This window comes from Burkholderia metallica (genome assembly GCF_001718555.1).
Taxonomy (GTDB): domain Bacteria; phylum Pseudomonadota; class Gammaproteobacteria; order Burkholderiales; family Burkholderiaceae; genus Burkholderia; species Burkholderia metallica.
The window spans coordinates 168131-225801 of sequence record NZ_CP013403.1 but is presented as its reverse complement, the minus strand read 5'-3'; the positions used below and the strand labels follow the sequence as shown (position 1 = coordinate 225801).

Here is a 57671-nt window from a genome sequence, read left to right as displayed (position 1 = left end):
GAAATCGAGAATGTCGCTGACGAGCGCGAGCAGGCTCGTCGCCGACGTGCGCAGCGTGTGAACGCGGCCATGCTGGATCGCGTCGAGCGCCGAGCGCTCGAGCAGTTCGAGGTTGCCGAGAATCACGTTCAGCGGCGTACGGATCTCATGGCTCATCGCCGCGAGGAACGACGATTTCGCGGCATTGGCCGAATCGGCCGCGCGCACGGCCTCTTCCAGCTGCTGCACGAGCTGCCGCTTGGCGGTCACGTCGGCAACCGCGACGATCAGCACGTCCGTGCCCTGATAGCGTGCGCCGCACGCAATGAATTCGAGGTGCAGCGGCGCAGCTCGCACGTCGCCCAGCAGCAGGCCGCCGTGCTGCTCGCCACCTGCATCGCCGCGCGCCTGCCAGGCGTCGACCACCTGGCTCGACAGCGCGTGATAGTCGCCGCCGATCCGCCCGATCATGTCCGTCAGCGCAGGGCTCACGAGCATGCAGCGCCCGTCGTCGCGCGCGATCAGGCCGAGCCCGATCGGCGCCATCTCGATCACGCTGCGGCACAGCGCTTCGCTGTCGAACACGCGTTGCGAGTGCGCGTAGAGCGGCACGAACTCTCGCCGATGAAAGCGCAGCAGCAACCCCCACATGACGACGAGCGCGAGCAGCGTCGCGGCGCCGAGCGTACCGGCCGAGCGCGCGACGCCGGCCGCGATGTCGGTCCACGACAGCGCATACGCAAGCGTCCAGCCCGTCGATTCGAGCTTGCCGTGAAACAGCAGGAAGCCGTCGCGGAACACAGGCGCCCCCAACGCCGACGCACCGCCCCGCGACGGGTTCAGCTTCAACAGGCTTTCCACGCGACCGGTTTCGCGCGCCGCGGGATCCATCGTGACGAGCCGGCCGTCGGCCGTCGTGATGTAGAACATGCCTTCGGGACGATAGTCGGCGAGCCAGGACAGCAGGTAATCGGGCGGATATTCGGTGACGAGCACCGCGAACGGCTTGCCGTTGTCGCGCGCCTCGGCCGCGAGCCGGATGCGCGGCTGCCCCGACACGGGATCGGTGAACGGCGCCAGCCAGCGCACGTGCGGGCGCGAGTCGGTGATGCCCGGATACGGGCGTTCGAAATCGACGCGCAGCGCGTCCAGCACGCGTGCGCGGCTTTCGGGTGAAACCAGCGCCGGATCGTCGCGGTTTCGATGGGGTACCAGCGCGAACAAACCGGTGCGCGTGCTGTAGTGGTAGCCCTCGAGCGTGCGCCCGCGATTGATCGAACTGGCCGCGCAGATGCGTGCCAACAGCATCGACAGCGACAGATAGCGCGCGACTTCGGCCCGATCGCCTGTTTGCGCGGGTACGCCGATGACGAGCGACGGATGCGGACGGGTCGCGACGCGCTGGTCGTCGAGGAAGAATGTGTCGACGACCGCCGCCGGCGCGGCGCTGGCCTCCTGCCAGATCAGTTGCGCGTTCGCGACGCCGTTGCGGAACGAGGTTTCGCTCACCTGGATTTCGTTCAGCGTCTGCTCCAGGCCGTTCAGGTAGTTGCGCCGCTCCCCTTCGACATATCCCGAGATGATCGACGCCATCCCGAGACCGCAAGCGATCAGGACAAGGATGGTGACGACGATGCCGCCGCCGAACACCGAAATGCTCTGGTAACGACGAAGGGATTGAAGCGGGCTCTGCGACATGGCGCGCGGCGGCGATCGCGAACGCGACCGGAACGACATCGTTCCGACATCCGTGACCGCCTCGGAAAACACCTGGAAAGAAGGGGGATTCCGATCATGCCAAAGGCCTGCGGGGGTGTCCGCATCGTACGAACCATTTCGTACACGTCACATCGAACGGCCTCACAATTTCGGACTTGAACGAACTTCGCCGTAGGAAATATGAGTCGTTTGTTTCGCATTGCGTTGACAGCGCGTTCGGCGGGTTAGCCGCTCAGGCAACACGATGAGTTGGCGTTTTTTAGGGATAGCCCGGTCGCGTGGCTACCTTGATGCGTAACGACGGCGCCGAATACCGACTGTCCCCCGATTTTCCGGCCGTACCCGGCTCGCCACCAAAAAGAAAGGGGGCTTCGCGGATCGACGTGAAGAACCCTTGCAAAGCATCGTTGCGACGAAGGCCGACCAGACGATGGCGCGCGTGCCGCCACCGCCGGCCGACCCGCACGGCACCTGTGCCGAACGGGCGTCGGACCAAAGTCGCGACAGCGCTACGCGCCCGGGAGGCGGGCGTCACTGCACCCCGCCACGCCTCCCGGAACGGGACCGATCAGTTCCGGATGTCGCCGAAATTGAGGCCCGCGAGCGGCACCGCCGCCGCGTTTCCGCTCACGCCATTGCCGCTCATCCAGCCGAAGTTGAGGCCGACCAGCCCACCGTACCACTGGTCGTAGCCGGCCGTGTAGGCAATACGGCTGCGCGAGCTCGAACGATCGACGTTGCCGAAGTTTTCGCCTGCCACGCCGCCCAGCCGTGCATTGCGCCCGCCGGACACCGAGCCCGACGATGACGACGACGCGATCTTGCCGTCGTTTTTGCCGACCAGGCCGCCAACCGAACTGCCATCGCCGCCCTTCGCCGAACCGACGGCGTCGGACGCATCGATCGAAGCAATCGTGTGGTTGTGGCCGACCAGGCCGCCGACGTAGCTGCCCGCGCCGGCAACGACGTCGCCCGACGCGCCCGACGACGACACGCTGCCCCAGTTGAGGCCGACCAGGCCGCCTGCCCTGCCCCTGCCGGCGACATTCACGGCCCCGCTTGCGTAGGCGCTCACCACCTTGCCGATGGCGCCATTCCAGCCGACGAGCCCCCCTGCGATGCTGTCGTCGCCGGCCGATACGGTGCCGCCTGCCGACGAAGCGGCCACGAGGCCGTTGTTGTCGCCGACGAGACCGCCTGCCTGGCTCTGCGCACCGACCTTGACCGCACCGCTGGCCGACGAACCGTCCACCTTGCCGATGTTCGAGCCCACGAGCCCGCCCGCCTTCACATTGTTGCGCCCTTCCACCGTGCCATGTGCGTCCGATGCGAGGATCTCGGCCTTGTCCGCGTTACGGCCGACGAGACCGCCCAACTGGCTGCCGGCGCCCGCGGAGACGTTGCCGAGCGCAGTGGATGCGCGGACCGTGCCTTCGTTCAACCCCACGAGACCGCCCGCCATCGCGGCGTTGCCGGCCTGAACGCTGCCGCGCGCCGTCGACGCCACGATCGTCGCACGATTGACGCCGACGAGTCCGCCGACCGAACCCGACGCACCCGCAACGACCTTGCCGCCCGCCGTCGACGCGGCGATCTTGCCGCGATTTTCCCCGACGAGGCCGCCCGCTTTCCCGTTGTCGCCCACGGTCACGTCGCCCGTCGCGTCGGATGCGTCGATCAACGCGGCGTTGTAGCCGACGAGGCCGCCCGCCGTCGCATCGTGGCCGGCCCGCACGCTCGCAGACGAAGAAGCAGCCTTGATCACCCCGCCTTCGTTGTAACCGACGAGGCCGCCGACACGCGCGTCGCGTGCCAGGGCGGTGACGCTACCCGCGACCGTCGACGCCGTGATGACGCCGCGGTTGACACCGACCAGGCCGCCCGTATCACCGGCCGACTCGCTGCTGACCTTGACGTCGGCGCGGCTGTTGCTGATGGTCGCGTCGCCCAGATCCGGCAGGAGGGCCGTGCGGTTTTCTCCGACCAGACCGCCGACGTACAGCGCGTCCCTGCCGCCTTCGACGCGGCCCGAAACCGATGCGCGATCGATCCGTCCGCTGATATTGCTGCCGACCAGGCCACCGAGGATCGCGCGGCCGTTGCCGCTCACCAGGACGTCTTTCGCCTTTACGTTGGTGATGTCGCCCAGGTTGTAGCCGGCCAATGCGCCGACGCTGACCGGCGACGCCATGTACCCGGCCGGCGTGCGCGCCGTGATCTTGTCGAGCCCGAGGTTGGCGATGCGGCCGGTGTTGACCGCAAACAACCCGACGACCGCACTGCCGGGATTCGAGACCGACAGATTGCCGATGGTATTGCCCAGACCGTCGAACACGCCGCTGAACGACGCACTGTCGCCGCCGAGGCTGCGGAATTGCGCCCCCTTGCCGTCGATCGCGTTACCCAGCACGTAGCGGCCGTTCATGTTGGCATCGACGCCGCGCAGCCCCGCGAGATCGTGAATCACGCGATACGCTTCGCCGTTCGCCGAGAACGACGCATTGCGACCCGACAGCGTGACTACCGCATCGTCCGTCAGCGTATGACCGCTGCCCGAATTCAACGCCAGGCTCGCGTTTTCGCCGGTCAGCGCCACGTTGTTGCCGATGCGAACGCGTTGCGCCGCGTTCATCGTCACGCCCGCGTTCGCGCCGCTCGCCGTCAGCGACTGCTTCAGGTCGACGCTGCCCTTTTTCGACGTCAGCGCCAGCGCGTTGTCGCTCGCCCAGTTCACCGCGTCGCCCACCGTCAGGTCGCCCGACGTGTTGGTCAGCGCCACGTTCGTCGTGCCCAGGTTGCGCGACAGCGTCTCGCCGTCGATCGCGGCGTTACCGCCGACTCCGGCGTTGGCCGCCTCGATCGTCCACAGGCCCGTGCGACCCGACGCCGCGCGCGTATCCACCTGCGCGTCGCGCGACACCGTCACGCGCTCGCCGCGCGTCGTTACCGTGCCGCCTGCCGTCGAGGCGTCCTGCGCGCTCGCGTCCAGCTTCCCGCCGACCTGAACCTCGCCGCCGTCCAGCGTGATCTTCCCCGCGCGGCTGCTCAGGCCCTTCGCCTCGATCGTGCCGCTGTTCCTGACCACCGAACCCAGCAGATCGCCTGCCGCGCGCGCCGTCATCAGCACTTCCCCGCCGTCCGCCTTCAGCAGCCCGCCGTTGTGCGCCTGCGCGTCCACCGCCCCGCCTTCGACCTGCAGGTTCAGCAGCCCGTTGCCGTCGAAGTTCACGTTGAACGCATTGCCCGCGCCCAGCGCCACGCGCCCCATCTGCGCACGGATCACGCCCGTGTTCGACACCCGCGCGCCCAGCAGCGCCACGCTGCCGCCGTCCGCCGCCGCGATCGTCCCGGCGTTCTCCACCGACTGGCCCGAGGCTCCGGCGAACCGGTAGCGACCCGCCAGGAAATCCGCATCCGACAGGTTCTGCGTCGACGCCACCAGACCGCCCACGTTCACCTGCGCGCCCGCGCCGAACATCACGCCGTTCGGGTTCACCAGGAACACCCGCCCGTTCGCGTCCAGCTGGCCGTGAATCTGGCTGCCGTTCGCGCCGACCACCCGGTTCAGCGCAATCGACTGGCTCGTCGGCTGCTTGAACGATACCCGCTCGCCGCTACCCACGCTGAAGTCCTGCCAGTTCGTGATCAGCTTGTCCGTATGCTGGTTGATCGACATCGTCTTGTTGTCCGCCGACTTCGCGATGTCGGCCTGCCCCGACATGATCTCGCTGCCCGTCGGCAGCGCGTATGCGCCCGACGCAGCAGCCAGCCCCAGCAGCGACACGCCCGCCGCGAGCAGGCGCTTGCCGCCGCCCGACTTGCCGCGACGGCGCGCCGTTTCCCCGACCGCGCACCAGCCACCCTGTGCTTCGTTCCACACCAGTGAATAGGCCTTGTTCATTTTGGTATCCTCTTCAATCTGCCTTATAAAACCCGCCCTGCCGGACGGACCGATCACGCACGCTCAGAAATACTGAGCGGCTTGAACCCATACGCTCGGCGCGCGGGTCGGCGAGCCGAACGCCGCGCCGAGCGGCCACGCGGCCGTCAGCGCCACCTGGCGCTTCGCGCCGAACCAGCTCGCACCAACACCGCCGGCCTGCATGTGCTGCATGTTTCGCTCACGCGACCACGGGAACTTGTCGGCCTGCACGCGCCCGGCGTCGACGAACGTGCTGACCTGCCAGCCCGGCGCGACGAGATATCGCAACTCCGCGCTGGCCTGCCAGCCTTGGTCGCCGCTGCCAGCGCCGAGCGCGTACGCGCGCACGCCGTACGGGCCGCCGAGACTGAATTTCTCCGATTCGTCGAGATTGCGCGACGCGAGCTGCGCGCTGAATTGCGTGTACAACTCGAACCGACGCCCCAGCGCCTGCACCCGCAGCGCGCTCACGTTCAGCTTCGTGAAGCTGCCGATCGATTTTTTCAGCGCATCCGCTTCGAACGGATCGTTGCTGCGCAGCCGCCCGACACCGAACATCACCGAGAACCCGTTGCGGCCGCCGCCCAGCCAGCCGTCCTGACTGTTGCCGCTGACGCCGAAGGTCCACAGGCCGATGTTCTTGTCGCGCCGGACATCAAATATCCCGTAGTCGTCGCGCAGGTTCTTGTTTTCGTACTGGGCCTGCGCGGTGACGCTCAGGTTTCGCGCGCGCACGAGCGGTTGCGTCACGTACGCGGTCTGCACGCTCGCCCGGCCGCTGGAATCGAGATCCGAGAACGCTCCGCCGAGCCGGTAGCGCAGCGACGAATACGCGACGCCGACTCGCGTGGACGCGGGGCCGACCGGCAGCTGGTACGCGGCACGGTAGTAGCGCTGCAGTTCGTTGCTGAGCAGCCCGCGCAGGCTCAGGCGATCGCCGAGCCGCAGCGGCGAATTGACGTCGACGCTGCCGCCGACACGGTAGCGCCCGAGCGCGACGTCACCGAAGTTGTCGAATTCGAGCGCCCCGGACGCGAGCGGCCCTTTGTCGGCGTCGACGACGAGATCGGTAGTGCCGGGCGTATCGCCCGGACGCAACGTGCCGCGCGCGGCGACGCCGGCCAGGTCGTCGAGCAGCAACAGGCTGCGCTCGAGAGCGGACCCGCGTACGACATCGCCCGGATGCAGCACCGCGAGCGGCTGGCGCAGCGCGGCATCGAACACGCGCGAATGATTCTGGATCGTGATTGCGCCGTAGCGCCCTTCGGCGATTTCGATACGCACGACGCCGTCGTCGATGTCCTGGCGAGGCAGGTAGGCACGCGCCAGCACGTAGCCATGGCGACGATAGTAGGCAGTGATGCGCGCGACGGCGCGTTGCAGGTCGGCGAAACCCAGCGTGCTGCCCGCAAGATCGGCGACGAGCGGCTGCAACTCGTCGTTGCCGAACACGGTATTACCGTCGAGCGCGAATGCGCGAACGAGCACGCGAGGCCCCGACTCGGGCGCGCGCTCGGCAGCCTCATCCGACGGCGCCACCGTCAGTTCGGGCGCGGCTTCCGGCGGCAGATCCGGCCGCGGCGCCTCGATATCGCGCATCGCTCGCCCCGCATCCGGCACTTGTGCATGGACCGACTCGAAAAGACTCGCGACACCACCGCAGATCAGCGCCACACACATTACGTGGCGAACCCGCAGGACCACGCCGAGGTCGCGCGACACCGAACGCGAACCGACCTCGCGTGACCGTGCCGCTTCGACGCGACCGATGTCGGCCCGACGGCGGTCGGTGACTTGCATATGATCTACCCACATGGAACACATTCGGACCTTGCCGGCAAGGCACTTGCCAGCTGTAACTCAAGCGCCGAATGCTACAGACGGACATTTCGCATGTATTTAGATCACGTACGAAAATTCGTGACGGAATTGTTAATTGCTGGTGCAGCCGCGCGACATGCCCGAATCGGGGAAACGGCTTCTGCTTTATCGAAAGGATGGAAGCGAGTCGGCCATCGGCCGGATCCCGGCGCGAGCACGGTTGACCACCTGCGGCGGCATGCCTAAAGTGGCGCATCTTTTTACGCCGCCCACGCAAAAAAGGATTCCCATGATCGACTTCTCCACGCTCGCGTTGTTCTCCGGCGCATGTCTCGCGCTGACGGCCACGCCGGGCCCCGACATGCTGCTGATCGCATCCCGCAGCGTGAGCCAGGGCCGGCGCGCGGGCTTTGCGACGCTCGCCGGCATTCAGGCAGGCACCTACTGTCATGCGCTCGCCGCTGCGCTCGGGCTGTCGCAGCTCTTTCTCGCGGTGCCGATCGCATACGACATCGTGCGTTTCGCCGGCGCCGCCTATCTGCTCTATCTGGCGTGGAAGACGTTTCGTTCAGACGCGACCGCGCTGTCGCCCGTCGCGTCGCAACGTCGCCACTCGACCGCGGCGATCTTCCGCCAGGGGCTGACGACGAACCTGCTGAACCCGAAGATGGCGCTGTTCGTGCTCGCGCTGTTTCCGCAGTTCGTGCGCCCCGGGCACGGTTCGATCGCCGTGCAGATTCTCGTGCTCGCGACGGTGCTCAACCTGATCGGGCTCGTCGTGAACGGCGCGGTGATTCTCTCCGCGAGCCGGCTGAGCCAGCGGATCGGCGCGCGCCGCCGTCCGTCGAAGCTGCCGCAATACCTGCTCGGCACGGTCTTCGTGGGACTCGCGGCGCGACTCGCGGTGGCAGGACGGAACTGATCTCTCCACCTCCCGAAGCACACCGGCAGGCCTGATATCCATTCGGTCAACTAGTCGAATTCAGCCCACCGGCAAACAATCTGGCTCGCACATCGGCAACGAAGCACCGGAGAAACGTCCAGACGTTTCTCCGGTGCTTCCGTGCATTCGACGAGCCGCCCTCATGACAGACACGACGGCGCCCCTTCTTGCAAGGAAATAACAAATTTGTTACTATGCGAACCGTCGCGTATGAAATCCATTTCTTCAGCGAGCAAGTCGAGGCAGGCGTGTTTGCGTTGCCGAAGACGCTGACCGCCAGGTTCTTCGCACTCGCTGACCGTATGGAGCAGTACGGCCCGAATCTCGGCGAACCTCACACCAGGCCGATCGGCGACGGGCTGTATGAAATGCGCTTGAAGGGCCAGGAAGGTATCGCCCGTGTGTTTTACTGTGCGGTCGTCAACCGGCGGATCGTCATGCTTCACTGCTTCGCGAAGAAGACGCAGAAAACGCCGCAGAAAGAGCTGAAAACCGCGCGCCGCCGATTGAAGGAGATTCGTTGTGGCAACCTATAAGGCACTGCGCGAGCGCGCGTTGTCCGATCCGAAGGTACGCGCCGAATACGACCGGCTGAACCGCGAGGAATTCGCGCTGCTCGATGCAATGCTAGCCGCCCGGCGAGCCGCCGGTCTTTCGCAAGCCGATGTGGCGGAGCGCATGGGCACGAAGGCGCCTGCCGTCACGCGGCTCGAACGCGCGCTCGCGACAGGCCGGCACTCTCCATCGATCGACACGCTGCGCAAGTATGCCGCCGCGTGCGGCAAGAAACTCGTGATCTCTTTCGCCTGAGTCGCACCAAGGCCCGGACAAGGTTGAATCGGCCGTCTGTTACGCGAGCGACCGACGGCCCGGCTGCCCCGCATCCCGCCTAATCCCCGCCCGCGCATGCATCGTCGGCACGATCGCGCGTATCCGCCACCACGCGCAGTTCCCGGCTGCCCATCAAGCTCGCCGGCGTCACCGTGCGGCGCTGCCATGGAGGACGCGCGATGCCGAGCGGTCAGCGCGTCGCGCCAAGCGCCACGCGCAGCCGTTCCATCAGTTGCGTGTAATACCGCAGCACGTCCTCCTTGGACACGACATTCGCGGTCGCGAAACGATCGGACCACGCCGGCTTCCATTCATACGAGCCGTGTACGCTGCGGTCGCCGTCAGGTGCCTGGATCAGCGAACGGATCCGCGCATCGCGGCCCGGGCCCGTGTGCATGTCGAACAGCGCGTGGATGTACGTGTGGTACGCGTCGTACACGTCGTCGTCGAACAGGTAGCGATAGATGTGAAACGTGCGATCGAGCTCGCGCTTTGCGCGGATCACGTCGTCCGGCGAGATGTCCTTCCAGTAGCCGATCCACGTATAGAAGCACAGCAGCGCATTGAGTTGGGGCGCCACCGCGTCGTACAGCGCGAGCCGCTTCTCGATCAGCCGCTGGTTGGTCCACTGCACGAGTTCGAGCCGCTTCAGCCGGCGCGCGACGAGCCAGCCGAGGCACGCGACCGACAACGGCGTCAGCACGCCGAGCACGAGCTTGACGATTTCCAGCGAATTCCACGGATTGTTGAATGGCTGCATGAATGGCCCGACAAGAAGGAACGCATCCGCGCCGGCGCATGATTCGGTGTGCGCGGCGCCTGCCCGGTCGCGTCGACATTGACCGTTAGTTGCTTGCGCATCGAACGTCGCACCGTAGCGCGAGCAATACGTTCGAAGCGGCGTGACTCGCCAGATTACCGAGCGATTGTCACCGAGCCGTGACCGTTCGTCGAGTGATCGCGTCGCACCCGCTCGGCGCTAGGTCGGCAGCGCCGACGTGAGCTTGACCTTCTGCATCGGAATGTCGGTCTTCACGCTCAGCACGCCCGGAATGCGCGTGAGGGTTTCCATCTGGAAGCGCCGATAGTCGTCGATATCGGCCGCGACGACGCGCAGCAGGAAATCGCAGTCGCCCGCCATCAGGTGGCATTCGACGACTTCCGGCATCTGCTGGACGGCCTCCGCGAAGCGGTTCACCGATTCCGCGTCCTGCCCTTTCAGCCACACGCGCGTGAAGATCGTCAGCCCCTTGCCGACTTTCGCGGGATTCAGCACGGCCACGTATTTCTCGATCACACCGGCTTCCTCGAGGAGCCGCACGCGCCGCAGGCACGGCGACGGCGACAGCCCGACCTCGTGCGCGAGCTCCACGTTCTGCATGCGGCCGTCGCGCTGGAGCGCGCTCAGGATCCGGCGGTCGATGGCGTCAAGTTTCATTGGCATTCAATTCCAAAAAATTTGCGTATCACGAGTTCAATGCCAAATTTTGAGAAAAATCTGGCCACAACGCAACCCGATTCGAGTCAAAAAAGCAGACAATTCCTCCCCCGAAGGAGGAGTAATGAGCAGTAGCGTTTCAACGTCGTCAGGGCTTCGCGACAAGCCCGCCTATGTCGCCGAGATGGGTCGCGGATTGCGCGCGGCGCTGCCCGTCATGCTGGGTTTCGTGCCGTTCGCGCTCGTGCTGGGCGCGCAGGCCGCGCAGAAAGGACTGAGCCTGTTCGAAGTGCCGATGATGACCGGCATGAATTTCGGCGGCGGCTCCGAATTCGCGGCGATCCATCTGTGGTCGTCGCCGCCGCACATCGCGCTGATCGTCGCGATGTCGTTCCTCGTGAATTCGCGCCACATCCTGATGGGCGCCGCATTCGAACCGTATATCCGCCGCCTGCCGCGCCGCCGCGCGTTCTTCGCGCTGTTCTTCATGTGCGACGAAAGCTGGGCGATGTCGCTCGCCGACGCCCGCGTGCGCTCGGCCACGCACATCAGCGTGCCCTATTACGCGGGCATCTGCGTGGGGCTCTACCTGACGTGGATCTCGATGACCACGCTCGGCGCGGCGGTCGGCCCGACGATCGGCAACGTCGAGCAGTACGGCTTCGACATGGCGTTCACCGCCGTGTTTCTGGTGCTGCTGCGCGGGATGTGGAAAGGGATGCGCGCGAGCCGCCCGTGGTTCGTGAGCCTCGTCGTCGCCGCCGCCACGCATCTGGCCGTGCCCGGCGCGTGGTACGTCGCGGCCGGCGCGTGCGCGGGGCTGATCGCCGCGCTGCTGTGGGAGCCGCGCGATGCCTGATTTCCCGGATTTCAGCACGGTCGCGACGATCGTGCTGATGGCGTCGACGACGTATCTGTCGCGCGTCCTCGGCTACGTGCTGCTGCGCAACCGCACGCTGAGACCGCGGATGGCGTCGGTGATGGAGAACGTGCCCGGCTGCGTGCTGATCTCGGTGATCGCGCCGGCCTTCGTGTCGACGCGCCCGGCCGACCTGCTCGCGCTCGCGATCACGGTGATCGCGGCCACGCGCCTGTCGATCCTGCCGACCGTCATCGTCGGCGTCGTGTCGGCCGGCCTGTTGCGCTACCTGCTCGGCTGAGCGGTTCCGACCCGCCGCGCACGCGGGATGGCCACGACGAACGGGCGCGCGATGCGCCCGTTTTCACGTCCGCGCCGGCCGCGCGACACGACGATGCGCACGCGGGAGTGCTAGCCTTGTGACTTGCGCCACGCTGCACCTCTCTCATCGCTCATCTCCGCGAGGATCATCCCGATGCAAGAAACCCGCCCGCTGTTCGACCGAGTGCTGCTCACCAACGACGACGGCATCGACGCCCCCGGCCTTGAAGTGCTCGAACAGGTCGCCACGCAACTGGCCCGCGAAGTGTGGATCGTCGCGCCGGCGGAAGACCAGAGCGGCACGTCGCATTCGCTGAGCCTGCACGAACCGCTGCGCGTGCATCGCAAGGGCGAGCGCCGCTTCGCGGTGCGCGGCACGCCGGGCGACTGCGTCGCGATCGCGACCAGCCATCTGATGAAAGGCGCGCGGCCCGACATCGTGCTGTCCGGCGTGAATCGCGGCGCGAACCTCGGCACCGAAACGGTGTTTTCCGGCACGGTCGGCGCGGCGATGACGAGCATGCTGGTCGGTGTGCCGGCCATCGCGCTGAGCCAGGCGTTCACCGATCGCAACGCGGTGCCGTGGGATACGGCACGCGCGCTTGCGCCGGACGTGATCCGCCGGCTCGTCGCCGCCGGCTGGGACAGCGATGCATGCCTGAACGTGAATTTCCCGCCGCGGCCCGCCGACGAGGCGCGCGGATTGAAGGTGACGAACCAGGGCGCCGGCACGCTGCAAGGCGTCGAGATCGTGTCGGGGCGCGACCCGCGCGACATCGAGTATCACTGGCTGAAGCTCGCCCGCGCGCCGCGCGATGACGATGCGGATTCGGAGACGGTCGCGCTCGGCGAAGGGTATGTCGCCGTCACGCCGCTGAAATTCGAGCGCACGCACGATCAGGCACTCGCGCGGCTGCGGTCGAGCCTCGGCTGATCGGCAGACGCCGGCGGGCAAGCGGCTGCGGCAATCGTGCGCATGACGACTGCGCGCGGATGCGTGGCTGCTTCTCCGCTTCTCCACGTCAAGTCAGGTTCATTCCCCCGTCGAGCATCACGATCTCGCCCGTCACGTAATCGGATGCGACGAGCATCGCGACCGTCTGCGCGATGTCGTCCGGCGTCGCCGCGCGGCGCATCGGCGCGTGCTCGCGCCAGCGCTGCTGCGCGTCCGTCCAGTCGGCCGTGAGCGGCGTATCGACGAGCCCCGGCGCCACCGCATTGACGCGAATCGCCGGCGCGAGCGTGCGCGCGAGCAGCCGCGTCGTGTGATTGAGCGCGGCTTTCGCCGCCGCATACGGAATCGACGCGCCCTTCGGCCGCACACCCGCATGCGAGCTGACGTTCACGACGCAACCGGCCCGCCCGTGCGACGCGGCCTCCCGTAGCGCGGCCTCCGCCTCGGCGACGAGCCGGAACGGTGCGATCACGTTGACCTCGTGCATGTCGCGCCATACCTCGGGGGTCGCCGCGGCAAGGTCGTCATGCGGAATCACGCGGCTCACGCCCGCGTTGTTGACAAGCACGTCGAGGCGCCCGTGCACGGCGACGGCTTCGCGGATCAGCCGCACGCGTTCGGCATCGTCGGCGAGATCGGCCTGCACGTAGGCCGCGCCGAGTTCGCGCGCCATCGCGCGCCCCACGTCGGCCGAGCTGCGCGAGTGCAGGATCACCGCGTAGCCGTCCGCCGCGAGGCGGCGCGCGACGGCCGCGCCGATCCCCGACGTCGATCCGGTGACGAGCGCGACCGGCCGATGCAGCCGCGACGCGCGCGGCTCGGCAACGGCTTCGGTTTCCGGGTCCGGTTCCGTTTCGGGAATCGGGGCGGCGATCGGCGGAAGTGGTGCGTCCATAGCGGGGAACCCTGTCAGTGGCGTTCCCGCATCATAATCGCGCCGACGCCCGCTGACGCGAACGTCACGGCCGCCACCGCGAGAATCGCGGCGGCGAAGCCGAAGCGGTCGGCCATCAGGCCCGCCGACAGCGTGCCGATCGCCTGGCCGCGATCGCGCCGGCACCGGCACACGCTCAGCGCACCTCAGCGAACGCGCGCCCCAGCCGGGTTCGGACACGGCGGAAACGGCGTCGATCCGGCTCGGATAGACCATCGCTGTCCCGAGGCCGTGCGGCACGCACGCCACGCGCCGCCAGCCCGCAGCGGCTCGCGAGACAACCGGTTGCGAACGCGGGCGCCTCCATCGCGACCCAGCCGGCGAGTTGGTTCAGCCCAACCGCGAGCCCGCGGTTTGTTCGCGCCGACGAGATCGACCTTCATGACGACGCCTGCCCATGCTTGCCGCCGGTTGTCGTTGGTTATCGTGGGTTGCCGCTACTTGCCCGCCAACGCCAGCGACGGCGCGAGCGCGCTGTTCGGATCCTGGCCGTTCCACGGCCCTACCCATGCGTCGTTCGGCGTCGCCCCCATCACGAAGTCGAGCGTACCGCCGGCCTTCATCTCGTCGTACGTGATGTAGGGCCGATGCAGCGGCGTGCCGTTCAGGCTGACCGACTGGACGTAGCGATTCACCGACGACGGCGCGCCGCCTCCGGCCGTATGCGCGGTCACCTTGAAGCGCCGCGTCGCGCCGAACTTCAATGCGTTTCCGTCCCCGCCTGCCGTCGCAACCGGCATGTCGATCGTCGCTTCCTCGAACAGCGGCGTGCCGAGGTAGAACACGCCGCCCACCGGATTCAGCGAGTAGATGCCGAGCGCGGACAGCACGTACCATGCCGACAGTTGCCCGCAGTCGTCGTTACCGGGAATCGCCGAATCGCGCACGCGGCGCGGGTCGGCGAGCGCGGCCTTCAGGCTGTCGCCGCTCAGCAGCGCGCGATCGCCGGCCGTCAGCGTCAGCGAGTACATGTCGTCCATTACCGTGCGCACGCGGTCCTGCGTCTTCGACGGCATGCCCGCGACGTCGTACAGGTACGGCAGGTGGTTCGCCGGCTCGTTGCCCGCGAAAAACTGGCCGCTGCGCCCGGTCAGGTCCGGAAAACCCTGTCCCCCCAGGAAGGTCAGCGGGTTGGCCGAATCGAACGTGCGGTCCAGCTGCGCGATGAACCGGTTTTTCCCGCCGAGCAACGCAACGAGGCCGGGGAAGTCGTGGAAGATGTTCCACGTATCGACCCACGAATTCGATTCGGAGAAGTCCGTTTTCTCCGCCGCCGTCGGGTCGAAGCCCGCCGTCCAGTTGCCTTGCGAATCCTTCGGCTGCGAGAACGTCCAGCCGTCGTTCAACGTCGGGTTGAACACGTTCCGGTAGTTCTGGCTGCGCTGCAGGTACGGCCGGTAGTCGGCCGTGCTCTTGCCCGCCGCCTTGCCGACCGCGGCCGTCGCCCAGTCGTCGAACGCGTAGTCCTGCGTCGTCGACACCGATGCGTTGTCGCCCGCATACACGTAGCCGCTCTGGCGATACTGGTCGAAACCGTGCGCGCTCGCGCGCTGCGTGGCGGTCAGCGCGGTCCAGATGTCGTCGACGTTCGCGCTCGTCAGGTGCTTCAGGTACGCATCGGCGATCAACGGGATCGACGGGTGGCCGGCCATCGTGAAGGTCTCCGTCTGCGCGAGCGGCCAAACCGGCAGTTCGCCCTTGCCGTTCTGCCTGAACTGCGTGAGGAGCGACTTCACCCAGCCGTCGACGCGCTCCGGCTGCACCAGCGTCATCAACGGCGACTCGGCGCGGAACGTGTCCCACAGCGAGAACGTCGACGAATAGTCGAAGCCCGGATTCGCATGCTTGCTCGTGGTCGGCGGCGACGTCGTGCCGTCGTTGGTCGAATCGGTGCCGACGTAGCTGCCGTCCGCGTTGTTGTAGACGGTCGGCGCGAGCATCGTGCGGTACAGCGACGTGTAGAACATCGTCCGCTGGTCGGCGCTGCCGCCCTTGATCCGGATCCGGTCAAGCGCGGCGCTCCAATCGCGCTCCGCCGCCCCGCGCACCTGATCGAACGACTTCGCGCCGACTTCCGCGGCGAGATTGGCGTGCGCGTCCACGATGCTCGACGGCGAGATGCCGACCTTCACCGTGACCGCGCCGCCCTCGCCACCGTCGGCGAACGTCAGGTATGCCTTGAAGCCGTCGGCACTGAACGCGACATGCTTCGTATCGAACGGTTTCGAGAAACGCGCGACGAAATACGTCGGCTTGTTGTTCGCCCAGTTGTTCGTGAACTGCCAGCCGGCGACCGTCTGCGCATCGACGACCTGGATCTTGCCGCTCGCGGTCGAGCCGCCGATCGGGTTGTCGATGCTGACGATCATGCTGCGCTTCTGCGCGGCCGCGCTCGGGAAATACGTGTAGCGATGCACGCCCGCATGCGCGGTGGCCGTCATTTCCGCGACGATCTTCGCGCCCTGCACGTTCCACGGCGTGTTGCCGCGGCCGACCGGCGCCATCTTCACGCGGTAGTAGCCGGGGCTCGCGGTTTCGTCGTCGTGGCTGAACGACGCGTCGTAGGTGATCGACGCATCGGCCGCGACCTTCGCCAGCGTCGCCGTATCGACCGGTGCGAGCGTCGGCAGGAACCGCACTTCGCCGCCCGAGCCGATGCCGGTACCGGACAGGTGCGTATGCGTGAAGCCGGTGATGAACGGATCGTCGTACTGGTAGCCCGACGTGCGATCCCAGTTCCACGGCAGCGTGTGCGCGCCGCCGGTCGTGTCCGGCCCGAGCTGCACGAGCCCGAACGGCACGGTCGCGCCCGGATAGACGTGGCCGTGGCCGCGCACGCCGCTGCTCCAGTCCGCGTTGATGTCGAGATTCGCGGTGCCGATCATCGGATCGACGCTGCGCAGCACCGATCGCCTGGCCGCGCCGCCGTTCCCGCCCTGCTCGTTCTGATCGCCCTGGTCGTTCTGATCGCCCTGGTCGTTCTGGTTGCCCTGATCGTTCTGGCTGCCTTGCGCGTTCGGCCACTGCGCGAGCACGCTCGCATCCGTCGAACCCTGATCGCCGCCGCAACCCGACAACACGGCAACGCACCCGATACCCACCACATGACGCAGCTTCATCCGTTCGTCCCTCCGTTTCCTGGCGTCGATCCTGCCGGCAAGAACCGCTCGTTGATCTTCAGGCCCGTTACGGCGCGCCGGCCGCCTGCGGGAACGACGGCATCGCGGATGCGTCGGTGCCCCACGTCGTCGCGCTCGCATCCGCGGTCATCGCATACGACAGCGTCGCGCCCTTCGCGATCTGCGCAAGCGGCAGCCATGCGCCAGGCCACGACACGCCGTTCAGCGCCAGCGACTTCACGTAGAACGACGCGGTATCGGCGGAACCGGCCCCCGGCGCAACGATGTGCAGCAGACGGTAGCCGCCGCCGTGCTGCCCGACGCGCACGTCGATCTTCTCGAACTGCGGGCTCGACACCGCGACGCCGCTCACGCCCGGCACGACCGGATAGAGGCCGAGCGCGGCCCACACGTACCAGCCCGACACCGCGCCGAGATCGTCATTGCCGGGCAAGCCAGCCGCGCCGGCGCCGAACTCGTTCGCGAGCGATGCGTGCAGCACGCGCTGCGTATGCGACGGCGCGCCGGCCCACGCATAGACCCACGGCACGGCCATCGTCACTTCGTTGCCGACGTAGAAGTACGGCTGCTCGGTGCCGATGTTCAGGTGCGTGAAGAACGTGTCGAGCCGCTTGACGACCGGTGCCGCGCCGCCTGCCTGCGCGACCACGCCCGCGAGATCGTGCGGCACGTACCACGTGTATTGCTCGGCATTGCCTTCCATGAAGCCCGAGCCGTCGGTGACCCACGCGCCGGCCGACGTCTTCGGTCGAATCGCGCCCTGGTCGAACAGGTTCCGCCAGTTGCCGCTCGATTTCAGCAGCGTGCCGGCCGTCGCCGCATCGCCGAGCGCTGCCGCGAAGCGCGATACCGCGAAGTCGCGCACCGCGTATTCAAGCGTGTTCGACGCGGTCTGGTTGTCGCCGCTGCCCGACGCGGGTACGTAGCCGAGCCGGTCGTAGTCCGCGCGGCTGCCCATCACCGGCGTGCCGGCGCACGCGGCGCCCGGCGCCGTGCTGCGTTTCATGATCGACAGCGCCGCCTGCGTGTCGAAGTTCGTCGCGCCGAACGCATGCGCGTTCGCGACGATGATCGAGCCCGCATCGCCCGGCATCACGGCCGTCTCCGTATTGAAGTACGCCCAGCGCGGGAACGCGCCGCACGCCTTCGCATCGAGCACCAGCGACTGCACGATGTCGCTCGTGCGCACCGGATCGAGCAGCGCCTGCAACTGGATGAACGCGCGGTCGATGTCCCAGCCCGAGAAGTTCGCGTACATCGTGCGCCCCTTGTCGACCCGGCGCGTCGGCGCGGCCGGTGCACCGTTCGACGCGTAGAAGTCCGGATACTCGCCGTTCACGTCGTTGAACACGTTCGGGTGCAGCGACGCGTGATACAGCGCGGTGTAGAACTTCGTCTTGTCGGCATCGCTGCCGCCCGTCACCTGGATCGCGTTCAGGCGCGCGTTCCATGCATCGCTCGCCGCCGCGCGCACCTTGTCGAAATGCCCGTTCGCGTTGCCTTGCGCGTCGCCGCCGCCGTTCTCGGCATCGAGGTTCTTCTTCGCGTTCGCTTCGCTGACGAACGAGATGCCGAGCTTCATCGTCACGGCCGGATGCCGGCGGTCGACCGCGAACGTCAGCGCGACCGGGCTGTTTTTCGCGAGCGTCGGCTTCGTCGCGAACGGCCGGCTGAATTCCGCGTAGTAGTACAGCGGCACCGCATGCCCTGCCCAGCAGAATCCGCTGCCCGCGATCGTGCCGGACAGCGCGCGATCGCCTTGCTGCGTGATCGTGTCGTTCGTCGAGCCCTGGGACCGGTTGTTCTGCACGGTCGGATCGAGTGCGATCGTCGCCTCCTGGCCCTGCTTCAGCGCGGGGAAGGTGAAGCGCGCCAACCCGGTGCGTACTGTCGTCGTCAGTTCGGCCTTGATGCCGTTGGCGAGCGTGACGCCGTAGTAGCCGGCCTGCGCCGTTTCGTTCGCATGGTCGAAGGCGGCCGCCGTGCCGGCGTCGCCGGGTGAAAGCTGCGGCATCACGTTCAGGTAGCCGCCGTTCGACCAGCAGCCGGTGCCGCTCAGGTGCAGGACGCTGAATGCCGTGATCGACGTGTCGCCGTACCAATAGCCGCCGGAGAAACCGGAGCCGTCGCCTTTTCTCCCGTCGTATTGCGCGGTTGGCGTCATCGGGCTCCATTGCATCATCCCGAACGGCAGCGTCGGCCCCGGGAACGTGCCGCCGCCCAGCCCGGAGCCCACCGGGTCGGCCGGCTGGTCGGTCGCGTAGTCGGTGCCGATCAACGGATTGACGTATTGCGCGACGCGGATGTCGGCGTTCTTTTCCGGTGCGGTGCTGCCGTCGTTGCCGTTTCCGTTGTTGCCGTTACTGCTGTTTCCGCTTCCGTTGCCGTCTTGATTGCCCTGCGCCTGAGCCATGTTCAACAGGCTCGCGCTCGACGGCGAATCCGCGTCGCCGCCGCACGACGTCACCGCGACGCACAACGCCAGCAGCGCCGTTCCCAACCCCCAGTTCCTCGGCATCGCCTGTCTCCGTTTCGCTCTTGAATCAAGCTGTTGGTTCGAACTACTGAGCTTTTGATCAGGAATCTTTTGCGACTGGATGCGTTCGCGATCGATCGGTCGAAAATGCCGGGCACGTGTACTTATTTCCGCATTCGACTACCCGAAAAAAGACGCGCCGACAGGTCGGACATACCGACACCCACGAACGGACAACGGGCACAAGCGTGCCCAAATGACCGTGTTTTCTCTACCCCGTGTTTTTACGAATTTTTATTTTGTTTATCTAAACAAAAGGCGATTGATTCAGTTTTTATGCGGAATGGATGCTGGATACGCGCTTGGCCATTACGGCTGCTTCGGCAAATCGACATACGCTTCGAGTTCGCCGGCGACATAAAGCCGCTTGCCGATTCGCGGATACTCGCAGACGTCGTGTTCGAGCCGCTGCCCGCCGACGAGCAGCTCCAGCGGCGCATCGCCGGTGTTCTGCACCGTATGCGCTTCGCCGCCGCGCGGAAAGCCCAGAAAATCGCCGGGCCCGATTGCATCGGTGCGCTCGCCGATCGTGACCGCGCCCGTGCCGGACAGCACGTACACGAACTCTTCTTCGTACAGGTGACGGTGATACTCGGCCGATTCGTGACCGGGCATCAGCGTGAGCAGGTGCACACCGAATTGCGTCAGGCCGGTCAGGTCGCTGAGTTGTCGCTTCAGACGCACGGCATTCGGATTCAGCGAATGCACCGCGCGCGTCGGTTCCATCTTCGCGATATCGGCGGCCTTCAGCAGTTCCCGGGGGAAGGGGGTCGACATGGGGATCTCGCAAGTGTGAATGTTTCGGTCGGATGCTGCGCCGGCGCGGCGCGCGCAGCGGCCATTGTCCGATATTTTCACGCTTGCGGATGCGCCGCGTGCCCCGTTGTCGCGCACAGCTAGCGCGCGCAATCGGCCAGCAGGTTCGCCGGCACCGTCGCGGAAGGCGCGACGAACGACAGGTTCACCGCGTCGTGCCCCGCGCCGCTGCACATCTCCATGTACGGACAGCCGGCGGCAGCTGTTGCCCGCCGCACGCGCTCGACGCATTTCGCATCGAACACCACCGGCTCGTATTCGGCGATCGTCTGCACCTGCACGCTCGCCGACGTCGAACGCTAGTCACGCGGCATCGTCGCGCTGGATCTCGCCGAGCCGATGCCCGCGCCGACGGCCGCGATCGTGATGCGGCGGCATGCGTTGCCGACGGTCGCCGCGCTGCATTTCATCGAGTGCCTGAAGGTTGCAACCGCAACCGTCTCGGGAACCGACCATGCATGACGCTCAGCGCACATGCGTGCCGCGCAGCTCCGTCAGCAATGCGACGAGACGATCGATGTGCGCGTCCTCGGTGCGCCACGACGATACGCTGATCCGGAACGCCGGCCGCCCTTGCCACACCGTCGCACCGAACCACACGTCGCCCGACGCCTGCGCGGCCGCGAGGATCGCCGCCGTTTCGTCGTCGGTGCCGGCCCGCACGAGCACCTGGTTCAGCACGACGCGGTTCAGCACGTCGTAGCCGGCGGCTCGCAGGCCGTCCGCGATCCGTGCGGCCTGCGCGCAATGCCGCTCGACCATCGTGGCCACGCCGGCGCGGCCAAGCGAGCGCAACGCGGCCCACACGGGAATGCCGCGTGCGCGCCGCGAGAATTCGAGATTCAGGTTCTTCTGCGCGTCCTGCGCGCCGCTCAGGTAGACGGCGTCGCTGTTCATCGCGGTCGCGAGCGCGGCCGCGTCGCGGCAGATCACCATCGCGCCGTCGTACGGCGTGTTGAGCCACTTGTGGCCGTCGGTCGTCCAGCTGTCCGCGCAGTCGATGCCGTCCGTCAGCGCGCGCTTCGACGATGCGCGGGCCCACAGGCCGAACGCGCCGTCGACGTGCACCCATGCGCCGGCCGCCTTCGCGGGCGGAATCAGCGCCGCGAACGGATCGAACTCGCCGGTGTTCACTTCGCCGGCCTGCACGCAGAGGATCGTCATGTCGTCGAGCGGCGGCAACTGCGCCGGGTCGATACGGCCGTGCGCGTCGACCGGCGCGACCACGACGCGTTTCATCCCGAAGCCGAGCACGCGCAGCGCCTTCTTCACCGTGATGTGCGCAAGCTCGGAAATCACGACCTTCACTTCAGGCGCACCGATCAGGCCGTCCGCGTCGACATCCCAACCCTTGCGCGCGAGCAGCGCGCGCCGTGCGGCCACCAGCGCGACGAGCGTGCAGGCCGTCGCGCTCGTGCCGAAGCCGACCGCGCTGCCTTCGGGCAACCCGAGCACGTCGACGACCCAGCGGGCGGCCTGGCGCTCGATCGTCGCGGCGACCGGCGAATTCGCATACGACGACGCGCACTGGTCCCACGCGAGCATCAGCCGCTCGGCCGCTGCCGCGGCCGGCAGCGCGGCGCCGATCACGAAGCCGAAGTAGTTCGGGCCGTTCGACGCGACCGTCGCGGGCGTGCCGCGTTCGTCGAGCAGGCGCAGCACGTCGGCGGCGGCGCGGCCCGTATCGGGCAACGGCTCGTCGAACGCCGCGAGACCGGCCAGCGCGGCCGCGTCGGGAAACGCGCGCCGTTCGTTCGTCGTGGCCAGATACGCGTGCGCACGCCGGTCGGCGTCGGCCAGCAATGCAAGTTCGTCCATGTCGGTTGCCTCGGTAGGAGTCAGAGTTGCGAGAGATCGCGGCCGAGCTGCTGCAACGCGCCGTCGATCCGCTTGTAGTACGTGAACTTGCCGACGCGGGTCGCCTGCACGAGCCCGGCATCCGCGAGGATGCGCATGTGGCGCGTGGTGGTGGCCGGCGCGATGCCGAGCTTGTCGGTGATGTAGGTGCAGCACACGCCGAGCTCGTCGAAGTCGCCGTGCGGCTGCGGCGGAAAATGCTTGCGCGGCTGTTTGAGCCAGCGCATCACGGCCAGGCGGCTTTCGTTGGCCAGTGCGCTGATGCGGGTGACTTCGTCCATGGGTTCGGGATGGGTTGAACGTTTCGAATATTAGCTAAATGACGAAATGTAGGCAATCGGTTTGGCGAGGAGTTTTCACGACGGTCGCTATGCGTGCCCCCAACGGGAGTGACTTCTATACGCGTCGGCGGCTACGACAGTTTCGGGGCTCCGTTACTCACAAGCGACCACGCTGACCGGGATCGCGACGATCCCGGCCAGTACCCTCTCCGTCGATAGCAGGCCGGGTATCGGAGTGTGTGTCCGTCATCAGAACTGTGCGGTGACCTGAAAACCCACTGTCACTCGTGCCGTCGGGAATCCGGACGGCTTGTAGACCGGTGTACCGGCAAACAGGTCGTAACCGTAGGCGCCGAATCGGGTCGCGACGCTGCCCTTCATGCCGATCATCGCACCGGCCAGTTGCGTGCCGACGAGTGTGACCGGCTGCGGGCCCCACACGCGGCCGTAGTCGATGCCCGCATAGACGGCCTGCCCGGTTTGCCCGATCGGTGCCTGTAGCTCGTTGCGCCAGTAGAACCCGCAGGCCGCGGCGAGCATCGTTTCTTGTTCATTCTCGTCGACGCGGCCCGCGTCCATTCGTTTGGTTATCGACAGCAAGCTTACTGAAGCATCGAAAAATGTCTGTCAAATATTGCCAAGCTGTTGAATGACCACCACACATTTCGAGTTTCAGTCTCGTCTGATTGACGTGTGCCTCGACATCTCGATCCGAGGTTCCGAAGCAGACTTGGCGGGTAGCGCCGCGAATGAAACCGTCGACGGTCGGTCCGACTCGGCAGAGACTGAAACTCTGCAAAACCCGTCGATAGCCACAAATGAGCTGGCGTCTTAAGGTCGGCTTATCGCTTGATATAAAACTACGCACTCCGAATTACAAATTTCATTCAAACCTCATGATCGGCACTGCATTCGGCGTTACGACTGCGGAATCTGCATCGAGTCGCTTCCGTCACGGCACGCTCATGCCGCCTTCAACGCGTCCGTCAACCTGTCGATCAGCGCACGCACGCGCCGCGGCTGCACGGCGCTCGCCGGATAGACTATCTGCAAATCGACGTCGCCCGGCGAGAATGCGCGCAGGACTTCGACGAGCGCGCCGGACGCCAGATCCTGCTCGACGTCGACCAGCGATTTCAGCGCGATGCCGTGCCCGGCGACGCACCACGCGCGCACGAGCGCGCCGTCGTTGGCCACGCGCCGCCCGCGCACCGTCACGCGCCGCGGCTCGCCGTCGATGCGGAACGGCCATTCGGCATACAGGTCCTGTCCGAAGCGCATCACGATGCAGTCGTGCGCGGCGAGATCGTCCGGATGCCGCGGCGTGCCGTGCGCCGCAAGATACGCGGGCGACGCGCACACCACGCGCCGCGCCCGGCCGAGCAAACGGCTGCGTAGCGAGCTGTCGGCGAGCGTGCCGCGGCGGATCGCGAAATCGAGGCCCTGCCCGACGACATCGACGTAACCGTCGCCGAGATGCAGGTCGACCGTGACGCCCGGATGCTCGGCGAGGAACGCATCGACGACGGGCACCACGCGCTCGCGGCCGAGATCGGCCGGCGCACTCAGGCGCACCGGCCCCGACAGCGTGTGCACGCCGAGCCGCACGCGGCTTTCGAGTTCGTCGGCCTCGGCCAGCAGGCGCCGCGCACCGTCGACGAGCATGCTGCCCTCGTCGGTCAGGCTGATCGCACGCGTCGTGCGCGTGAGCAGCGCCGCGCCGTAATGGCGCTCGAGCGCGGTCAGCCGCTCCGAGACGGTGGCCGGCGACAGCCCGAACTCGCGGCCCGCCGCGGCCAGTCCACCCTTTTCCACGATACGCAGGAACAGCGCCAGGTTGTCGAGCAGCATTATTCGCCCCTTCCGAACGAAGTTTTCGAAGTCTGCCCAATTATCCGGAATATCCGCAAGCGATACAGTGTGCGAACGCTCGGCCACGCAGCCGCTCCTCGACACTTCGATCACGCAAAGGAAATTCGCGATGGAATACCGCACGCTCGGCCGCTCCGGCCTCAAGGTTCCCGCCCTGAGCTTCGGTGCCGGCACGTTTGGCGGCACCGGCCCGCTGTTCAGCGCATGGGGCAACACGGGCGTCGACGAAGCGCGCCGCCTGATCGACATCTGCATCGAAGCCGGCGTGAACCTGTTCGACACGGCCGACGTGTATTCGGACGGCGAATCCGAGCGCGTGCTCGGCGCCGCGATCAAAGGGCGTCGCGACCAGGTGCTGATCTCGACGAAAACGGGCCTGCCGACCGGCAGCGGCCCGAACGACGCGGGCACGTCGCGCGCGCGGCTGGTGCGCGCCGTCGACGACGCGCTGCGCCGCCTCGGCACCGACTACATCGACCTGCTGCAACTCCATGCATTCGACGCTGGCACGCCGGTCGAGGAAGTGATGTCGACGCTCGACGATCTCGTGCGCGCGGGCAAGCTGCGCTACATCGGCGTGTCGAACTTCGCGGGGTGGCAGATCATGAAATCGCTGGCGGCGGCGGATCGGCACGGCTGGTCGCGTTACGTGGCGAACCAGGTCTACTACTCGCTCGTCGGCCGCGACTACGAGTGGGACCTGATGCCGCTCGGCGCCGACCAGGGGCTCGGCGCGCTCGTCTGGAGCCCGCTCGGCTGGGGCCGGCTCACCGGCAAGATCCGGCGCAACGCGCCGCTGCCCGAACGCAGCCGCCTGCATGAAACGGCTAGCTACGGGCCGCCGGTCGACGACGCGCGCCTGTACGACGTGGTCGATGCGCTCGACGCGATCGCCGAGGAAACCGGCAAGACCGTGCCGCAGATCGCGCTGAACTGGCTGCTGCAGCGCCCGACGGTGTCGTCGGTGATCATCGGCGCGCGCAACGAGGAACAACTGCGGCAGAACCTCGGCGCAGTCGGCTGGGCGCTGACCGATGCGCAAATCGCGGAGCTCGACGCGGCAAGTGCGGTGGAAGCGCCTTATCCGTACTTCCCGTATCGCCGCCAGCAGGCGTTCGCGCAACTCAATCCGCCGCTGCGCGGATAAGGGTTGCGGGCCTGGAGCGGCGGGCTATTGGACGTGGGGACGCAGCCGCGCAACCCTAAGCCGGCACACGCGCATCGCCGAGCCGCACGACCTTGTCGGCCGGCCCGATGACCGAGTGCCGGTGCGTGATCGCGACGACCGTGACGTCGCGGGCCAGCAGCCGCACGTGTTGCATGATGTCGCGCTCGGTGGCTTCGTCGAGCGCGGAACTCGCTTCGTCGAGAAACAGCACGGTCGGTTCTCCGTACAGCGCGCGGGCGATCGCGATGCGCTGGCGCTCGCCGCCGGACAGCTTCAGCCCGCGCTCGCCCACCGTGGTGCGGAAACCGTCAGGCAGGCTTTCGATGAACGTCAGGATCGTCGCCTTCGCGGCCGCTCCGCGCAGGCGCTGCGCATCGCAAGGCCGGCCGAGCAGGATGTTGTCCTCCAGGCTTTCGTTCAGCAGCACGACGTCCTGCGGCACGACGGCGACCGCGCCGTACCAGTCGGCGCGATCGATGGCCGCGAGGTCGACGCCGTCGACGAGAATGCGCCCGCCGGTCGGCTCGATCGATTTCAGCGCGAGCTTGAAGACGGTGGATTTCCCCGCACCCGTTTCGCCGACGAGGAACGTGATCGCACCGCGTTCGGCGACGAAATCGACATCGGTCACGCCACGGCCGTTGTCGTACGCATAGGAAACGTGGTCGAACACGATGCGCCCGTCCCGCGGCGCGAACGCCGACGCGTGCGACACCTGCCGCTCCTCGGGCGCCGTCCACAGCGCCGCGAACGGCACGAGCGCCGCGCGGGAGCGGGCACTCTCGTCGACGGCGCGCGCGATCATTTCGAAGGGCAGATTCAGTTGCAGCAGCAACGTGTTGAACAACACGATGTCGCCGATCGACAGCGCACCCGCCGCGTGACGCGGCAGCAGCAACCAGAATGTCACCGAGAACTGGACCGCGAGGCCGAGGCCCAGTAGCGCGAGATAGCGGACGTGCTGCAGTACATACGCGCGCCAGCTGTCGCGCACGACGCGCGCTTTCTCCGAGAAGCGTTCGCTCATCCAGCGATGGCTGCCGAAATGCCGAAGTGTCTCCATCGCGTTGATCGCGCCGCCGACGAAGCGCGCATTCTCCTGCCCGGCCTCGACGGCGCGGTCGAGGAACCCGCGCGAGCGCCGCGCGCCAACGATCGCGACCGTCAGCGCGAGCGCGCCGTATGCGGCCGTGATCGCTACCACCTCGACATTGATCAGCGCGCCGAGCGTCACGAGCGTCAGCACGATCTGCAGCGAGCCGGGGATCAGGTCCATCAGGCCCAGCAGCACGAGCACCGACAGCGCGCGGCTCCCGCGCTCGTTCGCGTTCTGGATTTCAACGGGATGATGTTCGACGAAGAACGCCGTGGTCTTCTTCAGGATGCGCTCGAAAAAGCGCGTGCTGGTGATGAAGCGCAGATTCTCCGCGCTCATGAACGCGAGGTACTGCACCACGCGTTGCAGCGCGCTGGACAAGCCCAGCAGCACCGCGTAGACCACGAAGCCCGGAAGCAGCGCGTGGAGCATGCCACGGTGCGACAGCGCGTCGATCAGGCGAGAGAAAAGATAGGGCGCGGCAACCGCGCTCGCGCTCGACAGGATGACGACCGCCACGACCGTCGACAACATCAGGCGATCGGCCTTCCAGTAAGCCCGCAGGACTTCGACGACCGGACGCGACACACGGGTTTCGTTCATGACAGGATAAACCGGGCATGGCGCAGCCCGGATGGCAGCGATGAGCGAAAAAGTCTAGCAGAGTGAAAGGAAAGGCGCGGCGGCGTTCGGGCGCGCGGCCGACACGATCGCCGCCAGCGCGTCGCCGACGGTCGACATCGCGAGCGTTTTGCGGATCGTGCCCCGGCTTGCCGGCCCGCCGATCCATTGCCGGCGACCTGTGTCCCGTGTTCGGCGATGCCCGTCGTGTCGGTCATGTGCGCTTGCGCCCGGTATGCGTCGCCGGCTCAGGACGCGCATGGCAAGCCGAAGCGGCGCAACGCGCAAGCGGGCTGCGTCGCGCAACCGGTTTCCGTTTACGGCCGCAACGTTCTACAGTGACATACAACTACCCGAACGATCCGAGCCGCCGCGTGTCGTCCCCGCTCGACGATACGCACCCGATTCCGAGGACATCCGATGCCGAGCATCCTGGCCGCGCCCGCCAACCTCCCCCCGAGCCCCGTCGCGGCGGAAACGCGCATGGTGCACGACGTCGCGACGCTGAAGCCGTCCGACTACCGTTCGGCGGACGGCGCATCGTGGGTCATCTCCACCATCGCGCCGGCCGCGGACAGCGGCACGAACGTGACCGGCACGACCGACTTCGACACCGCGAAAGGCCGGACCGTCGCGGTGCCCGACGCGCGGCGCCGCTATGCGAATCGCGGCACGTGGCAGGTCGTCGCGAGTTCGAGCCCTTCGGTGCCCGCCACCGGCCGCTACGACTGGCTGACGCTCGCATGGCTGCCGGTCAACCGGCGGCCGCTGCCGCAAACGCCCGAGCACCTGTATTCGCCGTTCATTCGCGGCGGCACGATCGTGTATCGATGGAATCCGGCGGCGGAAGGCGGCGAGCAGTTCGGCAACGTGCGGATGATCTTTCCCGAATGGACACAGCAGGTGGCCGACGCGTTGCGGTCTGCGGCTGCTGCAGCACCGGACGGCGCCGGCACGTCGGCCGCACCGCCGCTCGATCGCCTGAAAACGGACACGAATCCGATGAGCGCCGTGCTCGACTTCGGCGATGCGCTGCGCGACGAACCGGTCGAGCGGATCGTCGCGCGGCTGCCGGAGCTGCTGCGCGTGAAGGATCTGCATGAACTGTCGGCGATCGTGTACCTGTGCCTCGCCGGATCGCGCACCGAAGACCGGCCGCGCTTCGCCGAAGCGATCAACGGATCGATCGCGTCGATCGACGAGCGCGCGCGCCTGCTCGCGGTCGCGTACGGCGCGTTCGCGGCCGGCCGCGCGCGGCCTTATCCGTTCAACGATGCGGGGCAGACGGCGCGTATCAACGACGTATTCGGCGCGTTGAAGCGGCGCACGACCGCGCTCGACATACCGGTCGCGCAAGGGTCGCCGTGGTACGAGTTCTTCACCGCGTATCGGCTTGGCGAGGCGGCATCGGGAAACCGCCCGTGACGGGCAGCAGCACGAGCATACAGTCGCGCCGTTACGCGGCGGCCGCGTCGCCCGGGCTCGCGCCTGCCCGCTTTCCGATACGCGCCAAGCCTCGTCCTACGCAAATACCCGCCTGAATCGGCCCGGGCCGAATGACCCGGACTACGCGGCGTCTTACCATCGCCTGACGCATCGACGAACGGGCGCCTGATGTGCCGTTCGCGTCACCGGCTGCCCGCTCCGTCCTGTTCGCCTCTGGCCTCGCGCGATTCTCGATCTGCACGGAATCTGCACAGAAGATGTTCCCCTCGCGCAGACGCCATCTCGCCCCGATCTCCCTATAGTTCGAACCACTCGACACTTCTTCAGGAGTACATTCATGTTTTCCTTCTCGATTCGCAGCTTCGCCCGCTATGCGGTGATCGCATCGGCCGCCACCATGCTGCCGACCGCCGAAGCCGCCGCCGGCCTGCCCGCCACGCCGACGATCCGCGCGATGGCCGGTGCGCAGCCGATCGATCATCTCGATCCGAAGACGACCGCGCTCGTCGTCATCGATTTCCAGAACGAATACCTGAACGGCAAGATGCCGATCGCCGACGTTCAACAGGCGATGGCCAACACGAAGCGGCTGATCGATTTCGCCGACCGCAACGGCATGCGCGTCTACCAGGTGCAGCACGTCGCGCCGGCCGGCTCGCCGCTGTTCGCGCTCGGCGGCAAGACCGTCGAGTTCATTCCGGAGATGAAGCCGCGTGCCCACGACACCGTCGTGCAGAAGGAAACGGTCAGCGTGTTCGCGAGCACCGATATCGACAAGCGCCTCAAGGCGGACGGCATCAAGACGCTGGTCGTCGCGGGCCTGATGACGCACGCGTGCGTCGCCGGTGCCGCCCGCGACGCCGTGCCGCTCGGCTACAACGTCGTGGTAGCATCCGACGCGTCCGCCACGCGCGCCATCGTCCGCGCGAACGGCGAATCGATCGACAAGGACACGCTGCACCGTGCCGCGCTTGCCGAGATCGAAGACACGTTCGGCGACGTCAAGACGACCGCCGACATCCTCGCGCTGCCGCTGCGCTGATCGCCCGCCATGCCGCGCCTGCCCGGGCCGGCGCGGCGAATCCGGAAACCGTCCTGACCACGCATCGGAACCCGCCATGGATCAACTGCTCGCGATGCGCGTCTATCGATGCCTGGTCGAATCCAGGGGATTCTCGGCCGCAGCCGATCGCCTCGATACGACCCATTCGACCGTATCGCGCCAGTTGAAGCTGCTCGAAGCGAGCCTCGGCGTGCAACTCGTCAACCGTAACACGCGGAATTTCTCGTTGACGGCGGCCGGGGAGCGCTACTACGACGCGTGCGTGGACATCCTGGAGCGCGTCGCGGCGGCATCGGAAGACGTGACCGACACACCCGGCCAGCCGTCGGGCGTGCTGCGCGTCAGCATGCCGCTGTCGGTCGGCACGCTGGAAATGCCCGCGTGGCTGCCCGCATTCCGGCACGCGTACCCGGACATCCAGCTCGACGTCTCGTGCAGCGACCGCTTCGTCAACCTGATCGGCGAAGGGTTCGACGTCGCGCTGCGCATTAGCGGCGGCCTGCCGGATTCCGACCTCGTCGCGAGAACGCTCGCGATATCGGATGAAATTCTCGTCGCGTCGCCCGACTATGTCGCGCGTCGCGGCCTGCCGCGCACACCCGTGCAGCTCGCGAAACACGACTTGCTCGCCTACAGCGGCAGCGACGACCGAACGAGCTGGCGCGTCACGCCACCGAAGGGCGCGCCCGTCACCGTCCGGCTCGACGGCCCGCTGCGCATCGACGCGATCACCGCGCTGCATGCGGCCGTGATCGCCGGGCTCGGCATCGGCGCATTCACGCACCACACGGTGCGCGACGACATCGCGCACGGGCGGCTCGTCCCGATCCTGCCCGGCCACACGCTGGCGAAGCGCCGCTACTACGCGCTGTATCCGAAATCCCGGCACGTGCCGCCCAAGGTGCGTGCGTTCGTCGATTTCGTCGCAACGCTTTACGACGCACACGCATGACGCGGCGGCGCGTTCGCGCCGGCTCCGTCGATGTGCGTCTTCCATCGAAATCGTTCGTCCGTCACCAGCCGCGCGGCGTGCAATGCGCGAGTGAACGCCCGGTGCGCGCATCCGGCAGCGGTGCCATTCCGTTGAATCGGCCGATCGGGGTCGGTTCGCGGCCACACCCGCACGCATGAAGAAAAAAAATCGGCCGCCCGGGGGGAGGGGGCGGCCGTCAAGGAGAGATCCCTGTCCGGGATACCGGCGGACACCACTCCGGACCGGTACAGGTATTGTTGACGAACGCGATTCCGCTGACCATCGGACCGGTCTGATTTGCAGCCCGATGCATGAAAATCACGGCGTCCCGAGCCTGCCGCCTCCGTCGCATTCGCAACGCACCGTTACGTTCGCGACGGGAACCCCATACGCGGCGACCTGTCGAATCGCCGCACGACCGTCGACGGCTTCGCCGCCATGGCGGACAATCCCTTCTCCAGCCCCGCTCGAATACGTCCCGCCCTTTCACATGCTGAGCATTGGTCCCTTCTCGATCCGCGTCGTCGCGGTAGCCGTCGCCGCGCTGCTCGCGTGGCTCGTCGCCCGTTTCCTCCAGCGCCGGCCGCCCGACGGACATCACAAGACCGCATCGAGCCTCGTCCTCGATACGTTGCTGCTCGGCCTGCTCGCCGCGCGGTTCGGCTACGTCGCGCAGTGGTGGCGCGAGTACGCCGCCGCGCCGCGCTCGATCGTCGCGCTCGGCGACGGCGGCTTCGACTGGCGCATCGGCGTCGCGGCCGCGATCGTGTTCGCGGGCTGGCGCCTGCGCCGCCTGCCCGCGCTGCGTCGCCCGGTGATGGCCGGGATGCTCGCGGGCCTCGCCGCATGGGGCATCGCGCAAGGGACGCTGGCCACGTTGCAGCACGGCGCCCCGCCGCTCGCCGCGCTGCAGCTCGAAGCGCTCGATGCGACGCCCGTGCCGGCGCAACGCTTCGCGGGCAAGCCGATCGTCGTGAACCTGTGGGCGACGTGGTGCCCGCCGTGCCAGCGCGAAATGCCGATCCTCGCACAAGCGCAGCAGGATCATCCGGGAATGACGGTGCTGATGGTCAATCAGGGCGAAGACGCGCAAACGGTGCGCGCGTTCCTCGAACAGAAAGGGCTGCGGTTCGATCACGTGCTGCTCGATCGCACGCTGCACGCGATGAAAGCGTACGGCTCGCGCGGGCTGCCGACGACGCTCTTCTTCGACGCGCAAGGCAACCTCGTCGAATCGCACATGGGCGAGATCACCGCCGCGCGGCTGAAAGACGCCGTGGCGGATCGCTTCGGTCAGTAACGCGCGCCGGTCGAGGGGCAGCGGCAACGCGCATCACCGCCGCGGCCAGCCGGGCCGCACGACGTGCCGGCAGATGAACGCGCGACATGCGTGAAGCTCGATCGGCGCAGCGGCAAGCGCGACGCCGAAATCGGACAGGTCCGATTGGCCGTGCCGGATGCGCGCCGTAAACTCCGGCGCATGATGACGCAGATCCAGTCCACCTTCGGCGCGCTGCGCGACGCCGCCGCGCATTGCGCCCGCCGCCCCACGTTCCTTCGCAACCTCGACATCGCGGTACTCGCACTGATCGTCGCGAGTGTGCTCGTCGTGATGGCCGACAGCGTGCACGACCTGCACGAACGGTACGGCCACGCGCTCTATGTGGCCGAATGGGCGTTCACGCTGCTGTTCACCGTCGAATATCTGGTGCGGCTGCTTTCCGCGCCGAAGCCGGCCGCCTATGCGCGCAGTTTCTTCGGCATCGTCGATCTCGTGTCGGTCCTGCCGACCTACCTCGCATTCTTCTTCCCCGGCCTGCATGCGCTGATCGACGTCCGGCTGCTCCGGCTGTTGCGCGTGTTCCGCATCCTTGGGCTGTCGATCTACCTCGAGGAAGGGCAGATGCTGATGCGCGCGCTGACCCGCGCGCGGCGCAAGATCTTCGTGTTCATCGGCGGGATGTTCGTGCTGGTGGTGATCCTCGGCACGCTGATCTTCCTCATCGAAGGGCCGGAGAACGGCATCACGAGCATTCCGGTGGGCGTGTACTGGGCAGCCGTGACGATGAGCACGACCGGCTACGGCGATCTGACGCCGCATACGCCGCTCGGCCGGCTCATCACGTCGTGCGCGATCCTACTCGGTTACGGGATCATTGCGTTTCCCACCGGGATCATGGGCGCGGAGCTGGTTGCATCGGCACTGGAGCGCACGCGCGCCAACACGCGGCCGGCCATCGGCGACGAGCCGTGCTGCCCGCATTGCGGCGTCGCGCTGCCGGTGCGCAATGCGCCGGATGCCGACGCAGGCGGCGAGCAGGCGACGAAGTGATCGGTGCGGTCGGCGCGGTCGGCGCGGTCGGCGTGGGCGACGCGCCGGGCGTCCATCTCGATGAAGCCCGTGCGCAGCAGGGAATCGCGCGCGTTCAGGCGAAACTGCTGTAACGCAACGGGCCGAACCCTCCATGGTTCGGCCCGGCTTCTTTCCACCCACCGCACGCACGCGCGCTATCGCCGCGTCACTTCACCTGGCCACCCAGCATCTGCGCGAAAGCCGCCAGCCCCGTCAGCATGATCTGCACGCCCACGCACAGCAGCAGGAACGCCGACACCCGCATCGCCACTTTCGTCCCCTCGCTGCCGAGATAACGCGCGAGCGTCGTCGCGCGGCTGTAGATCTGCCAGATCGCGAACGCGACGAGCGCCGCGACCGCCACCGACACCACGCCCGACGCCACGTAGTCGGCGACCGTGCGCGTACGGTTCGCGTGCAGTGCAATGCCGGCCGCGATCGAGCCGGGGCCGATCGTCAGCGGCACCGTGAGCGGGAAGAACGCGCGCGCCATCAGCCTCGGAAAATCGTCGCCATGCGTGGCGCTGTCGCCGCCCGGTACGTCCGGCGCGTTGAGCATCGACCAGCCGGCCACGGCCACCGCGAAGCCGCCGCCGATTCGCAGCGCCTCCATCGAGATCCCGAAGAAATTCAACACCGGCGCCCCGATGAAGAAGATCACGAGCAGCGTGAAGAACACGTTGGTGGCGAGCTTTTTCGACAGCGTCGCACGCTCGGTCTCCGTCAGCGATTGCGTGCGCTCGAGAAACACGAACGCCATGCCGACAGGATTGATGATGCCCATCAGACCGGTAAAGCCGAACAGGATTTCAGGAATCAGGCGGTCGACCGGCATCGCGATCGTGCTCCTCGATATTGGACAGGGAAGAAAAAAGCGACCGGTCAAAGAGACCGGCCGCCAAACGGACATACCTCCAGAATCCGGCACGCGCGGAAGCGTGCCGGCCCGCAGAACCCCGATTGTCGATGAAGCCGGGTGCGCGGAAAATCAGTCGGGTCTGATTTTGCGGACGACGTGATCGTCGTGCGATCTGCGGGGCAATCCCGCCTCGCGGGTATCCAGGTTTTGGTCTGACGGTTGTCGGCGTAGACGGAAAAGGTGTGTTCGGCGGCCCGCTCCGGCTGCCGCTAGACCGGCTTCGGTAACGCACGCGCCGTTGCATCACGCAGGCCACCGCACCCGCGAATGAAGCGTGTGGCACCGGAAATCCTCGGCGCTCGCATGAGGCAGCGTTGGGAGTAGCGCTATCAATGAATAGCATGACTGCGACCGGGCCCAACGGTCGCCGCCGAAGCCCGACCGACACCACACCTGTTCAATTTAGCCTGAATGATCGTCACAACCAATCGGACCAGACTGATTCTGCGATGGGTCGACGCACGTCAGCAATCGCACGCTGGAACGATTCCGATGCAAACGAAAAGCGGCCGAGCCCTCCGGTCGCCGCAACGCATCCGCGCCTGTCCGCGCGCCACGCATCGCGATGTCGGTTCGATCGGCGCGCCCATACCGGCGAAAAAAAAGACGCTGCCCGAAACCGGGCAGCGCATTGAACGAAGACATGCTTCGGATACGAGGTGTCGGGCACATACCATGCGGTCACCCGACCTGCGTATTGTCGAAGAACAGGTGGCGCACGCACAATCAGCCTGGTCCTATTCCGCAAGCTTTCATCGGCCACGTGCGCGACGCTCGCGTCGACGTTCATGCGACTTCACCGCTCGGCACCGCACGCCTACGCATCGTTCATCATTTGCGCGCCCGATCGATCGCAGGCGGAGCGTTCCGGCCGCCTGTCTCGTCAAGAGCGCAGACGACACGGATCTCCGTCAGAGAGGTCGGCCATCGATCCCGCAGCACGCATGAATCAGACCGGGCCTACGCGCGCTTTCCCGACAGGGCCGTCCGTCGACACGCGCACTCGTTCAGTACGAGTTCGATTCATATATCAACTTGTTTAGAACTTGTCCTATTCAATTGCCGGATGCCGCCGCCTAAAGTGGAGTGCATCGAGGCACCGGGTCTTCCGCCGCAACCGGCGCGACATCTCGCGATGTCATCCGGCAACCTGCTCCGCATTGCGAAGTTTCGTCAGCCTCCCTCGATTCACGATGCCGCCGATCGCCTCCGACGCGCGACGGCTTTCCGGAGCGACCTCACATGCAGATCACCCCGCACGACATGCCCACGCTTGCCGACATTCCTCGTCTTCCGAACGAAGTCGGCGATGCCGCGCACGCCGTATCGAACCACGCGAAGGCCGCGCCCGGCAGGCTCGACGAGTCCGTCGCCGCCGCCACGCAAACGCTGATCGAGCGCGGCGATCCCGCACGTGCCGCCGAGCTCGCGGCCATGCACTGGCAACAGCATCCCGCATCACCGGCGGCGGCGTTCAATTGCGGGTATGCCCTTCAGATGGCCGGGCGTCACACGGAAGCGATCGTGCCGTATCGCAGGACGCTCGAGCTCGCGCCCGCGTGGCCGTCGCTGAAGAACAATCTCGCGCTCGCGATCCGGCTGTCGGACGGCGATCCCGATCTGGAACACGCATTCATCGAAGGCGCACTCCACGACGCCCCGCACGACGCGCGGGCGTGGACCCACGCGGTCATCACACGCCTGAACCGCTTCGACCTGGACGGCGCACTGCGTGCGGCCACCCGCGCGGTGACGCTCGCACCGGACTGCCCGCTGGCCGCCGGCAACGCGGCCGCCGCGCTCAAGGAAGCGCAACGGTGGAAAGAAGCCGAGCAGTACGCGCAACGCGCGTGCGTCCTCGATCCGCACGACTCGACACATCGCTACAACCTGTCGCTTCTCCGGCTCGCACGTGGCGACTTCGCTTCAGGATGGGCCGATTACGACGCGCACCGGCACGGCGCGGGGGAACTGCGCGACACGCTGCCCGAGTTTGCGCGGCCGCGCTGGTGCGGCGAATCGCTTGCCGGAAAGACGCTGCTCGTATGGGATGAACAGCGCATCGGTGACGTCCTGCAGTTCAGCCGCTTCGTGCCGCTGCTCGCGAAGCGCGTGCGTCGCGAAGGCGGGCGGCTCGTGTGGCATGCTATTCCGCAAATGGGCGCGCTGATCGAGCGCAGCCTCGGCGATCACGCCGACGTGTTCGACACCGGCACCCGCTTCGAACATCTGCCCCCCTTCGACTACGAACTGCCGCTGACGAGCATCCCGTGGCGACTTGGCGTCGATGCGGATGCCTTCGCCGCGTCCGCGCGTTACCTGCGTGCGGATGACGCGGCCACCGACGCGTGGCGCCACGCGCTGTCCGGCGAAAAGCGGTTGAAGGTCGGCCTCGCGTGGACGGGCAGCCTCGACCCTCAGCGGAATCGCTTCCGTCAGGTCGGGCTCGAGCGCTATGCCGATGCGTTCGCCGGCATGCAGAAGGACGTCGCGTTCTACTCGCTGCAACCGGGCGCGCAGCACGACGTCGAAGCCGCCAAAGCGGCCGGGTTCGACGTGATCGACATGACACGCGAATGGAAGACGCTCGACGACACCGCAGCCTTCGTCGGCGCACTCGATCTGGTGATCACCGTCTGCACGTCGGTCGCGCACCTGAGCGGCGCGCTCGGCCAGTCCACGTGGGTGCTGCTCGATGCGAATCCGCATTGGGTCTGGCAGCATGATCGGCGTGACAGCCCGTTCTATCCGGGCGCGGTGCTGTATCGGCAGCAGGCATTCGCCGACTGGCGGCCCGTACTCGACGAGGTGGCCGTGGATCTTCGGCATCTCGTCGGCCGACGCGCGCACCCGGACGGCGCGGCAACCGTCGTATCGTCCGATTGCCGGACCACGCACATGTGGACACCGAAGCCGCGATAAAGAGCATCCGGCCCGTGACCACGCGGCTCGGTCGCCCGCATCTGGCGTGCTTGATCGTGTCGACGGTCGACGCGCGCTCTGGCGACATCCCCACTCGCTCGCGATCAAGCGGCTTCCCGCGCCGCCCGATCGACGGTGGGCAGTGGACGGTTGGCGGCCGTCCTACGGCCGCGAAAACACCATCACACGCCCCTGCACACGCTGAAGCTTGAGCCACCCCATGTCGGCGGTGAAGCGCAGTTGCTGCAGCGGAAAGTCGAACTTCGCATCGCCGGCGGCGCTCACGACCGCGTTGGCGATCCAGCGAATCAGCGCCTTGCCTTCCTCGGTCGTCACGCTGCCGTTCTGCACGCCGTAAAAATAGCGATTCCCGGCGTTGACCTCGTTCTGCAACTGCACCCAGTGCCCCTGCAACCCCTGCAGGGTCCTGAACAGGTCGGCAACCCGTTGCGTCGTGAGGCCGCGCGCCCACAGCGCGCCATTCGCGGCGGGCCGCGCCAGGTTGTGGCGATCCGCGTCCTGCGCCTGCTCCTTGATCTGTCCCCGCAGGGAATCGTCCTTCGACATGCCACGCTCCTCATGGTGATGGGCGCGGGAGAACGACCTCGCGCGCGCCGCATGCACGATACGCCCATTGCGGGAAGTCATCGCCTGTCAGGTATGTCAGGCCTTCTTTTTCGTCTACTGGGCGGCCCGAGCGGCGGCATCCGCACGCACGACGACACGGCCGCGCCGGACCCCACCGGCGCGGCCGCCAGGCCCCCGCTTACGCGACGGCCTTCACCGCCGGCTGCGCGGCAAAAAACGTCGCCTGCGCCGCTTCGTCCGCGCGCGCATACGCGCGGTTGATGCCGCCGATCACCGCGCGGATCGACGCGGTCGTCAGGTTCGCGTCGATGCCCACGCCGAACGCGCTGCCTCGTACGCCCGTGCCGGACAGTTCGGCGATCGCGATCGCCTTCGCATCGGCGCCCTGCGACAACGCGCGCTCCTCGTAGTGCTGAATGCGCAGCGGCGTACGCAACGCATGCATCAGCGCGTCGAGCGGACCGTTGCCTTCGCCGCGCAGTACGCGGCGCTCGCCGTGCACCTCGGCGGTCAGCACGATCGTCTCGCGGCCGTCGCGCTCGGTCAGCTCGTGGCCGACATAACGCAGCGGCGCATCGCCTTCGACGTATTCCTGCTGGAACAGCGACCAGATCTGCGCGCTCGTCACCTCGAGCCCGCTGTCGTCGGTCAGGCGCTGCACGGCCGCGCTGAAGTCGACCTGCAGCCGGCGCGGCAGCACGACGCCATAGCTCTGCTCGAGCAGGTACGCGATACCGCCCTTGCCCGACTGGCTGTTCACGCGAATGATCGAGTCGTACGTGCGGCCGACGTCGCTCGGATCGATCGGCAGGTACGGCATTTCCCACACGGCATCGGGACGCTGCACCGCGAAGCCCTTCTTGATCGCATCCTGGTGCGAGCCAGAGAACGCGGTGAACACCAGGTCGCCGACGTACGGATGGCGCGGATGGATCGGCAACTGCGTGCATTCCTCGGCCGTGCGCGCGACCTCGTTGATCTGCGAGAAATCGAGGCCCGGATCGACGCCTTGCGAGTAGAGGTTCAGCGCGAGCGTGACGAGATCGACGTTACCGGTGCGCTCGCCATTGCCGAACAGGCAGCCCTCGATCCGGTCCGCGCCGGCCATCACCGCGAGTTCGGCCGCCGCGACCGCGGTGCCGCGGTCGTTGTGCGGGTGCACGGACACGATCAGCGCATCGCGGCGCGCGAGGTTGCGGTGCATCCATTCGATCTGGTCCGCATAGAAGTTCGGCGTGCCGACTTCGACGGTGGCCGGCAGGTTCACGATCGCCTTGTGCTCGGGCGTCGGCTGCCACACGTCGAACACGGCGTCGCAGACTTCCTTCGCGAAATCGAGCTCGGTCGCCGTGAACGTTTCCGGGCTGTACTGCAGCGTGAAATGCGTGTCGGTCGCGGCATCGGCGAAGCGCTTGATCGTGCGCGCGGCGTTCACCGCGAGTTCCTTCACGCCGTCGCGCTCGAGGCCGAACACGATCTTGCGGAATTCCGGCGCGGTCGCGTTGTACAGGTGCACGATCGCGCGCTTCGCGCCGCGCAGCGATTCGAAGGTGCGCTCGATCAGGTCGTCGCGCGCCTGCGTGAGCACCTCGATCGTCACGTCGTCGGGAATGTGGCCGCCCTCGATCAGCTCGCGCACGAAGTTGAAATCTGTCTCGGACGCCGACGGGAACGCGACCTCGATCTCCTTGAAGCCGATCGCGACCAGCATCTTGAACATCCGCATCTTGCGCGTCGCGTCCATCGGCTCGAACAGCGACTGGTTGCCGTCGCGCAGGTCGGTGCTCATCCAGATCGGCGCCTGCGTGATCGTGCGGGTCGGCCATACGCGGTTCGGCAGGTTGACGGGCGTGAACGGTCGGTACTTCGTCGCGGGGTTCTTCAGCATCATGATGTTCGGTCCTCGGTCGGTTTGTCGGGAAACCGCCGCGCGGCAGCCATCAGTCGTGGTGACTGGCTGCGCGCGCAGCGGTGAAAACGGTAGAACGCAGCAAAACGGCAAAGCGGTACGGCGAACGACAGCCTTGACGGTTGACGACCGGGACGGAGCGATTCGGAAGCAGGACGAACTCAGACGCCGGTCGACAACCGGGGCCAGGTCGGTGATGCGGGGGAAATCTGGCGCTTCAGGAAAGAAGCAGATGGAAAGCGCGCAGCCGCAGACCCAGCCCGGAGAAACGGGCTAGTAGTCGTAGCGAGAAGAGGGACTGGGCGGCTTGCATGGCCGAAATCAAATCACAGACGGATGGGCGGTGTCAATGGCAACGCGCACGATCATCCGATCGCGCCGTCTGCAAAATCAGTCTAGTCCGATAGGCGGCGGTTTTCCCGATCGATATGCTTCACGGGTGCGGTGCCGGTGAGGCCCTATTCATGTTCGGAGTGAGTCGGTCCATCCTCTTCACCGGTGCCGCACCCCTGCCCCCCTTGCGATCGGGCTTCGGTGTGGGCGTTCGACGGTGGCCGGTGGGCGCGGCCACGACAGAGATGCTGATGTTGAAACGACACGCTGCCATATGCGAACGTCGAGCGCCTGCTCCGAAGCCCGATTGCCCTCTCCCCGCAGCCCCTGCGCAATCGCGCATCATTCAGAGAATCGATACGCACGCCGATATAGTTTCGAGAATATATCGAAATATCGTCAATTACACACACTTCATTAAACCGATTAACCCTGATTTTCTATTTACTGAACAATTGCCATTCACGGGCGAATATTTTTTTATTTATTTTTCGGCATGCTCGACACGTCGCGTTTCAAACGGCAAACGTTTGCGCGACGGGACACGATTCCTTATGCACCAATCATCAGGAGGAAAGCATGGCCGACTCTCAAACGTCTTCCAATCGCGCCGGCGAGTTTTCGATTCCGCCGAATACCGATTTCCGCGCGATTTTCTTCGCGAATGCCGCCGAGCAGCAGCACATCAAGCTGTTTATCGGCGACAGCAACGAGCCCGCCGCGTATCACAAGCTGACCACGCGCGACGGCCCGCGTGAAGCCAAGCTGAATTCCGGCAACGGCAAGCTCCGCTTCGAGGTGACGGTGAACGGCAAGACGTCGGCCACCGACGCGCGCCTCGCGCCGATCAACGGGAAGAAAGCGGACGGCTCGCCGTACACGGTCAACTTCGGGATCGTCGTGTCGGAAGACGGCCACGACAGCGACTACAACGACGGCATCGTCGTGCTCCAGTGGCCGATCGGCTGACCTGACGCGCGATCGGCAGCCGGCTCGCCGCGCCGGGCGGCTCTCGCCCGGCCGGCCGGCGAGCCGGTGCGTCGCTCGGCGACGGGCGGCGCATCCGCGTCACCCCATCATCACCGATCACCGGAGACATCCATGCCTCTTCTTTCAGCGTCGATCCTCAGCGCGCCTGTGGTGACGTCCGAAACCTACGTCGACATTCCCGGCCTGCACATCGACATCGCGAATGCCGACATTCGCGACGGCAAACTTCTGGTCATCCTCAACGTGCCGACGCCGTATGCGACCGGCAACAACTTTCCCGGCATCAATTTCGCGATCACGACCGACAACGGCGTCGTCGCGGACGGCACCTTCACCTATTCGTCGAAGGTGCCGGAAAATACCGGCCGCATGCCGTTCACGCTGGTGGCGACGATCGAAGTCGGGCCCGGCGTCACGTTCGTGAAGGGCCAGTGGAGAAGCGTGCGCGGCAGCGCGATGCATATCACGTCGTATGCGAGCATTTCCGCGATGGGTTGCTGCACGGCCGGGCAGTCGTCGTCGCAGGGCGGCGGCACTTCGGGCAACCCGGGCACCCCGGGCAGCGAAGGCGGCGGCACCGGTTCGGGTCCGGCCCCGGGCAACATCGGCAGCGGCGGCGGCGAGCGCGACGGTGTCTTCAACCTGCCGCCGAACATCAAGTTCGGCGTCACCGCGCTCACCAACGCGGCGAACGACCAGACCATCGACATCTACATCGGCGACAACCCGAAACCGGCCGCCACGTTCAAGGGCGCGGGCGAGCAGGACCAGAACCTCGGCACCAAGGTACTCGACTCCGGCAACGGACGCGTGCGCGTGATCGTGACGGTGAACGGCAAGCCGTCGCGGCTCGGGTCGCGGCAAGTCGATCTGTTCAAGAAGTCGTACTTCGGGATCGTCGGCTCGGAAGACGGCACCGACGACGACTACAACGACGGCATCGTGTTCCTGAACTGGCCGCTCGGCTGACCACCAAGCGGCACGGCAGAGTTCGCGCGTCGTTGTCGAACCTGCGAAGGCGACGGGGCCGGCCACACATTGCGAATCCATTCATTCGAGCAGTCAGTTGCAGTTCCCTTGCTGTACTCCGCGCGCGGCAGCGGCGAAATCCGTTCGCCGGCCGCGCGACGCGAGACCTTTTATCGAGACGAGGACGACATGTCACAACCGTTTACCCATGACGATCTGTACGCGCTGCTGCAACTCGCCGGCAACGACGCAACCGCCGTACAGGCCAACGGCGATCAGGCGGTGCTCGACCGGATGCGCCAGTTCATGACCGCGCAGCTCGTCGAAAAGCTGCCGCAATACGACGTGTTCGTCGACATCGCGACGATCCCGTACAGCTTCGACGTCGGCAGCTGGCAGAACAAGGTGAAGACCGATGCGGCCGGGCAGGTGGTCGCCTGCACGGTGACGTGGGCCGGTGCGCCCGGCGTGCTGCCCGGCGCCGCCGCGAAGTTCGGTGTCGGCGCGGTGGTCAACTACTTCTCGAAAGCGACGCCTCAGCCGCAGCCCGGACAGCCGGGCACCACGACCGGCGGCGGCGAACGCGACGGCCTCTTCAACCTGCCGCCGAACATCGCGTTCGGCGTGACCGCGCTGGTCAATTCGTCTGCACAGCAGACGATCGAGGTCTTCGTCGACGACAACCCGAAACCGGCCGCGACGTTCCAGGGCGCCGGCACGCAGGACGCGAACCTGAACACGCAGATCGTGAATTCCGGCAAGGGGAAGGTGCGCGTGGTCGTGACGGCGAACGGCAAGCCGTCGAAAATCGGCTCGCGCCAGGTCGACATCTTCAAGAAGACCTACTTCGGTCTGGTCGGGTCGGAAGACGGGACGGACGGTGACTACAACGACGGTATCGCGATCCTGAACTGGCCGCTCGGCTAAGCCGCGCAACGCTGCTCTGTCGCCACGCTGCCCGGCGTGGCGATTCGCTCACGCACGCCGGACCGGCAAGAACGATCCAATGCCCCGCCACCGATACGCGATCGTTCGCCCGACACGCTCATGGGCCCGACATGAATCCGGCGGGCCGAGCACCCAGGTTTATCGAAACCGAACTAGACCGAGAACTGACGCTCCACAGGATTTCCGCCGATGGCGACTTCACGCGCTGCGGCTTCTCGCGGCTGTTCTCGATGAACACCGGCCGGCCGGTGATGCGCTACCACGCCCACCGCACGCCCGCATTCCCCGTGATGGTGCGCTGGTGCTCGCCGCCGAGGTTCGTCACATAGCTGACCGTCGCATACACACTCCCGCGCTTCGTCAGCTGTGCAACGAGCCCCGCGCCGATCTGTCCGGCCGTCTGCCCGATCTGCGTGCCGATCGTCGTCGAGCCGCCGAAAGTGGTCTTGTCGTCGGCACCGAACGCGCGCAGTACGTTCACGCGCAGGTACGGCTTCCAGCTCACGCCGTTCGCATCGAACGCGTATTGAAGCCGCGCGCCGATCCGGCCGAGGAACGTGTTGCCGTTGTTCCAGCCCACGCTCGACACCCCGTCGTTGAACCGGTCGAGCGACAGCCATTGCCATACGAGCTGCGCCTGCGGCTCCAGCGTCAGCCCGTTGCCGAGCGCAATCGGCAGCCCGGCCTCGACCGAGCCCGTGAACGCGTTGCCGTTCGTCGAGCCGTTCACGTTGTCGCTCGAGTGCGTGCGCACCGTGAGCGCGCTGCCCATCAGCACCGCATCGGTGTACCAGCCGCCCGGGCCGATATGCGTCCAGTAACCGCCGAGGTTGTACGCATTGACCTGCAGCGAGCCGACGCCCATGTCCGGCTGCGCGAGCGCGAAGCCCTTCACGTCGCCCACCGCCCGCGAGAAGCCGACGAAGAAGCCGTAGTGGTTGCGATGGCCGCTCGCGGTGGTGTCCGCGTACAGGTCCTGACCGACCTGCATCCCCCACACCGTGCCGTCGTATGACGGCGTCACGTCGCCTTTCTGCTTGATGTCGCTGTGGCCGCCCCAGATGCGCGCCCACGATGCCGGTACCGAACCGTTCGCGGCCAGCAGGCCCTGTTCGCCCTGCCGATCATGAAACGTGTCGATCTGCAGCAGCCCGAGCTGGCGCGCCACGGCCGGCGCTTCCGCGTACAGCGGCACCTCGGGGCGGTAGACCGGCTCCGGATTGCCGCCGGTGCCCGCATGGTCGACCGCGTCGACGATCGATTCCGGCGTGCCTTCGGCCGGCGTGATCGGCGGCTCGGCCGGCGGCGTCGGCTGGCCGGGCTCGACGACCGGCGGCTGCGGCTTCGGCGGCACCGTGTTGCGCAAGTACCAGTTGCTGCCGGTGCCGCTCGCCTCGCCGCCTTTCGCGAGGAAGTACGTGTACGCGCCGGCGCTCACGGACCCGCCGGACAACGAAAACGCGCCCGCGTTCGTCGTCGCGCCGTTGGTGGCCTGCACGACCTGGATACCGTCGGCGACCGTCTGCGCGCCGGCGCCGCCGGCGTTCGTCACCTTCAGCGTGCTCGTGCCGCTCGCCGTACCGCCGCTGACGATCAGCTTGTCCGACGGCGCACCGTCGCCGGCAAGCGTCGTATTCAGCGCAATCGTCGCGTTTTGCCCCACGTAGTTGCCGGCCACCGCCAGCGTGTTGCCCACGCCGCTGCCGCCGAGCTGCACGAGGCCGGCATTGGTCAGGTTACCGTTGATCCCGAAATTGCCGGTCGCGCCGCTTGCGAGGCTCGCGAGCGCGTTCGCGACCGAGATCGTGCCGTGGTTCGTCACGTTGCCCGTCACGCTGCCATAGCCGCCGAGCGTCGCGCCCGATGCGACCGTCACCGGCCCGCCGCCGCCCAGCGCCGCCGACGCGCTCGTGCCGTCGCCGACGATCATGGTGCCGGCGTTCACGTTCGTGCCGCCCGCATAAGTGCTCGCACCGTTCAACGTCAGCGTGCCGCTGCCGAGCTTCGTCAGCGAACCCGCGCCCGTGATGTTCTGCGCGATCGTCGAGTTGAAGCCTTGCGTATCGATCGTGCCGTTGTTCGACGTGATCGACACCGCGCGGCTCGACGCCAGGTCGAACGCACTGCCGAGCTGCAGCGTGCCGCCGTTCAAAGTCAGGCTTCCTGACGAGGCACCGAGCGCATTGTCGGCCGCAACCGACAACGTGCCCTGCGTGATCGTCGTGCCGCCGGAATACGTGTTGCCGCCCGCGGCGGAAGGCGCGACCGTCAGCGTGCCCGCGCCGGTTTTTTCCACCGCGCCGCTCCCGCCGATCGTACCGGTATAGGTGCCGGCCCCATCCTGCTGGAACCGCACGAGCCCGTTGTCCGTCACCGACAAAGGCAGGTTCGCCGCGTTCGCCTGCAGCGTCGCGCCCGCATTGACCGTGGCGACGATCGACGCCGTCGTCGTGCCGAGCGTGCCCGTGAGGTTCAGCGTGCCGCTCTGCACGAGCGCGGTCGAGAACGTGCCGGTGCCGGCCCACGTCCAGTCGGTGCCGGCCATCGTCAGGCTCTGGAAGTTCGTGAACGCATTCGACGCCGTACCGGTGCCCTGCAGCGTCACGGTATTGGTGCCGGCGCCGCCGTTCGCGGTGCCGACGATCTGCGAGCCGGTCTGCAGGATCAGCGTCACGTTGCCGTTGCCGCCCTGGATCGCGGTGCCGCCACCGCCCTGGATCAGCCCCGCGTTGGTGATCGTCGTCGCGCCGTTGGTCGAGCGCACGCCGATCCCGTTGTTGCTGATGATCCTGCCGCCCGCCTGGTTCGTGATCGTCGCGGTGAACGAACTGCCGAGCGTGTTCGACACGACCGCATCGACGCTGCCGCCGCTCGTCGCGGTGCCGGTGGTCTGGATCGTGCCGCTGTTGACCAGCGTGTCGTTGTTCCCCTGCATGTACACGGCCGGCGCATCGCGACCGTTCGACGTCAGCATGCCGCTATTGGTGATCGTGCCGTTGCCGCCGAGCAGCGACGCCGCGCGCGCGTTGTTGCCCGAGGTCGTCACGGTGCCCGTGTTGACGATCTGGTTGCCCGACGCGCCGGGGTTGCTCTGCCCCCACGCGGCCGTCATCCCGTACGAATTGTTGCCGGTGGTCGTGATCGTGCCGTTGTTGACGAGCGTATTGTTGTTGCCGTTCGCGGCCATCCCGTCGTTGTAGGTGCCGGTCGTCGAGATCGTGCCGGTCGCGCCGTTGGTGAGCGTGTTGCCGTTGTTCACGCCGAGCAGCACCGCGCCGCGGTTCGCGACGCCCGTGCCGTTGCCGGACATCGACAGGTTGCCGTTGTTGGTGATCGCGCTCGACGTGTCGACGGAAAACGGTGTCGGCGCGGACGTCAGCACGTAATTGCCCGTCGCGCCCGCATCGATGTTGATCGTCACGCCGGTGCTGCCGGTCGCGGCCACGACCGACGGGATGTTCGCACCGGAACAGGTGACCGTCGCACCGCTGCCCGGCGCGGTGGCCGAACATGCCGCATAAGCCCCTGCCGGCATCGCACCGGTCAGGATCGCCACGCCGCCCAAACCCAGGTTGCGCCTCGTTCTTTTCATTTTTCCGCTCGCATTTATTGGTGACGTTATCGCTGCAAATCGGTGTTCGAAACGGGTTATATCACCTGTCTTGAAATAATCGCAAGATGCGAACAGGTGATATCGGAAATCAGCTTCGGATTTATTCAGCAATAAGAAACAACGGACTGCGCGGCGCTGCTGCGTCGCGGCAAACGCCAACGACAGCAGTCCAAAGCAAGCAGGAAAGTAAAACGGTTGAATTTACCGGCTTTCGGGCAGACCGCGAATCCGGCGCAGGAAGGAATTCAAAATAATCGGCAAATTTGACGCCATTCGATTGCACAATAGGTCGTGCAATGGCCGCGTACGCTTTACGCGATGTTGCTACGCATGACGAGCGGTTATCCGGAAGGCCGCCCGCGACGGCGGGCGGCCCGTCGCGCACCTTCAGCCGGCCTGCGATCCGGCCGGCGTCGACATCGCGACCGGCTCCGACCATGCAGCCGACGCCAGGCGCGTGCGCGCGTCGCGCGCCACGCGATTGAATGCCACGCGCCGCTCGCCTTGCAGCTTCGCCGCGTCGCCCGCGCGGAGCAGCGCGACCGGATCGACGAGACGGTCGTGCCGCCGAACCTCGAAGTGCAGATGCGGCCCCGTGGCCGTGCCCGTTTGACCGACCGCGCCGATGCGCTGCCCGCGCACGACCCGCATGCCGGTTCGCAGCGTCGGCTCGAATGCGGACAGGTGCGCGTAGTACGACGCATAGCCGCCGTCATGGCGGATCACCACGTACTTGCCGTAGCCGCGCGGCTCGGTGCCGACGAACGTCACGACGCCGCGCTCCGACGCGTGAACCGCACGCCCGGACGGCGCCGCGAGATCGACGCCGGAATGCACATGGCGCGTGCCGGTGACCGGATGCACGCGCGCACCGTAGTGCGAACTGATCCGCGTGGCGCTGACCGGCATCGCAAACCGCGCCCCGACGAGCGGCGCGCCGTCGAGGTCGTAGTAGGCGCCCGGCGAACCGGCATCCGGCGCAAACCACACGCCAGCGACGCGCTGGCCGCGCAGGCGAACCTCGAGCGCCGTCACGCGCACGCCGCCCGGCAGCCGGGCGCCGGCGTCGGGTTCGTATGCGATGCGGAACGTGTCGCCGGGTGCGCCGCGCTGCGTCAGGTCGATACGCGCGGCGACGATGCGCGCGACCTGCGCGGCCACGCCGGCCGGCAGCTCGGCGCGCGCCAGCGACGCCGTCAGGCTGCCGACGATCGCACCGCTACGCGCGCCGTATTCGGCTGGCGCGAACGCGAACGGTTCGGCGGCGGCGAGATCGACGGAGCGCCGCTCGAACGCGGCCGGCTCGCCCGTCGCGGGCAACGCCGACGCCAGACCGTAATGGAATCTCGACGCATATGCGCGTTCGACCGCAGCGCGCGCCGCGTCGCACAGCACGCGGTAGGCCACGCATGCGCCGAAGCGCGCCACGGGGTCGTCGCGGTCGCCGGACGACGACACGCTCGGCAGATACGACGCGTAGGCCACGTCGAGCGGCGCGGCCGTCGATGCGTGCAGGCCGCCCCACGTCGTGCGCGCGGCATTGAAAAAAGGCACGTCGACAAGGTCGGCCGTCGCGGGCGAAAGCGGCGCGGCATCGTGAGCCGCGTGTGCCACCGCCCCCGCTGCGCCGGCCACACAGGCCGCCGCGACGACACCGCGCAGCAGCGTGCGACGCATCGGGAAACCCCAAACGCCGCGCCGCGCGGGTTGACCTTGTTCGCGTGCGAGACGGAAACGCAGGTCTAACCGCATGACGTCGTCACTCGCTGTCTGTCGATGAAAAATCGGGAAGGAACCGGGTATCGCGGAGGACCGATCGTCGCGACCCGGGAACGTGAAAGCGAGTGTATCGGCATGATCGACGCGTCTGAATAGGACTAGTCTCATTTGCCGAAAAAGCCGCTTCGTACTAAACCGAAATCTCGGTTTTGCGGCCATGCGGCATTCGACCCCACCCATTCGCGCGAACCATCGCGCCCCGTGTACGGTCGAACGCTGCCCGCGTGAGTACAAGCCTGTCGGGCCACAGCCGGCACGCCGCGCGTCGCGCACTGTTTCTTCAACCCGGAATTTCTTCATGTCGCTCGATCAACTGCACCCGGAACGCTGGACGTTCCTGTGGAACGCACTGTCCACCCTTTCTCTGAAGCTGTGCACCGCCCTGGCGCTGCTCGTCGCCGGCTGGTGGCTGTCCAGACGCATCGGCAACTGGCTGAACCGCGTGCTTTCGAACAAGGAGCGCGTCGACGGCACGCTGCGGCCGATCCTCTGCGACGTCGCCGTGTGGGGCGTGCGCATCGTCGCGATCGTCGGCGCGCTGTCGCAGCTCGGCATCGAGACCGCGAGCATCGTCGCGGTGCTCGGCGCGGCCGGCCTCGCGATCGGGCTCGCGTTGCAGGGCACGATGCAGAACATTGCGGCCGGCATCATGCTTCTGCTGCTGCGGCCGTTCAAGGTCGGCGACTATATCGACGGCGGCACGGGCGTCGCGGGCACCGTCGACGAAGTGGGGCTCTTCATGACGCGGCTGACGAAGCCCGACGGCATCTGCGAATACGTGCCGAACAGCGCACTGTGGGGCAGCGCGATCCGCAACTACACGCGCAACCCGACGCGCCGCCTCGACCTCGAAGTGGAAGTATCGGTGCACGACGACATCGATCGCGCACTCGACGCGCTGCGCGCGCTGGCCGCGGCCGATCCCGACGTGCTGCAGGATCCCGCGCCGGACGTGATGGTGATGCGCTTCGACGACAGCACGGTCGTCGCGAACATGCGCGTCTGGACGCACACCGACCAATTCTGGGCGATGCGCTGGCGCCTCGCGCGCCAGGTGCGCAAGACGCTCGCCGACGCGAACTGCGCGCTGCCGATCCGCACGCGCGAGCTGCACATCGTGCACGATGCCGAATCGACCCGCGCGGCCCCGCGCGCCGCGGCGTCCTGAATGCGACGAGGCGCGGCACCGCGCATGCGGTGCGCCGCGCCCCGGCTTCGTCGCTACATCTTCACGATATCGAGCAGCGCCTTCTTGCCGCTCCGGTAGGTGAACACCGAGATCGCGCCGTGCTTCAGGTCGCCCTGCGGCGTGAATTGCGTCTCGCCGATCACGCCGCGATAGTCGGTGGCCGGCATCGCGGCCAGCACCTTCGCCGGGTCCGTCGAGTTCGCGCGTTTCATCGCGTCGACGATGATGTAGACGGCGTCGTACGAGAACGGCGCATACACCTGCATCGGCTGGTGGTATCGCGCTTCGTAGCGCTTCGCGAACGCCGCGCCGCCCGGCATCTTCTCGAGCGCGATGCCGGCTTCGGAGCACACGACGTTGTCCGACGCCGGGCCCGCGAGCTTCGGCAGGTCGGTCGAGCACACGCCGTCGCCGGCGAGGATCTTCGCGCGCATGCCGAGCTGGCGCGCCTGCTTCGCGAGCGGGCCGCCCGTCGCGTCCATTCCGCCGTACATGATCGCGTCGGGGTTCACGCCCTTGATCTTCGTCAGGATCGCGCGGAAGTCGATCGCCTTGTCGTTGGTCGCGTCGCGCGACACGACCGTCATCCCCGCCGCCTTCGCGGCCTTCTCGAACTCGGTCGCGAGCCCCTGGCCGTACGCAGTCGAATCGTCGACCACGGCCACCGTCTTCACGCCCAGGTTCTTCGCCGCATACGTCGCGAGCGCCGGCCCCTGCTGCGCGTCGGTCGCGACGACGCGATAGGTCGTCTTGAAGCCCTGCTGCGTGTACGTCGGGTTGGTCGCGGCCTGCGAGATCTGCACGACGCCGCCGTCGCGATAGACGCGCGACGCCGGAATCGACGTGCCCGAATTGTGATGGCCGACGACGCCGACGACCTTGTCGTCGACGAGCCGCTGCGCGACCTGCGTCGCGGTGCGCGGATCGCCCGCATCGTCCTGCGCATCGAGCCGCAGCGTGACCGGCTTGCCGCCGATCGTCAGCCCCTTCGCGTTGATTTCTTCGATCGCGAGGCGCGCGCCGTTCTCGCTGTCCTTGCCGAGATGCGCGATCGCGCCGGTCAGCGGCGCGACGTGGCCGATGCGCACGATCTCGTCCGCGTGCGCGGGCGCCGCGAGCAACGAGCACGTCAATGAGGCCGCGGCCGCGAGTGCCGTCTTGTGATGTCGATTCATGGTTGTCTCCGTCCGTGTCGCGCTTCGTTCGTGTTCCGAATCATCATGCGTCGAAAGTCGTGCCGCGCGCTCACGCACGCCCTTCGAATCCCAGCAATACGTTCACCGCGTTGATGCCGATCTCGTCGACCATGTAGCCGCCCTCCATCACGAACAGCGTCGGCAGGTGCAGCCGCGCGAGCGCGGCGCCGATGCGCAGGTAATCGGGCGAGCGCAGCCGGAAGTGGCTGATCGGGTCGTGCTCGAACGTATCGACGCCGAGCGACACGACGAGCGCGTCGGGCGCATGCGCGGCGATCGCGGCGGCCGTGTGGTCGAGCGCCGCCGAGTAGGTGTCCCACAGCGTGCCCTTCGGCAGCGGCAGGTTCAGGGTGAAGCCTTCGCCCGCGCCGATGCCGCGCTCCTGCGCATAGCCGGAGAAGTACGGGTACGACACCGGCGGCTCGCCGTGGATCGACGCGAACAGCACGTCCGCGCGGTCGTAGAAGATGTCCTGCGTGCCGTTGCCGTGATGGAAGTCGACGTCGAGCACCGCGACGCGCGCGGCGCCCTGCGCGATGCAGTGCTGCGCGGCGATCGCCGCGTTGTTCAGGTAGCAATAGCCGCCCATGTACTCGCGGCCCGCGTGATGGCCGGGCGGCCGGCACAGCGCGAACGCCGCGCGCACCGCGCCGCTCGACAGCAGGTCGGCGCCGGTGAGCGCCGAGTTCGCGCTCGCGCTCACGGCATCCCACGTGCCGGCGTTGATCGGCGCGCCGGCGTCCATCGCGTAGAAGCCGAGCTTGCCGTCGATGAACGCGGGCGGCGTCGCGGCAGCCGGCATCGCGCGCACCGGCCACACGAGCGGCAGCGCCTGACAGGTGCGGCCCGTCGCGGCCCACTCGTCCCACGCGCCGGCGACGAAATCGACGTAGCGCGCGCTGTGCGCGGCCGCGTAATGCGCACGGTCGAACGGCCTCGGCGCGATCACGTCGCCGAGGCCGGCGGCACGCACCTGCGCGAGCACCGTTTCGGCGCGAAGGGGGTTTTCGAACGAATCGGTGATCGCGCCGTCCTTCAGTTCGACGCCGCGATGCAGTTGGTGATCGCTGCTGTAGACCGTGAGCATGGTTGACCGTTGCCGTGAAGGTGCCAACAGTTTATTGACCGCATCCGGCAATAACTTTGCTTTCCACGCACGCGTTTCGTACAATTTTGAGAAAACCGCCTACGGAATGCCGGAAATGAGCAAAAATCGCGCTTCGGTCGAACTGGACGGCGTCGACCGCGCCATGCTGCGCTTGCTGCAGGACGACGGCGCGCTGTCGAACGCGACGCTCGGCGAGAAGCTGTCGCTGAGCGTCACGCCCTGCTGGCGCCGCCGCAAGCGGCTCGAGGACGAACGCGTGATCACCGGCTACCAGGCGAATCTCGACCGGCGCGCGCTCGGCATGAACGTGTTCGCATTCGTGCAGGTGACGTTCAACATGCATTCCGGCTACGATTCCGATCGCTTCGAGGACGTGATGCGGCGTCACGACGAAGTGACGTCCTGCCACAAGATCACCGGCGCGGCCGACTACATGCTGCAGGTCGTCGCGGCCGATCTCGACGCGTATGCGGACTTCGTCGAGCGTGTGTTGCGCAAGCAGGCCGGGGTGTCGTCGATCCAGTCGAGCCTCGCGTTGCGCGAAGTGAAGTTCTCGTCGCGGGTGCCGGTGCCCGGCGACTGAACGATGCGACGAACGTGCGGGGCGCCCCCCCGATTCTCCGAAACCGATCCCATGGAGCACTACCCGATGAAGCGTTTCATCCCTTCCGTGTCATTGGCCGCCACGCTGGCCTGCGCGCTCGCGCTGAGCGCCTGTGCCGCCCCGTCCACGCCGCCGGCCCCGTCGTCGGCATCCGCCGCCGCACCGATGGTCGGCGGCGATCGCGACGAGCACGGCTGCATCCCGTCGGCCGGCTATGCGTGGTGCGAACAGACGCAGCAATGCGAGCGCCCGTGGGAACTCGCGAAGCAGAAAGGTTTCGCGAATTCGGCACTGGGTTACGAGCAGTTCTGCCGGAACAATTTCGCGAAGTGACGCCCCCTGACGTGACCTGAGCGGGACGCGGTGCCACGCCGCGTCCCGACCTCCCCGATCCCGCGCGGTTATCCACACCTTTCCCGGTTCCGGCGACCGTCGTTCCGGAAACCCGGACACGCAGAAAACCCCACGAAAACAACGGCTTTTTTCGTTTGTGACACAGCAAACGAGTTCGGTTACATTACGCGCCCCTTGCCGTCCCGCCCCCGCAAAAACGCGTCGCGCGCGGCCCCTTTCCACGCAGCCTGAAGCGTCTTCCGCCCAGGCTTGCCGCAAGGGCCCGGGCGTGTCATGCGCCACTGTGACGCAGGCGCTTGCCCGCCTGCGGGAAGCCGATCCGAAGGTGTCCTTCGCGACGGCTTCGTGTGCGCAAATGCAACGGCGTGCCGCGTCGATCCGGAATTCCGGATTCGCGATCCGGATCTCCGGACCCGCGTTTTTCGCGGTCGATGCGCGCGCCGGGCGGCCTGGCAAACCGATGCATTCAAGTTGAAAAAGGGATCTGCTGTGATCAAAACGTTACGGGTAATACTGTCGGCGCTCGCGCTGTGCGTCGCGACATCGTCCGCGCATGCCGCCGATACGAAGAAAGTCGACGTCCTGCTGGTGGGCGGCGGCATCATGAGCTCGACGCTCGGCGTGTGGCTGCACGAGCTTCAGCCCGACTGGTCGATGACGATGGTCGAGCGCCTCGACGGCGTCGCGCTGGAAAGCTCGAACGGCTGGAACAATGCCGGCACCGGCCACTCGGCGCTCGCCGAACTGAACTACACGCCGGAGAAGGCGGACGGCAAGATCGACATCTCGAAGGCGATCGAGATCAACGAGTCGTTCCAGATCTCGCGCCAGTTCTGGGCGTGGCAGGTCAGGCAGGGCGTGCTGAAGAACCCGCATTCGTTCATCAACTCGACGCCGCACATGAGCTTCGTGTGGGGCGACGACAACGTCCGCTTCCTGAAGAAGCGCTACGAAGCGCTGCAGGCGAGCCCGCTGTTCCGCGGGATGCAGTATTCGGAAGACTACGACCAGATCAAGCAGTGGGTGCCGCTGATGATGGAAGGCCGCGACCGCGGCCAGAAGGTCGCGGCGACGTGGACGCCGATCGGCACCGACGTGAACTTCGGCGAGATCACGCGCCAGTTCGTCGGCTACCTGAAGACGCAGCCCAACTTCACGCTGTCGCTGTCGAGCGAAGTGCGCGAGATCACGCGCAACGCCGACGGCACGTGGCACGTGACATGGGTCAAGCTGCACTCGGATGAACCGGCGCAGTCGGTCGACGCGAAGTTCGTGTTCATCGGCGCGGGCGGCGGTGCGCTGCATCTGCTGCAGGCGTCGGGCATCCCCGAGGCGAAGGACTACGGCGCATTTCCGGTCGGCGGCTCGTTCCTCGTGACGGACAACCCCGACGTGGTGAAGCAGCATCTCGCGAAGGCGTACGGCAAGGCGTCGGTCGGCTCGCCGCCGATGTCGGTGCCGCACCTCGACACGCGGATCATCGACGGCAAGAAGATCATCCTGTTCGGGCCGTTCGCGACGTTCTCGACCAAGTTCCTGAAGAACGGCTCGTACTTCGACCTCGCGAAGAGCACGAACCTGCACAACGTCGCACCGATGATGCGCGTGGGCGTCGACGAATTCCCGCTCGTTCAGTACCTCGCCGGCCAGCTGATGCTGTCCGACGACGACCGCTTCAACGCGCTGAAGGAATACTTCCCGAACGCGAAGAAGGAAGACTGGCGCCTGTGGCAAGCCGGCCAGCGCGTGCAGATCATCAAGCGCGACCCGGTGAAGGGCGGCGTGCTGAAGCTCGGCACCGAAATCGTCGCGTCGCAGGACGGCAGCATCGCGGGCCTGCTCGGCGCGTCGCCGGGCGCGTCGACGGCAGCGCCGATCATGCTGAACCTGATGAAGAAGGTGTTCAAGGACAAGGTCGCGACGCCCGAGTGGCAGCAGAAGATCCGCCAGATCGTGCCGAGCTACGGCACGAAGCTGAACGACAGCCCGGCGAAGGTCGTCGAGGAATGGACGTACACGAGCGACGTGCTGCAGCTCGCGCCGCCGCCGAAGATCGATCTCAGCACGCCGTCGCAGGCCACCGGCAACGCGCCGGCCCGCCCGGCGAAGGCTGCGGCCGACATGGCGCTGTAACGCGTCCGGGTGCCGCGGAGCACCGCGGCGCGCTGTTGCGCCGCACGACACGGCCGCCGTCCGGGGCGGCCGTTTTTCATCGGGGCGGCGATCGGGGGCTGTTTTCCGGAAACAACGGGCGGTGAGTGCGCGCCGTCCTTGCACGCAGCGCTCGCAGGCGGTCGCCCGCAGCCGTCCGGCCGCAACCGCCCCCCCGCAGCCGATCGTCCGCATTCGCCTGCTCGCTTCCGCTAGAATTGCGGCACGCGCGACCCCGTCGCCGCCCGATCCATCATCCGCATCGACGCAATCCAAGCGACGCCCGATGCGGCCCGCGCCCGAACCGCGCGAGCGCCGCCCGCCGTTGCCGCGCCCGCCCGGGCGCCACCTCAACCGAATTCAGCTGGAGAAAGACCTTGTTTACCTGCCGAAACCAGAGCTGCGGCACGCAGTGGGAACAGTCCGACGTCGTCATCAAGGACGAAGGCCAGGGGCTGCTGTTCCGCTGCCCGCTGTGCGGCGCGCGCAACTACCTCGAACGCTTCGAAGATGACGAAGGCAACGTCGTCTACGAGCAGATGGAAGGCCGCCCCTACCTCGGAGACGTGGAATGACCCAGCCGACCGCCACGCCGTTCAGCGCGCTGCCGCTGACGCCCGCCACGCTCGCGAACCTCGCGCAGCTCGGCTACGTCGACATGACGCCGATCCAGGCCGCGAGCCTGCCGGTCGCGCTGGCCGGACAGGACCTGATCGCGCAGGCGAAGACGGGCAGCGGCAAGACCGCCGCGTTCTCGCTCGCGCTGCTCGCGCGCCTCGACGCGCGCCGCTTCGACGTGCAGGCGATGATCCTGTGCCCGACGCGCGAACTCGCCGACCAGGTCGCGCAGGAAGTGCGCCGCCTCGCGCGCGCCGAGGAAAACGTGAAGGTGCTGACGCTGTGCGGCGGCACGCCGATGCGCCCGCAGGCGCAGAGCCTCGAACACGGCGCGCACATCGTCGTCGGCACGCCGGGCCGCATCATGGATCATCTCGATCGCGGCAACCTGAAGCTCGACGCGCTGAACACGCTGGTGCTCGACGAAGCCGACCGGATGCTCGACATGGGCTTCTTCGACGACATCGCGAAAGTTGCACGGATGTGCCCGACCACGCGCCAGACGCTGCTGTTCTCCGCGACCTATCCGGACGGCATCGCGAAGCTGAGCCAGCAGTTCCTGCGCAACCCGAAGGAAGTGAAGCTCGAAGAGCGCCACGACAACAGCAAGATCCGCCAGCGCTTCTATGAAGTGACGGAGGACGAGCGGCTGCATGCGGTGGGCCAGCTGCTGAACCACTACCGGCCGGTGAGCACGATCGCGTTCTGCAACACGAAGCAGCAGTGCCGCGACCTGCTCGACGTGCTGCATGCGCAGGGCTTCCATGCGCTCGCGCTGCACGGCGAGCTCGACCAGCGCGAGCGCGACCAGGTGCTGATCCAGTTCGCGAACCGCAGCTGCTCGGTGCTGGTGGCAACCGACGTCGCCGCGCGCGGGCTCGACATCGCGCAGCTCGAAGCGGTGATCAACGTCGACGTGACGCCCGACCCCGAAGTGCACGTGCACCGCATCGGCCGCACGGGCCGCGCGGACCAGGACGGCTGGGCACTGAGCCTCGCGAGCATGGACGAGATGGGCCGCGTCGGCGCGATCGAGCAGGCGCAGAAGCGCGACGTCGAATGGCATCCGCTCGCGGAACTGAAGCCGGCGGACGACGGCGTGCTGACGCCGCCGATGGAAACGCTGCAGATCCTCGGCGGGCGCAAGGACAAGATCCGCCCGGGCGACGTGCTCGGCGCGCTGACCGGCGACGCCGGGTTCGACGGCAAGCAGATCGGCAAGATCAACGTGACCGAGTTCTCGACCTACGTCGCGATCGAGCGCGGCGTCGCGCGCGACGCGCTGCGCAAGCTCAACGCGGGGAAGATCAAGGGCAAGCGGGTCAAGGTCCGGTTGATGGACGAAGAGTGACGGAAAGCGGCGCGGACGGTCGCACCGTTGCGCGCCGCGCTGCATTCCGTCGCATTACCCCCGCATCACGCCAGTTCCGGATAGCCGTGCGCGGCCGCGTCGTCAGCGAACCGCGCAATCGCGTCGTAATCGCCCGGCGAGAGCCGTTCGAATCCCTTCAGCCTCAGCACGCGCGCCCGTTGCGCATCGGCCGCCACCGCGAAGTCGAGCGCATCCCGCAAAGCGGCGACCTGCGTGGGCTCCAGCGCGCGCGATGCGATGAACGGCAACCCCGGCGCGGATGCCGTCATCCCGACGATCCGGATGTCCGCCAGCAATTCGGGCAGCGCGTCGCGCACGTACGCGAACGTCACGCAGTCGATCGCCGCGCAATCGGCTTCCTCCGAAGCCAGCGCGCGCAGCACGTTCAGGTGCGAGCCGAACGCCGTCACCGACCCGAAGAACCGCCCGTCGCGCACATGCGGCGCAACCGCATGCCGGAGCGCATTCATCCCGCTGTGTGAATCTTCTCCGTTGAATGCGGCCCGCAGCCCCCGGCATGCGGCGAGCGTCGTCGCGCCGTCCGCGTGCGCACGCGCCGACACGGCGAGCACGCTGCTGTAGTGCGCGCCGCGGCAACCGTCCACGTCGAACACGGGCGTCGCGATCAGTCTCACGGCATCGCGCAACCCCAGCATCCGGTACGGATAGCCGCAGGTCTGCGACAGCAGCAGATCGTCGCGCCGCCACAGCGCATGCAGATCGTCGAACGGTTCGTCGGGCAGCGCGACATCGGCGGGGCCGCCCGCGTTCGCGAACGCGTCGAGCGCGTCGCGCAGCAGCGCGCGCCACAGCGCGTCGTGGCGCGGCGTCACGTTGTACATCGGCAGGGCAGCGATCCATGAGCTCATGCGGGCATTCTACGCATCGGCGCTCGCGACGCGAAACCCGGCTCGATCCCCGCAAAACGGGGGCCGAACGCCGCACGACGCGCCCGAAGCTTATCGGCCACGCGACGATAAGCAAATGCGAATCGATTGGTTGGCCGCGCGGGGCGATCCCGGTACCGTCCGGATGCCTGCCCGCGCATCGCGACCGCGTGCGATCCGGGACAGGCCGACCGTGATCCGCGAGACACCCGCGCACCCGGGCCGAGCGCACCGGTTCAGCCGCGCGTTCCCCGCATTGCCCCGTTCAATCCCGCCTC

General features: G+C 67.1%; 44 protein-coding genes and 3 pseudogenes (1 of these 47 cut by a window edge). 23 read left to right on the top strand and 24 right to left on the bottom strand.

All coding sequences use genetic code 11. From position 1 onward, the window contains the following. From WJ16_RS20870 to WJ16_RS20860, 3 genes are all read right to left on the bottom strand, one after another. Positions 1-1677 carry the 5' portion of an ATP-binding protein gene (locus WJ16_RS20870; RefSeq protein WP_069261062.1) on the bottom strand. The gene continues 1428 nt to the left of window position 1, outside the view, so 1677 of the gene's 3105 nt are visible here — the first part of the coding sequence; the start codon lies at positions 1675-1677; its stop codon lies off the left edge, out of view. Between the two features lie 589 nt (positions 1678-2266). Continuing rightward, complete coding sequence (locus tag WJ16_RS20865; RefSeq protein ID WP_069259003.1) at positions 2267-5599, bottom strand: two-partner secretion domain-containing protein; 3333 nt, start codon at positions 5597-5599, stop codon at positions 2267-2269. Between the two features lie 63 nt (positions 5600-5662). After that, positions 5663-7219, bottom strand: a complete 1557-nt coding sequence (locus WJ16_RS20860; RefSeq protein ID WP_418219869.1) for a ShlB/FhaC/HecB family hemolysin secretion/activation protein — start codon at positions 7217-7219, stop codon at positions 5663-5665. A 511-nt stretch (positions 7220-7730) separates the two neighbouring features. Here WJ16_RS20860 and WJ16_RS20855 point away from each other — a divergent pair. The 3 genes from WJ16_RS20855 (at position 7731) to WJ16_RS20845 (ending at position 9194) form a co-directional block, all read left to right on the top strand. After that, positions 7731-8363 carry a LysE family translocator gene (locus WJ16_RS20855; protein ID WP_012365191.1) on the top strand — a complete coding sequence of 211 codons (633 nt, stop codon included), beginning with the start codon at positions 7731-7733 and terminating at the stop codon, positions 8361-8363. A gap of 215 nt (positions 8364-8578) precedes the next feature. Next, positions 8579-8920, top strand: coding sequence for a type II toxin-antitoxin system RelE/ParE family toxin (locus tag WJ16_RS20850; RefSeq protein ID WP_069259002.1), 342 nt, complete (start codon positions 8579-8581; stop codon positions 8918-8920). Continuing rightward, entirely contained in the window at positions 8907-9194 is a 288-nt protein-coding gene (locus tag WJ16_RS20845) for a helix-turn-helix domain-containing protein (protein ID WP_012365189.1), read from the top strand. The genes WJ16_RS20850 and WJ16_RS20845 overlap by 14 nt, the downstream gene beginning before the upstream one ends. Positions 9195-9405: 211 nt before the next feature. Here WJ16_RS20845 and WJ16_RS20840 read toward each other — a convergent pair whose 3' ends face one another. Next, complete coding sequence (locus tag WJ16_RS20840; protein ID WP_069259001.1) at positions 9406-9975, bottom strand: hypothetical protein; 570 nt, start codon at positions 9973-9975, stop codon at positions 9406-9408. Positions 9976-10194: 219 nt separating this feature from the next. Continuing rightward, positions 10195-10653: an Lrp/AsnC family transcriptional regulator gene (locus WJ16_RS20835; RefSeq protein ID WP_012365188.1), complete on the bottom strand. Its 459-nt coding sequence runs from the start codon at positions 10651-10653 to the stop codon at positions 10195-10197. 124 nt (positions 10654-10777) lie between these two features. Here WJ16_RS20835 and WJ16_RS20830 point away from each other — a divergent pair, with 124 nt between their 5' ends. The 3 genes from WJ16_RS20830 (at position 10778) to surE (ending at position 12767) form a co-directional block, all read left to right on the top strand. Further along, positions 10778-11512, top strand: a complete 735-nt coding sequence (locus tag WJ16_RS20830; protein ID WP_069259000.1) for an AzlC family ABC transporter permease — start codon at positions 10778-10780, stop codon at positions 11510-11512. Further along, complete coding sequence (locus WJ16_RS20825) at positions 11505-11813, top strand: AzlD family protein (RefSeq protein WP_069258999.1); 309 nt, start codon at positions 11505-11507, stop codon at positions 11811-11813. Before WJ16_RS20830 ends, WJ16_RS20825 begins: the two co-directional genes overlap by 8 nt. Positions 11814-11987: 174 nt before the next feature. Then, positions 11988-12767 (top strand): 5'/3'-nucleotidase SurE, encoded by a 780-nt coding sequence (gene surE / locus WJ16_RS20820; RefSeq protein ID WP_069258998.1) that lies wholly within the window; start codon positions 11988-11990, stop codon positions 12765-12767. Between the two features lie 88 nt (positions 12768-12855). Here surE and WJ16_RS20815 read toward each other — a convergent pair whose 3' ends face one another. From WJ16_RS20815 to WJ16_RS34970, 6 genes and pseudogenes are all read right to left on the bottom strand, one after another. Next, a complete protein-coding gene (locus WJ16_RS20815; RefSeq protein WP_069258997.1) occupies positions 12856-13683 on the bottom strand; it encodes an SDR family NAD(P)-dependent oxidoreductase in 828 nt (275 codons plus the stop codon). Positions 13684-13697: 14 nt separating this feature from the next. Then, a pseudogene (locus WJ16_RS34310) lies at positions 13698-13980 on the bottom strand (MFS transporter); the annotation flags it as partial. Between the two features lie 179 nt (positions 13981-14159). After that, positions 14160-16841 carry a GH92 family glycosyl hydrolase gene (locus WJ16_RS20810; protein WP_069258996.1) on the bottom strand — a complete coding sequence of 894 codons (2682 nt, stop codon included), beginning with the start codon at positions 16839-16841 and terminating at the stop codon, positions 14160-14162. A 67-nt stretch (positions 16842-16908) separates the two neighbouring features. Next, complete coding sequence (locus tag WJ16_RS20805) at positions 16909-19380, bottom strand: GH92 family glycosyl hydrolase (protein ID WP_069258995.1); 2472 nt, start codon at positions 19378-19380, stop codon at positions 16909-16911. Between the two features lie 327 nt (positions 19381-19707). Continuing rightward, positions 19708-20175 carry a cupin domain-containing protein gene (locus WJ16_RS20800; RefSeq protein ID WP_069258994.1) on the bottom strand — a complete coding sequence of 156 codons (468 nt, stop codon included), beginning with the start codon at positions 20173-20175 and terminating at the stop codon, positions 19708-19710. 119 nt (positions 20176-20294) lie between these two features. After that, positions 20295-20489: a hypothetical protein gene (locus WJ16_RS34970; protein WP_236858397.1), complete on the bottom strand. Its 195-nt coding sequence runs from the start codon at positions 20487-20489 to the stop codon at positions 20295-20297. Positions 20490-20496: 7 nt separating this feature from the next. On the opposite strand from WJ16_RS34970, the pseudogene WJ16_RS33550 reads away from it, so the two are divergent. Continuing rightward, a pseudogene (locus tag WJ16_RS33550) lies at positions 20497-20676 on the top strand (LysR family transcriptional regulator); the annotation flags it as partial. A 3-nt stretch (positions 20677-20679) separates the two neighbouring features. Here the strand turns inward: WJ16_RS33550 and WJ16_RS20790 are convergent. The 4 genes and pseudogenes from WJ16_RS20790 to WJ16_RS20775 all read right to left on the bottom strand — a co-directional run bounded on the left by WJ16_RS20790 (position 20680) and on the right by WJ16_RS20775 (position 24203). Then, entirely contained in the window at positions 20680-22032 is a 1353-nt protein-coding gene (locus WJ16_RS20790; protein ID WP_069258992.1) for a pyridoxal phosphate-dependent decarboxylase family protein, read from the bottom strand. Positions 22033-22052: 20 nt separating this feature from the next. Then, entirely contained in the window at positions 22053-22352 is a 300-nt protein-coding gene (locus WJ16_RS20785; protein ID WP_069258991.1) for an ArsR/SmtB family transcription factor, read from the bottom strand. 249 nt (positions 22353-22601) lie between these two features. Next, positions 22602-22898 (bottom strand): annotated as a pseudogene (locus tag WJ16_RS20780) (ShlB/FhaC/HecB family hemolysin secretion/activation protein); the annotation flags it as partial. A 417-nt stretch (positions 22899-23315) separates the two neighbouring features. Further along, entirely contained in the window at positions 23316-24203 is an 888-nt protein-coding gene (locus WJ16_RS20775) for a LysR family transcriptional regulator (RefSeq protein ID WP_069258989.1), read from the bottom strand. Between the two features lie 130 nt (positions 24204-24333). Between WJ16_RS20775 and WJ16_RS20770 the strand changes: the two genes are divergently transcribed. Continuing rightward, the gene (locus tag WJ16_RS20770; RefSeq protein WP_069261060.1) at positions 24334-25371 is read left to right on the top strand and encodes an aldo/keto reductase; all 1038 of its coding nucleotides are present in this window, start codon (positions 24334-24336) and stop codon (positions 25369-25371) included. Between the two features lie 55 nt (positions 25372-25426). Here WJ16_RS20770 and WJ16_RS20765 read toward each other — a convergent pair whose 3' ends face one another. Further along, positions 25427-27091 (bottom strand): ABC transporter ATP-binding protein, encoded by a 1665-nt coding sequence (locus WJ16_RS20765; protein WP_069258988.1) that lies wholly within the window; start codon positions 27089-27091, stop codon positions 25427-25429. Between the two features lie 438 nt (positions 27092-27529). Here WJ16_RS20765 and WJ16_RS20760 point away from each other — a divergent pair, with 438 nt between their 5' ends. From WJ16_RS20760 to WJ16_RS20740, 5 genes are all read left to right on the top strand, one after another. Further along, positions 27530-28534 (top strand): hypothetical protein, encoded by a 1005-nt coding sequence (locus WJ16_RS20760; protein ID WP_069258987.1) that lies wholly within the window; start codon positions 27530-27532, stop codon positions 28532-28534. A 358-nt stretch (positions 28535-28892) separates the two neighbouring features. Beyond that, on the top strand, positions 28893-29597 hold the full coding sequence (locus tag WJ16_RS20755) for a cysteine hydrolase family protein (RefSeq protein WP_084636089.1): 705 nt from the start codon (positions 28893-28895) through the stop codon (positions 29595-29597). A gap of 76 nt (positions 29598-29673) precedes the next feature. Beyond that, complete coding sequence (locus WJ16_RS20750; RefSeq protein ID WP_069258986.1) at positions 29674-30570, top strand: LysR family transcriptional regulator; 897 nt, start codon at positions 29674-29676, stop codon at positions 30568-30570. A 511-nt stretch (positions 30571-31081) separates the two neighbouring features. Beyond that, positions 31082-31891, top strand: a complete 810-nt coding sequence (locus WJ16_RS20745) for a TlpA family protein disulfide reductase (RefSeq protein ID WP_069258985.1) — start codon at positions 31082-31084, stop codon at positions 31889-31891. Positions 31892-32071: 180 nt separating this feature from the next. After that, positions 32072-32923 carry an ion transporter gene (locus tag WJ16_RS20740; protein ID WP_069261058.1) on the top strand — a complete coding sequence of 284 codons (852 nt, stop codon included), beginning with the start codon at positions 32072-32074 and terminating at the stop codon, positions 32921-32923. A gap of 187 nt (positions 32924-33110) precedes the next feature. On the opposite strand, the gene WJ16_RS20735 is transcribed toward WJ16_RS20740, so the two are convergent. Next, positions 33111-33779: a MarC family protein gene (locus tag WJ16_RS20735; RefSeq protein WP_069258984.1), complete on the bottom strand. Its 669-nt coding sequence runs from the start codon at positions 33777-33779 to the stop codon at positions 33111-33113. Between the two features lie 1326 nt (positions 33780-35105). Here WJ16_RS20735 and WJ16_RS20730 point away from each other — a divergent pair. Beyond that, a complete protein-coding gene (locus WJ16_RS20730; protein WP_236858361.1) occupies positions 35106-36785 on the top strand; it encodes a tetratricopeptide repeat-containing glycosyltransferase family protein in 1680 nt (559 codons plus the stop codon). 162 nt (positions 36786-36947) lie between these two features. Here WJ16_RS20730 and WJ16_RS20725 read toward each other — a convergent pair whose 3' ends face one another. Both WJ16_RS20725 and leuA read right to left on the bottom strand, forming a co-directional pair. Further along, positions 36948-37352, bottom strand: coding sequence for a peptide ABC transporter ATPase (locus tag WJ16_RS20725; RefSeq protein ID WP_069258983.1), 405 nt, complete (start codon positions 37350-37352; stop codon positions 36948-36950). Between the two features lie 199 nt (positions 37353-37551). After that, the gene (leuA, locus tag WJ16_RS20720) at positions 37552-39261 is read right to left on the bottom strand and encodes a 2-isopropylmalate synthase (RefSeq protein WP_069261057.1); all 1710 of its coding nucleotides are present in this window, start codon (positions 39259-39261) and stop codon (positions 37552-37554) included. Between the two features lie 933 nt (positions 39262-40194). Between leuA and WJ16_RS20715 the strand changes: the two genes are divergently transcribed. The 3 genes from WJ16_RS20715 (at position 40195) to WJ16_RS20705 (ending at position 42501) form a co-directional block, all read left to right on the top strand. After that, positions 40195-40584 carry a fucose-binding lectin II gene (locus WJ16_RS20715; RefSeq protein WP_069258982.1) on the top strand — a complete coding sequence of 130 codons (390 nt, stop codon included), beginning with the start codon at positions 40195-40197 and terminating at the stop codon, positions 40582-40584. A 132-nt stretch (positions 40585-40716) separates the two neighbouring features. Further along, a complete protein-coding gene (locus WJ16_RS20710) occupies positions 40717-41574 on the top strand; it encodes a fucose-binding lectin II (protein ID WP_069258981.1) in 858 nt (285 codons plus the stop codon). Positions 41575-41763: 189 nt separating this feature from the next. Next, positions 41764-42501 carry a fucose-binding lectin II gene (locus tag WJ16_RS20705; RefSeq protein ID WP_069261056.1) on the top strand — a complete coding sequence of 246 codons (738 nt, stop codon included), beginning with the start codon at positions 41764-41766 and terminating at the stop codon, positions 42499-42501. 277 nt (positions 42502-42778) lie between these two features. On the opposite strand, the gene WJ16_RS20700 is transcribed toward WJ16_RS20705, so the two are convergent. Both WJ16_RS20700 and WJ16_RS20695 read right to left on the bottom strand, forming a co-directional pair. Beyond that, on the bottom strand, positions 42779-46114 hold the full coding sequence (locus tag WJ16_RS20700) for an autotransporter outer membrane beta-barrel domain-containing protein (protein WP_236858360.1): 3336 nt from the start codon (positions 46112-46114) through the stop codon (positions 42779-42781). 408 nt (positions 46115-46522) lie between these two features. After that, entirely contained in the window at positions 46523-47887 is a 1365-nt protein-coding gene (locus WJ16_RS20695; protein WP_069258979.1) for a M23 family metallopeptidase, read from the bottom strand. A gap of 325 nt (positions 47888-48212) precedes the next feature. Between WJ16_RS20695 and WJ16_RS20690 the strand changes: the two genes are divergently transcribed. After that, positions 48213-49082, top strand: a complete 870-nt coding sequence (locus tag WJ16_RS20690) for a mechanosensitive ion channel family protein (protein ID WP_069258978.1) — start codon at positions 48213-48215, stop codon at positions 49080-49082. A gap of 53 nt (positions 49083-49135) precedes the next feature. On the opposite strand, the gene WJ16_RS20685 is transcribed toward WJ16_RS20690, so the two are convergent. Beyond that, positions 49136-50278 (bottom strand): branched-chain amino acid ABC transporter substrate-binding protein, encoded by a 1143-nt coding sequence (locus WJ16_RS20685; protein ID WP_069258977.1) that lies wholly within the window; start codon positions 50276-50278, stop codon positions 49136-49138. Positions 50279-50348: 70 nt separating this feature from the next. Further along, the gene (locus tag WJ16_RS20680; protein ID WP_069258976.1) at positions 50349-51386 is read right to left on the bottom strand and encodes a histone deacetylase family protein; all 1038 of its coding nucleotides are present in this window, start codon (positions 51384-51386) and stop codon (positions 50349-50351) included. Positions 51387-51501: 115 nt separating this feature from the next. Here WJ16_RS20680 and WJ16_RS20675 point away from each other — a divergent pair, with 115 nt between their 5' ends. The 5 genes from WJ16_RS20675 to dbpA all read left to right on the top strand — a co-directional run bounded on the left by WJ16_RS20675 (position 51502) and on the right by dbpA (position 56485). After that, positions 51502-51990, top strand: coding sequence for an Lrp/AsnC family transcriptional regulator (locus tag WJ16_RS20675; RefSeq protein ID WP_069261055.1), 489 nt, complete (start codon positions 51502-51504; stop codon positions 51988-51990). A gap of 66 nt (positions 51991-52056) precedes the next feature. Continuing rightward, complete coding sequence (locus WJ16_RS20670; RefSeq protein ID WP_069261054.1) at positions 52057-52344, top strand: hypothetical protein; 288 nt, start codon at positions 52057-52059, stop codon at positions 52342-52344. 510 nt (positions 52345-52854) lie between these two features. Next, a complete protein-coding gene (mqo, locus tag WJ16_RS20665; protein WP_069258975.1) occupies positions 52855-54498 on the top strand; it encodes a malate dehydrogenase (quinone) in 1644 nt (547 codons plus the stop codon). A gap of 395 nt (positions 54499-54893) precedes the next feature. Further along, entirely contained in the window at positions 54894-55091 is a 198-nt protein-coding gene (locus tag WJ16_RS20660; protein ID WP_059604979.1) for a hypothetical protein, read from the top strand. Continuing rightward, positions 55088-56485, top strand: coding sequence for an ATP-dependent RNA helicase DbpA (gene dbpA, locus WJ16_RS20655; RefSeq protein ID WP_069258974.1), 1398 nt, complete (start codon positions 55088-55090; stop codon positions 56483-56485). The genes WJ16_RS20660 and dbpA overlap by 4 nt, the downstream gene beginning before the upstream one ends. Positions 56486-56550: 65 nt before the next feature. Here dbpA and WJ16_RS20650 read toward each other — a convergent pair whose 3' ends face one another. Next, positions 56551-57375, bottom strand: a complete 825-nt coding sequence (locus WJ16_RS20650) for a phosphate/phosphite/phosphonate ABC transporter substrate-binding protein (protein WP_069258973.1) — start codon at positions 57373-57375, stop codon at positions 56551-56553. Between the last annotated feature and the right edge of the window lie 296 nt (positions 57376-57671).

Bases quoted from the DNA above. Each gene is read 5' to 3' on its own strand.
- WJ16_RS20865 (WP_069259003.1), bottom strand. From the start codon at position 5,599: ATGAACAAGGCCTATTCACTGGTGTGGAACGAAGCACAGGGTGGCTGG.
- WJ16_RS20860 (WP_418219869.1), bottom strand. From the start codon at position 7,219: ATGCGCGATATCGAGGCGCCGCGGCCGGATCTGCCGCCGGAAGCCGCG.
- WJ16_RS20855 (WP_012365191.1), top strand. From the start codon at position 7,731: ATGATCGACTTCTCCACGCTCGCGTTGTTCTCCGGCGCATGTCTCGCG.
- WJ16_RS20850 (WP_069259002.1), top strand. From the start codon at position 8,579: ATGCGAACCGTCGCGTATGAAATCCATTTCTTCAGCGAGCAAGTCGAG.
- WJ16_RS20840 (WP_069259001.1), bottom strand. From the start codon at position 9,975: ATGCAGCCATTCAACAATCCGTGGAATTCGCTGGAAATCGTCAAGCTC.
- WJ16_RS20835 (WP_012365188.1), bottom strand. From the start codon at position 10,653: ATGAAACTTGACGCCATCGACCGCCGGATCCTGAGCGCGCTCCAGCGC.
- WJ16_RS20830 (WP_069259000.1), top strand. From the start codon at position 10,778: ATGAGCAGTAGCGTTTCAACGTCGTCAGGGCTTCGCGACAAGCCCGCC.
- WJ16_RS20825 (WP_069258999.1), top strand. From the start codon at position 11,505: ATGCCTGATTTCCCGGATTTCAGCACGGTCGCGACGATCGTGCTGATG.
- surE (WP_069258998.1), top strand. From the start codon at position 11,988: ATGCAAGAAACCCGCCCGCTGTTCGACCGAGTGCTGCTCACCAACGAC.
- WJ16_RS20815 (WP_069258997.1), bottom strand. From the start codon at position 13,683: ATGGACGCACCACTTCCGCCGATCGCCGCCCCGATTCCCGAAACGGAA.
- WJ16_RS20810 (WP_069258996.1), bottom strand. From the start codon at position 16,841: ATGAAGCTGCGTCATGTGGTGGGTATCGGGTGCGTTGCCGTGTTGTCG.
- WJ16_RS20805 (WP_069258995.1), bottom strand. From the start codon at position 19,380: ATGCCGAGGAACTGGGGGTTGGGAACGGCGCTGCTGGCGTTGTGCGTC.
- WJ16_RS20800 (WP_069258994.1), bottom strand. From the start codon at position 20,175: ATGTCGACCCCCTTCCCCCGGGAACTGCTGAAGGCCGCCGATATCGCG.
- WJ16_RS20790 (WP_069258992.1), bottom strand. From the start codon at position 22,032: ATGGACGAACTTGCATTGCTGGCCGACGCCGACCGGCGTGCGCACGCG.
- WJ16_RS20785 (WP_069258991.1), bottom strand. From the start codon at position 22,352: ATGGACGAAGTCACCCGCATCAGCGCACTGGCCAACGAAAGCCGCCTG.
- WJ16_RS20775 (WP_069258989.1), bottom strand. From the start codon at position 24,203: ATGCTGCTCGACAACCTGGCGCTGTTCCTGCGTATCGTGGAAAAGGGT.
- WJ16_RS20770 (WP_069261060.1), top strand. From the start codon at position 24,334: ATGGAATACCGCACGCTCGGCCGCTCCGGCCTCAAGGTTCCCGCCCTG.
- WJ16_RS20765 (WP_069258988.1), bottom strand. From the start codon at position 27,091: ATGAACGAAACCCGTGTGTCGCGTCCGGTCGTCGAAGTCCTGCGGGCT.
- WJ16_RS20760 (WP_069258987.1), top strand. From the start codon at position 27,530: ATGCCGAGCATCCTGGCCGCGCCCGCCAACCTCCCCCCGAGCCCCGTC.
- WJ16_RS20755 (WP_084636089.1), top strand. From the start codon at position 28,893: ATGTTTTCCTTCTCGATTCGCAGCTTCGCCCGCTATGCGGTGATCGCA.
- WJ16_RS20750 (WP_069258986.1), top strand. From the start codon at position 29,674: ATGGATCAACTGCTCGCGATGCGCGTCTATCGATGCCTGGTCGAATCC.
- WJ16_RS20745 (WP_069258985.1), top strand. From the start codon at position 31,082: ATGCTGAGCATTGGTCCCTTCTCGATCCGCGTCGTCGCGGTAGCCGTC.
- WJ16_RS20740 (WP_069261058.1), top strand. From the start codon at position 32,072: ATGATGACGCAGATCCAGTCCACCTTCGGCGCGCTGCGCGACGCCGCC.
- WJ16_RS20735 (WP_069258984.1), bottom strand. From the start codon at position 33,779: ATGCCGGTCGACCGCCTGATTCCTGAAATCCTGTTCGGCTTTACCGGT.
- WJ16_RS20730 (WP_236858361.1), top strand. From the start codon at position 35,106: ATGCAGATCACCCCGCACGACATGCCCACGCTTGCCGACATTCCTCGT.
- WJ16_RS20725 (WP_069258983.1), bottom strand. From the start codon at position 37,352: ATGTCGAAGGACGATTCCCTGCGGGGACAGATCAAGGAGCAGGCGCAG.
- leuA (WP_069261057.1), bottom strand. From the start codon at position 39,261: ATGCTGAAGAACCCCGCGACGAAGTACCGACCGTTCACGCCCGTCAAC.
- WJ16_RS20715 (WP_069258982.1), top strand. From the start codon at position 40,195: ATGGCCGACTCTCAAACGTCTTCCAATCGCGCCGGCGAGTTTTCGATT.
- WJ16_RS20710 (WP_069258981.1), top strand. From the start codon at position 40,717: ATGCCTCTTCTTTCAGCGTCGATCCTCAGCGCGCCTGTGGTGACGTCC.
- WJ16_RS20705 (WP_069261056.1), top strand. From the start codon at position 41,764: ATGTCACAACCGTTTACCCATGACGATCTGTACGCGCTGCTGCAACTC.
- WJ16_RS20700 (WP_236858360.1), bottom strand. From the start codon at position 46,114: ATGAAAAGAACGAGGCGCAACCTGGGTTTGGGCGGCGTGGCGATCCTG.
- WJ16_RS20695 (WP_069258979.1), bottom strand. From the start codon at position 47,887: ATGCGGTTAGACCTGCGTTTCCGTCTCGCACGCGAACAAGGTCAACCC.
- WJ16_RS20690 (WP_069258978.1), top strand. From the start codon at position 48,213: ATGTCGCTCGATCAACTGCACCCGGAACGCTGGACGTTCCTGTGGAAC.
- WJ16_RS20685 (WP_069258977.1), bottom strand. From the start codon at position 50,278: ATGAATCGACATCACAAGACGGCACTCGCGGCCGCGGCCTCATTGACG.
- WJ16_RS20680 (WP_069258976.1), bottom strand. From the start codon at position 51,386: ATGCTCACGGTCTACAGCAGCGATCACCAACTGCATCGCGGCGTCGAA.
- WJ16_RS20675 (WP_069261055.1), top strand. From the start codon at position 51,502: ATGAGCAAAAATCGCGCTTCGGTCGAACTGGACGGCGTCGACCGCGCC.
- WJ16_RS20670 (WP_069261054.1), top strand. From the start codon at position 52,057: ATGAAGCGTTTCATCCCTTCCGTGTCATTGGCCGCCACGCTGGCCTGC.
- dbpA (WP_069258974.1), top strand. From the start codon at position 55,088: ATGACCCAGCCGACCGCCACGCCGTTCAGCGCGCTGCCGCTGACGCCC.
- WJ16_RS20650 (WP_069258973.1), bottom strand. From the start codon at position 57,375: ATGAGCTCATGGATCGCTGCCCTGCCGATGTACAACGTGACGCCGCGC.